Source organism: Halomonas saccharevitans, from assembly GCF_900116405.1.
In the GTDB taxonomy this organism is placed as follows: Bacteria; Pseudomonadota; Gammaproteobacteria; order Pseudomonadales; family Halomonadaceae; genus Halomonas; species Halomonas saccharevitans.
Map to the genome: position 1 here is coordinate 1 of NZ_FPAQ01000022.1, position 57,105 is coordinate 57,105.

A 57,105-nucleotide genomic window follows, 5' to 3' on the forward strand; every position below is an offset into this window, starting at 1 on the left:
CTGAGGAACGCGGTGTCTTCGGCCTTCTTCATCCGCGACAGCTCAGCATTTGCCGCTGTAAAGCCGATTTTCTCTTGGCGCTGCTGGAACGCATCGGTGCGATAACGCAGCACGGCATTGTAGACGAAGCGCACGCACCCGAAGGTCCTGGCCAGGAGCTGTTCCTGTTCAGACGTCGGATAGAAGCGGTATTTGTAAGCGCGTTTCGTCATTTTCGTACTGTATAAATAAACATATATAGATAGCAACCACCAAAGTAGGAGGCAGCGAGAACAGGGTCGTCCTGGCGGACGACGCGCTATCCCTCCCCACACTCAAAGTATGGGGTATCTCGCGCAAAATCTGATGACCACCCTGCTGATATCCGACCTGCACCTGCAGCCCGCCGCCCCCGAGATCACCGACGGCTTCCTGAACTGGCTCGCCGAACGTGCCCCGGCCGCCGAGGCCGTCTACATCCTCGGCGACTTCTTCGAGGCGTGGATCGGCGACGACCTGCTGGATCTCGGCGCCAGCGATCCGACCGGCACCGCCGAGCTGGCCTCCCGCGTCGCCGACGCGCTGAAGACCCTCGCCGAGGCCGGCACCGCCATCTACCTGATGCACGGCAACCGCGACTTCCTGCTGGGCGAGCGCTTCGCGAAGGCCGCCGGCGCCCGCCTGCTGCCGGACCCCAGCGTGGTGACCCTGGGCGAGCGCCCGGTGCTGCTGATGCATGGCGACAGCCTGTGCACCCGGGACGAGGCCTACATGGCCTTTCGTCGCCAGGCCCGCGACCCGCAGTGGCAGGCACAGGTGCTCGGCATGCCGCTCGCCGAGCGACTCCAGCTGGCCCGGCAGCTGCGCGATCAGTCAGGCGAGGCCAACTCCAACAAGGCCGAGGACATCATGGACGTCACCCCCGACGAAGTGGTCGAGGCGCTGCGGGCCCATGGGGTCGATACCCTGATCCACGGCCATACCCATCGCCCGGCCGTGCATGACCTCGAGGTCAACGGCGCCCCGGCCAAGCGCCTGGTACTGGGCGACTGGCAGCCCGACCGGGGCTGGGAGATCGTCGTCGAGGGTGGCGGTGAACCGCACCTCAGAGAATTCGCGCTGTCCTGACGGGGCGCATCTCTTCAGCGAGCGGCCGAGCGACCGGCAACGCTTCCAAGACATCGCCGGCGCTATCGATCGATCAGGCAGCCTGCCAACCGAGCCTCGAGCACCTCGGCATCCGGCAGGCGACCCGCCTCGCCGATCAGCTCCAGACGCGAATCGCGCCGCCAGGCCGTGCCGGACAAGGTGACCGCGCCCGCGGCGCGGTTGTAGAGCTTCCAGCCATCGGCCGTGTGCAGCACCCCCTTGACCCTCAGGGCCGCGGGCAGCTCGCCCAGCAGCGCCGAGAGTCGATCCAGATCGAAGACCTCCTCGGCGTGCCAGCGCCAGCCCAGGGTCGCGTGACCCAGCGAGGCCCTCTCCTCGCGGATCGGCCTGCCGGGGACCGGCTCCTGCGCGGCGGTCATCGCGTCCTGTGCCGCGTCCTGCTCCAAGTGTAACGCGCCCTCGCGGGCCGCCCGATGGATCGGCGAGGCGGGCGCTTGGGCGCCGACGGCGTGAAGCCCACCCTCGTGCAACAGTGCGAACGACAGGTCCCCATGGGGCGCCTCGCGAATCCAGTGCTTCTGCGGCCACAGCTCGCCGAGCCAGTCCTTCGCCGCCTGCACCTGCGCGGAGGTGGCCAGGTCGGTCATGGTCAGCGCCACGCCGTCGGCCATGACCAGCTGGTCACGGAAGGTCTCATGCGCCCGTGCGCGCGGGTCATCGAGCCGGCGCGGGTCGAGCAGCGTGATCACGTCGCGCACTGCCAGCGCCTCGGCCAGGCCTTCGCCGCGCAGCACCTCGATAAGGCCCGCCGGATGGCCGAGCCCCGAGGGCTCGATGATCAGCCGATCCGGGCGATAGCGATGCAGCAGGTTCACCAGCGACGCCTGCAACACGAAGGCCAGCTGGCAGCACAGGCAGCCCCCGGGCAGCCCCTTGACCACCAGATCATCGCGCTCCTCGAACATCGCCTGGTCGATCCCCACCCGGCCGAACTCGTTGATCACCACGGCCCAGCGCTCCTCGGCGGGCTTCTGCTCGATCAAGCGCCGGATCAGCGAGCTCTTGCCGCTGCCGAGAAAGCCGGTGATCAGATGGACGGGGATGGCGGAGAGCGGCGCGGGCATGGGGGCTCCAGGATGTTCTCAGCAATAATGTTATAAAGTAACATAAAGACCAGGCGGCCGATGCTCTGATAAAAAACAAACCCCGAAGATCGAGACCTTCGGGGTTTGTGTGTAGCTCGGCGCTTGTAGCTCGGCGCTTATCGTCAGAGCCGCTCGATGCTCGCCTTCTCGCGCAGGTCGTCGAGCAGGCCTTGGATGGCGGCCTGAGCCCGCAGGCGCTCCGCCATGTTGGCAACGAAGCCCTCCATCTGCGCATTGGGCTCGCCGTCCTGGACGCGCTCGAGGGCGATCAGCACTACGCGCTCACCGTCCACGGCGTGCCCAAAGACCGGCTGCTCGCCCTCGGGGTGCGGCAGGCGGAAGGCGGCCTGAACCAGCGCCTCAGGAAGGGCGCTGCCACCCTGGCGGCTGACCGACTCGGCCTGCTTCCAGTCGATGTCGAGCGTCTCGCCGGCACGCAGGCTCTCGACGCGCCGGGTCGCCAGCTCCACCAGCGCCTCGCGGGTCTTGGCCTCGCGCACGGCCGCCTCGACCTCATCGCGCACCTCGGAAAGCGGCAGCGTGGTGGCGTCGCGATGCTCGGCCACGCGCAGCACCAGGCGACGGTCCTCGTCGAGCTCGATCACTTCGCTGTTGTAGCCCTCCTCCAGCACGTCGCCGCTGAAGGCCTGCTCCATCACGCCGGGCTCGGCGAGCACGCCTTCACCCCCTTCGCGACCGATCCAGTCGCTCTGCTCAAGCGAGAGCCCGAGATCGTCGGCAACGCTTGCCAGATCGTCGGCGGCGAAGCTGTCGTCGATCAGGCGCTGGGCGCGCTCGTTGAAGGCGTCGTCGACCTGCTCGAGGGCCAGCTCGGCGCGCAGCGCTTCACGGCGCTCCTCGAAGGCGGGGCGATCGAGCTCGGTGACCTTGATCAGGTGCAGGCCGTTATCGGTCTCGACGATACCGGAGACCTCTCCCTCGCCGAGGGCGAAGGCGGCGTTCTCGAAGGCCTCGCCGAAGAAGCCGCGGGAGATGACGCCCAGGTCGCCACCGGCATCGCTGGTCGAGGAATCGTCGGAGACCTCGGCTGCCAGTTCGTCGAACGCCTCGCCCTCGGCGAGACGCGCCTGAACCTGCTCGAGGCGCGCCCGGGCCTGTTCGCGGCTACCCGCATCGTCGCCCCCATCACTGTCACTGAAGCTCACCATGATGTGCGAAACACGGCGATCGGCCTCGGCCGACCCGGATTCCCAGGCCTCGCGCAGCGCCTCTTCGCTCACCTCGATCTCGCCGGCCATCTGCTGGCGATCGAGCACCACGTAGTTGAGCTTCACCTGCTCGGGGCGGCGGTAGTCATCCTGGTGGGCGTCGTAGTAGGCCTGCAGATCCTGCTCGGCGATCTCGGGCCTGGCGGCAAGGTCGTCCGGCGTCAACATGTGGTGCCGGAAGGTGCGGGTCTGACGCTGCAGCTCGGCGAGGCGCTCGCGCTCCTCTTCCAGGGTGAAGTCGCTGACGGCCAGGCCCTGCTGGACCTGCTGACGCTTCAGATCGACACTCAGCTGGCGACGGAACGACAGCGGCGTGAAGCCGGCGCTGGCCAGGCGATTGCGGAACAGCTCACGGTCGAAGCGCCCCTGGGCATCCTGAAACTCCGGCAGGGTGACGATCAGCTGATCGAGCTGCTGTTCGGAGACGTAGAGGCCGCCCTTTTCGGCATACTGGGTCAGCAATCGCTCGGTGATCAGCATGTCGAGCATCTCGGCGCGCAGCGCGCGCTCCTGGTCCGGTGGCACCTGGCCACTGCGGATGGCGCGCTGCACCTCGATCTCGAGCTGCTGGCGGGTGATCGGCTCATCGTTGACCTGGGCAACCTCATCGCCGCTGTTGCCCAGCAGCCCGACCAGCGATTCCACGCCAAACAGTGCCATGGTCACGACCACGGCACCGATGATGATCTTGGCGCCCCAGCTCCTGGAGCGGTCACGAATACTTTGCAGCATGCAGGCCTCTGCGGATCAAATGAGTCGGGTCGCGTATGTTATACGCCTAACCGAGCGCCTCGCGACGCGCGGCGTTGATACCCATGAACGGGAACAGGCGCACCGCCGGGGCGATGCGCCTGTTTAAGTAACCACCGTCAATGCTACGGCAGGCGCCGTTGCCTCAGTTGACGGAGTCCTTGAGCGCCTTGCCGGCCTTGAAGCTCGGCACCTTGGCAGCGCTGATCTCGATCGGCTGGCCGGTCTGCGGGTTACGGCCAGTACGAGCAGCACGCTCCTTGACGGTGAAGGTACCAAACCCCACCAGGGACACGCTGTCGCCCTTCTTCAGGCTCTCTGACACGGTGTCGACCATGGCATCCAGTGCGCGGGAAGCAGCCGCCTTGGGAATGTCGGCAGACGCGGCAATAGCTTCGATCAGCTCGGATTTGTTCACACTTCACCCCTTGACTATTTCGTAAATTGGCTCTAATCGGCGAGACTTTCGGCTGACTGACACGATCACAGCATGGCGATAGTTTATAGCAATGCGGCGAAAGCCCTGTCAAGCAACCTTACCAGCCAAACCCCGCCATACCGGGCTTTGTCCTCCGGCATGGCGAGAAAAATTACCGTTAGTGCGTACTGATCATCGATGATTTGGAGGAGGAGTCTTCCGCGCTGGAACCCTCCTTTTTCGGCTCAGGCTTCGCCGCCAGGGCCACCTCCAGAACGTCGTCAATCCAGCTAACCGGCCGAATATCGAGTGCTTCCTTGATATTATCCGGAACCTCCTTGAGGTCACGGCGGTTTTCCTCCGGAATTAGCACGGTCTTTATACCACCGCGCCTGGCGGCCAGCAATTTCTCCTTAAGCCCGCCGATCGGCATCACCTCGCCACGCAGGTTGACCTCGCCGGTCATGGCCACGTCGCAGCGCACCGGGCGACCGGTATAGGCCGAGACCATCGCAGTGACCATGGCGACACCGGCGCTGGGACCGTCCTTTGGCGTGGCGCCCTCGGGCACGTGGATGTGCAGGTCCTCCTTCTCGAAGCGCTCGGGGTCGATGCCGAGCGCCAGGGCGCGAGCCCGCACCACGGTCTGGGCGGCACTTACCGACTCCTTCATGACGTCGCCGAGCGAGCCGGTCTTGTCCAGACGGCCTTTGCCCGGGGTGATCACCGACTCGATGCTGAGCAGCTCGCCACCTACCGAGGTCCAGGCCAGGCCGGTCACGCGGCCCACCTGATCCTGCTGATCGGCCAGGCCGTAGCTGTAACGGCGAACCCCTGCATAGGGCTCGACGTCGTCGGCGCAGAGCCGCTGCGGGGCCTGGGCGCCCTCCTTGCTCTCCTTCTCGATGCGCTCGCGCAGCACCTTGCGACACACCTTGGCGATCTGGCGCTCGAGTTCACGCACCCCGGCCTCGCGGCTGTAATAGCGGATCAGCTCGAGCAGCGCCTCGTCGGAGAGAGACAGCTCGTCATCCTTGAAGCCGTTGGCCTTGAGCTGCTTGGGCACCAGGTAGCGCTTGGCGATGGCCAGCTTCTCGTCCTCGGTGTAGCCCGGCAGGCGGATCACTTCCATGCGGTCCAGCAGCGGCCCGGGAATGTTCATCGAGTTGGCGGTGCAGATGAACAGCGTCTCGGAGAGATCGTAGTCCAGCTCCAGATAGTGGTCACTGAAGGTGTCGTTCTGTTCCGGGTCGAGTACCTCGAGCAGCGCCGAGGAGGGATCCCCGCGGTGATCCATGCCGATCTTGTCGACCTCGTCGAGCAGGAACAGCGGGTTCTTGACCCCGGCCTTGGCCATGCGCTGCACCATCTTGCCGGGCAGCGAGCCGATGTAGGTACGTCGATGGCCGCGGATCTCGGACTCGTCGCGCACCCCGCCGAGCGCCAGGCGCACGTACTTGCGGTTGGTGGCCCGGGCGATGGACTGGCCGAGGGAGGTCTTGCCCACCCCGGGCGGCCCCACCAGGCAGAGCACGGGTCCCTTGAGCTTCTTGACCCGCTTGTGCACCGCCAGGTACTCCAGGATGCGCGCCTTGACCTCTTCGAGGCCGTAGTGATCCTCGTCGAGCACCTTCTGGGCATGCACCAGGTCGTGCTTGATGCGGGTGCGCTTCTTCCAGGGCACCGCGACGAGCCAGTCGAGGTAGGAGCGCACCACCGTGGCCTCGGCGGAGTTCGGCGACATCATCTTGAGCTTGCCCAGCTCCTGGAGGGCCTTCTCACGGGCCTCCTTGGGCATGCCGGATTCCTCGATGGCCTGCTCGTACTTCTCGGCCTCGTTGGGCACGTTCTCGAGCTCGCCCATCTCCTTCTGGATGGCCTTCATCTGCTCGTTGAGATAGTACTCGCGCTGAGACTTCTCCATCTGGTCCTTGACCCGCGAGCGGATGCGCTTCTCCACCTGCAGCAGGTCGATCTCGGACTCGATCAGCGCCATCAGGTGCTCGATGCGGTCGCGCACCCGATCCATCTCCAGCAGCTGCTGCTTGTCGTCGATCTTCAACGACAGGTGGGCGCAGATGGTATCCACCAGGCGGCTCGGGTCCTCGATGCCGGAGAGCGAGTTGAGCACCTCGTTGGGCACCTTCTTCGACATCTTCACGTACTGCTCGAACTGGTTGAGCAGCACGCGCACCAGCGACTCCTGCTCGCGCTCGGAGAGCGGCTCGCTCTCGCGCAGGCTCACCTCGGCACGGCTGTAGCCACCGTCGACGGCGACGATCTCGCGGATGTCGGCCCGCGACTCGCCCTCGATGAGCACCTTGACGGTGCCATCGGGAAGCTTGAGCAGCTGCATGATCTCGGCAACGGTGCCGATGGCGAACATGTCCTCGCTATCGGGATCGTCCTTGCTGGCCTCCCGCTGGGCCACCAGCAGGACGCGCTTGTCGGCCTCCATGGCGGCCTCGAGCGCCTGGATCGACTTCTCGCGGCCGACGAACAGCGGAATGACCATCTGCGGGTAGACGACCACGTCCCGCAGCGGCAAAAGGGGCAGACTCAGGGTCTGTTCGGCGTTCTGCTGCATCGCAGACGTTCCTCACACGAAATCGGATGGATACCCAGGGAATGGGGGCGAAGCGGCGGCATTGCAAGGCAATGGCGGGCGGCCACACACAAGAAGGGGAGCGGCCCTCCCCCGGGGTACCCGATGGGCACCCCGGGGATGAAGCCGCTCCCGCAACAGGGCGACGAACGCCCGACATGCGTCAGCCGTCGGTGCCGTCGACCCGCGCCGCTTCCTGCTGGGAATAGATCAGCAGCGGTTCGCTCTCGCCGGCGATGACCGAGGCATCGATCACCACCTTGGAGACGCCCTCGAGCGAGGGGATCTCGTACATGGTGTCGAGCAGCACCGACTCGAGGATCGAGCGCAGCCCGCGAGCGCCGGTCTTGCGCGCCATGGCCTTGCCGGCCACCGCGCGCAGGGCGTCGTCGCGGAAATCGAGCTCCACGTCTTCCATCTCGAAAAGACGAGCGTACTGCTTGATCAGCGAGTTCTTCGGCTCGGTGAGGATCTGAATGAGGGCATCCTCGGTGAGCTCGGTGAGGGTCGCGATCACCGGCAGACGACCAACGAACTCGGGAATCAGGCCGAACTTGACCAGATCCTCGGGCTCAACGTCGAGCAGCAGGTCACCGATACCCTTGGACTCGTCCTTGCTCTTGACCTCGGCATTGAAGCCGATGCCGCCCACCTCGGCGCGATCGCGGATCACCTTGTCGAGACCGGCGAAGGCGCCGCCGACGATGAACAGGATGTTGCCGGTATCCACCTGCAGGAACTCCTGCTGGGGATGCTTGCGACCACCCTGGGGCGGCACCGAGGCGGTGGTGCCCTCGATCAGCTTGAGCAGCGCCTGCTGCACGCCCTCGCCCGAGACGTCACGGGTGATGGACGGGTTGTCCGACTTGCGCGAAATCTTGTCGATCTCGTCGATGTAGACGATGCCGCGCTGGGCCTTGTCCACGTCGTAGTCGCACTTCTGCAGCAGCTTCTGGATGATGTTCTCGACATCCTCGCCGACGTAGCCCGCCTCGGTGAGGGTCGTGGCATCGGCGATGGTGAAGGGCACGTTAAGCAGGCGTGCCAGGGTCTCGGCCAGCAGGGTCTTGCCGCTGCCGGTGGGACCGATCAGCAGGATGTTCGACTTGCCGAGCTCTACACCGTCTTCCTTGCTGCCGAAGCGCAGGCGCTTGTAGTGGTTGTAGACCGCCACCGACAGCACCATCTTGGCGCGGTCCTGGCCGATCACATAGTCATCGAGGGTGTGACGAATCTCGCGGGGAGCGGGCAGGCGCTCCTCGTCGGTCTCGGCATCGGCATCGAGCACCTCCTCGCGAATGATGTCGTTGCAGAGGTCGACACACTCATCGCAGATATAGACGGACGGGCCGGCAATCAGCTTGCGCACCTCGTTCTGGTTCTTGCCGCAGAACGAGCAGTAGAGCAGCTTGCCGCCTTCGTCCTTGCCTTTGCCGTCGGCCATTCGCGTACCTCTTTCTTGATGACGCCCCGTACAGTATGGCTCACGGGGCGTCGGGTTCACCACGGTGGCCGCGGCCACCGGGAAACGTCTTAGTGCATGAAAGGCACTCGGGTGAATTTCACGCTATCAGGATGTCGGGCGCTGTTCCAGCACCGCATCGATCAGGCCGTATTCAGCGGCCTGCGGGCCATTCATGAAGTTGTCGCGATCGGTATCCTTGGCGATGGTCTCGATATCCTGGCCGGTGTGGTGGGCAAGGATCTGATTGAGATTGTCGCGGATGCCGAGGATCTCGCGGGTGTGGATCTCGATGTCCGAGGCCTGACCCTGATAGCCGCCCAGCGGCTGGTGGATCATCATCCGCGAGTTGGGCAGGCAGTAGCGCTTGCCCGCGGCACCGCCGGCCAGCAGCAGCGCGCCCATGCTCGCCGCCTGACCGATGCACACTGTAGAGACGTCGGGCTTGATGAACTGCATGGTGTCGTAGATCGACATGCCCGCGGTGACGCCACCGCCCGGCGAGTTGATGTACAGGTGGATGTCCTTGTCCGGATTCTCGGACTCAAGGAACAGCATCTGCGCCACCAGCAGGTTGGCCATGTAATCTTCCACCGGCCCGATCAGGAAGATCACGCGTTCCTTGAGCAGGCGGGAGTAGATGTCGTAGGCCCGCTCGCCGCGCGCGCTCTGCTCGACCACCATGGGCACCAGGCCGCCGGCGGATTGGGGTTCGAACGGGTTGCTCATCTGATGATGTCCTTGGATCCGATGAATGGAAGCGGAGCATGGAGCGCCTGACCGACCGCACGGCCGGGCAGGCGCTCTCGAAGCGAGGATCAGGCCTTGGCTTCGCCCTCGGCCTCTTCGTCTTCCTCGGCCGCTTCGCCCTGCTGCTGGGCCGCGGCGAGAGCCTCCTGATACCCCATTTCCACGTCCTTGACGGTGGCCTGCGCGAGCAGCGCGTCGACCGCCTTCTCCTCGAGGATGGCGGACTGGACCTGGGTCTTCAGCTGGTCATTGCCCATGTAGTGGGCGACGACCTGCTCGGGGTCCTGGTACTGCTGAGCCAGCTCCTCGACCTTGGCCTTGATCTCGTCGTCGGTGGCCTCGAGCTCGTGGCTCTTGATCACCTCGGCCAGCAGCAGGCCGACCTGGACGCGGCTCTTGGCCTGCTCGCTGAACAGCTCGTCGGGCAGCTGGGAGACGTCGAAGTCCTCACCGAGACCGAACTGCTGGGCCGCCTGGCGCTTGAGGCCGTCGGTCTCCTGCTGCACCAGTGACTGGGGCACCGGGATGTCGTTGGCCTTCTTCAACGCCTCGAGCACCTGCTGCTTGACGCGGGTGTCGACGGCCTGGCCGGCCTCGCGGGTCATGTTCTGCTTGACCTCGCTGCGGAACTTGTCGAGATCGCCGTCTTCGACGCCGAAATTGGCGACGAACTCGGCATCGACCTCGGGCAGGGCCTGACCCTTCACCGCGTGGACCTTGACCTTGAAGGTCGCTTCCTGACCGGCCAGCTGCTCGGCCTGGTAGTCCTCGGGGAAGGTGACCTTGAGCTCCTTCTCCTCACCGGCCTTGGCACCGATGAGCTGCTCCTCGAAACCGGGAATGAAGCTGCCGGAACCGATCACCAGCTCATGGCCCTCGGCACTGCCGCCCTCGAAGGGCTCGTCGCCCAGGAAGCCCTGGAAGTCGATCTTCACCTGATCGCCGTCTTCGGCGGCACGCTCGACCTCTTCCCAGCCGGCATTCTGCTTGCGCAGGGTATCGATCATCTCGTCGACGTCGGCTTCGGTCACTTCGACCACCGGACGCTCGACCTCGGTGCCCTCGATGGACGCGAGCTCGACCTCGGGATAAATCTCGAGGGTGGCGGTGAACTCCAGATCCTTGCCGGTCTCGTTGGTGGTGGCTTCGATCTGCGGGTAGCCCGCCGGATTGAGCTCGTGCTCGGAGATGGCGCGCACGTAGCGCTCACGCATCACCTCACCCACCACTTCGTTGCGGACGTCGTGGCCGTAACGCTGACGGATCACCGACATCGGTACCTTGCCCTTGCGGAACCCATCCAGGCGCACGTTCTTGGCGGCATCCTTGAGACGGGAGGCAACGGCCTCGTCGACCTCGGCGGCCGGCACCTGAACCGTGATGCGGCGTTCAATCTGGGAGGTCGTATCGACGGAAACTTGCATGAAATGTCCTCTACCGACTGGGGCGTTCTGAAAGCGTGAAAAGTTCAAAGGGCTGATTCTAAGAATCCCGCCCGTTACTGGCAAGCGCCGTGCCTGATCAGATGGGGGCCCGACGACGCATTACAAGGGCCGTCGCCGAGATTTTCTACCGACCAGGGACGCGCGGGATCGACGAAATGCGCATCGGAAACATCACGACACGGCATCACGATCTGCCGCATGGCACGGGCCATAACGGACGAAAAGAAGGAAGCACTGCGAAAGGACGGGTCACGCTGAGGGAGGCAATGGGGTGGATGATGGGGATCGAACCCACGACCACCGGAGCCACAATCCGGGGCTCTACCACTGAGCTACATCCACCACTGCCTGGAGGTCATATCGAGATGGGGTGGATGATGGGGATCGAACCCACGACCACCGGAGCCACAATCCGGGGCTCTACCACTGAGCTACATCCACCACTACGACATGGGTCTTGCCAATGCACTTGCTGATGCAAGCGCGAAGCTCTAACGAACGATTCGAACCGTTGCCGACACTTCCATGCATTGCATGGCGCGCCCAGCAGGACTCGAACCCGCAACCTACGGCTTAGAAGGCCGTTGCTCTATCCGGTTGAGCTATGGGCGCATAATACGTAACCGGGCGCCTGACCGCAACCCTTGGAGGAAAAATAAAACTTTCCAATCAATAGGTTGTGGTCGGGGTGGAGGGATTCGAACCCCCGACATCCTGCTCCCAAAGCAGGCGCGCTACCAGACTGCGCTACACCCCGCCGGCTCTTGCACGGCCTCGACGTCGCCGCAGGGGCCTCGTCAAGCGATGCGTATTCTACGTAACTTTAGCGGCGGGTCAAGCGACAACCGCAGCATTGCCGCCCCGCGCTTTGCCTGCGGGTCCCGGCATGCGAAAATCCCGCCCGAACATGGCGTGCACTCACCACTCACCACGCCCCACTCTCACCCCGAACCACCAGAGGGAAGCTCGATGACCGCCCAACTGATCGATGGCAAGTCCATTGCCGCCCGAGTCCGCCAGCAGGTCGCGCGCCAAGTGCAGGCGCGCCGCGAGGCCGGCGGGCGCATCCCGGGGCTTGCCGTGGTCCTGGTGGGCGAAGACGCCGCTTCCGCCGTCTACGTGCGTAACAAGCATCGCGCCTGCGAAGAGGCCGGCATCCTCTCGTTCAAGCACCAGCTTCCGGCGGATACCAGCCAGCATGAGCTCGAGCGCCTGGTCGACCAGCTCAACGACGACCCGCGCATCGACGGCATCCTGGTGCAGCTGCCGCTCCCCGAGCATCTCGACGCTCGACCGATCCTCGAACGCATCCTGCCCAACAAGGATGTCGACGGCTTCCACCCCTACAACCTCGGCCGCCTGGCGCAGCGCCTGCCGCTGCTGCGCCCCTGCACGCCCAAGGGCGTGATGACCCTGCTGCAGCAGAGTGGCCTCTCGGTGCGCGGGCTGGATGCCACCGTGGTTGGCGCCTCCAACATCGTCGGCCGCCCCATGTCGCTGGAGCTGATGCTTGCCGGCTGCACCACCACGGTCTGCCACCGCTTTACCGGCAATCTCGAGGAGCACGTGCGCCGCGCCGACCTGCTGGTGGTTGCGGTCGGCAAACCAGGGCTGGTCAAGGGCGAGTGGATCAAGCCCGGCGCCATCGTCATCGACGTGGGCATAAACCGCCAGGAAGACGGGCGCCTGATCGGCGACATCGACTTCGCCGTCGCCTCCGAGCGCGCCAGCTGGATCACCCCGGTACCCGGCGGCGTCGGCCCGATGACCGTGGCCACCCTGCTCGAGAACACCCTGCAGGCCGCCGACCTCCACGACGCCGCGGAATAAGACAAAAAGAGCCCCGCACTCAACAAGGGTGCGGGGTGGTGGGCGCGGTGCAAGCACCGCATCCACAATGCACCACACTGCGAATTCCGCTAGAATCGCCCATCCACTTTTTCCGACTCGCGAGGTCGTCCGATGACCGACAAGAAGATGAACGTCGAAAGCTTCAACCTCGACCACACCAAGGTGAAGGCCCCCTACATCCGCCTTGCCGACATCAAGACCGGCGAGCACGGCGACACCATCCACAAGTACGACATGCGGATCTGTCAGCCCAACCAGGACCACATGGACATGCCCGGGCTGCACTCGCTCGAGCACCTGATGGCCGAACTCTCGCGCAACCACTCCGACAAGGTCGTCGATATCAGCCCGATGGGCTGCCAGACCGGCTTCTACATCGCGATGATCAATCACGACGACTACGACGGCGTACTCGACCTGGTCGAGGGCACCCTCAAGGACGTGCTGGAGGCCACAGACGTGCCCGCCTGCAACGAGATGCAGTGCGGCTGGGCAGCAAGCCATAGCCTGGAGGGCGCCCAGCAGATCGCCCGCGGCTTTTTGGCCAAGCGCAACGAGTGGGCGGAAATTTTCGCATGAAGCGCATCGGCATCATCGGCGCCATGGCCCAGGAGGTCGAGCAGCTCGCCGCCCAACTGGAGGATCGCCGCACCCGCCATCACGTCGGCTGCACCTTTCACCTCGGCAGGCTGCATGGCGTCGAGGTGGTGATCCTGCAGTCCGGCATCGGCAAGGTGAACGCCGCCATCGGCACCACCCTGCTGCTCGATGTCTATCATCCCGAGGCGATCATCAATACCGGCTCCGCCGGCGGCTTCGGTGAGGGGCTTGCGATCGGCGACGTGGTGGTCTCAAGCGAAGTCCGCCACCACGACGTCGACGCCGTGGTATTTGGCTACGAGCATGGCCAGGTACCCAACATGCCCGCCGCCTACCTGCCGGACGAGCGCCTGGTCAAGGTCGCGCGGGAGTGCATCGAGTCACTGGGCGAGGTCAAGGTCGTCGAGGGGCTGATCGCCACCGGCGATGTCTTCATGGCCTGCCCGGAGCTCGTCGCCACCACGCGCTCGCGTTTTCCCACCATGCTGGCCGCCGAGATGGAGGCCGCGGCGATCGCCCAGACCTGCCACCACTACGGCTGCCCCTTCGTGGTGATCCGCGCGCTGTCCGATATCGCCGGCGGCGGCGACAACCACCTCTCCTTCGAGCAGTTCCTGGAGCAGGCCGCCGACCATTCGATGCGCATGGTCACGGCCATGGTCGACCGCCTGGGCCAGCCCTGCCCCCAGGCGGAGCCCGTGGAGGGCTGAGCCATGCCCCGCCCGGCGGTCGGCGGGTGGCGAGCCATCGCCCTGTGCCTGCCGCTGCTGGTGGCGGGCTGCGCCACGCATCTTTCCACGACCGACGCGCCCGCCATCACCCAGTCGGGGCCAGGCCCCGACGTCGACTTCCGGCGCCTGGCACCGCTCACCTACACGCCGCCCGACTGGCCTCAGGCCCTTGAGGCGCGCGTGCTGCTGCCCGACACGCCTGCCGATGCGCTTCGCCCCGCCGCCCTGCTCGTCCACGGCGGCGGCTGGCAGCGGCGTACGCCCGACGACATGGAGGCGATCGCCGAGCGACTCGCCAGTCGCGGCTATGTCACGATCAACGTCGCCTACCGCTTCGCTCCCGAATACCGCTTTCCCGCCCAGCTGGATGACCTCGAGCAGGCCATGGACTGGATCCACGAGCAATCCGAGGCCTGGCGCATCGATACCGCGCGCATCGCCGGCGTCGGCTATTCCAGCGGCGCCCACCTGGTCAGCCTGCTGGCCCTCTCAGGCGAGCAGGCAGGTGATCAGAGTCGACTGGCTGCGGTGCTGGCCGGCGGCCTGCCCAGCGATCTGATGAAGTTCGATGACGGCCGCCTGGTGGTCGAGTTCATCGGCGGCACCCGCGCCGAGAAACCCCAGGCCTATCGACAGGCCTCACCGATCAACCACGTCAATGCCGATGCGCCGCCCCACTTCCTCTTCCACGGCCGCTGGGATGGCCTCGTGCCGGTGGATCACGCCACCGACTTCCATGCGGCGCTTGAGGCGCAGGGCATTACGAGCGAGCTCTACCTGCAGCACTACCGCGGGCATTTCACCAGCTTCCTACTGCGCGACGGCGCCATCGAGGCCGGCATCGCCTTCCTGGATCGCCAGCTGCACGACGAGTAAGCGCTCTCCTGGCGAGCCCCAACGACGGCTCAAGCGACGACGGCCGCCCCTCGGGGGCGGCCGTCGGCCTGTTACCTGAGCCGAGCGCCCGGCCTCAATCGACGAGCTTCCAACCGAGCGTCTCGCCGGCGGCGAGGGGCACGATGACCTGCCCGCCGGCATAGGGCAGCGTCTCGGGCAGCTGCCAGTCCTCCCGCTTCAGGGTCACGGTTTCGGCATTGCGGGACAGGCCATAGAAATCCGGGCCGTGATGGCTGGCGAAGCCCTCCAGACGCGCCAGGGCGCCGGCCTGCTCGAAGGCGGTGGCGTAAAGCTCCAGGGCCGCCGGGGCGCTGTAGGCGCCGGCACAGCCACAGGCGCTCTCCTTGTCGCCCCGGGCATGGGGTGCGCTGTCGGTGCCCAGGAAGAACTTGGGGCTACCCGAGGTCGCGGCCTCCAGCAGCGCCTGACGATGGCGCTCGCGCTTGAGAATCGGCAGGCAGTAGTAATGCGGACGAATGCCGCCGACCAACATGTGGTTGCGGTTGAACAGCAGGTGGTGAACGGTGATGGTGGCGGCCACGTTGGCCGGTGCGCTAGACACGAACGCCGCGGCCTCGGCGGTAGTGATGTGCTCGAACACCACCTTCAGAGTCGGGTGGCGCTCCAGCAGCGGCTTCATTACCCGCTCGATGAACACCGCCTCGCGATCGAAGATGTCGATCTCGGCATCGGTCACCTCGCCGTGTACCAGCAGCGGCAAGCCCAGCCGCGCCATGGCGGCGATGGCCTCATCGCAATGCGCCAGATCGGTCACCCCGGAGGCCGAGTTGGTGGTCGCCCCGGCCGGATAGAGCTTCACGCCATGCACCAGGCCGCTCGCATGAGCCCGCTCGATCTCCTCGGCCGAGGTGGCGTCGGTGAGATAGAGGGTCATCAGCGGCTCGAAGCTCGACCCGGTGGGCAAGGCGGCCAGGATCCGCTCCCGATAGGCCTGCGCCTGCTCGGTGGTGGTCACCGGCGGCTTGAGATTGGGCATGATGATCGCACGGCCCATCTGGCGCGCACTGGCGGCCACCACGGCCGAGAGCACCTCGTCGTCTCGCAGGTGAAGGTGCCAGTCGTCCGGGCGGGTCAGGGTAATCGAGTTCACGGCGGGTCCTGTGTCGAGGGTCTGTTTCGAAAGTCTGTATCGAGAGTCTGTATCGAGAGCACCTGCCGCCTGCGACGACAGGATAAAAATGGAGGCTGTCGGGGCTGTGCCAAACGAGCTGCGTCGAGCGGCAAGAAGCGCAGCCGCCAGTATATCGCAACCACCCCGCGTTCCCGAGGCCACGATGCGCTTGATTAGCTCGCCTGGCCTCTCGACCGACTACTGCCGGACAAGCTCTCCCGCCCGGGAGTCTTACCGCACGTCCTCACTTCGCGATAACACGCGGATACCTGGGCATCCGGCCACAGCGACTCTTCAAGCGACGCCGAATGCCGTATCATGTGCCCCCAGCCTGACAGGCCGCACCATTCGCGAGGACAGCATGCCCAAGGTAAGACACTACGCCGACATCGTCGCCATCCTGGCCGGTTTCATGTGGCTGGTGCTCTACTGGTCAGTCAGCATCTCGGCCCACCTGGGCAGCATTGAACCGTCGCTGGCCGCGCTGCTGATGGTGGGCAGTCTGATGCTGATCAGCTTCGTGCACCGCCCGATCCGCGTCCTGCTGGGGCGCTACCACGTCCGCAAGCGGCGCACCGAGATGTGGATGCACATCCTCGCCCTACCCCTGACTCTGGCCTTCCTGCTGGCCATCGTCATCGAACACCTGATCACGCCAATGAACGGCGAGCACAAGATGCTGCTGTTCAATACGCTGGCCACGGCCGGCTGGCTGGTGTTCGTCGTCACCCTGCTCTTCAAGCTCGTGATCCACCTCATTCAGCAAAGGCGCAAGGAGAAGCGTTAACCTCCTTATTCGCCGCCGCACTTCGCCGTGCAAGCACGGCGATGAGTTGTCGACCGAACCCCACTAACGTCAGAACCGATCAGCCCGGAACGGCGCCATGTCGATATCGGGCGTCTCGCCATCCATCAGCTGGCCAAGCAGGTGACCGGTCGCCGGACCCAGGGTGAAACCCTGATGACCATGGCCGAGGGCCAGCCACAGCCCTGGCTGCCCCGGCGCGGGCCCGATCACCGGCTTCATGTCAGACGTACAGGGGCGTGCGCCCTTCCAGGGCTCGGCCTCGAGCCGTTCGCCCAGAGGGAGCAGCCGCCGCGCCGCCTGTTCCGCCGCCTCCAGCTGGGCGAGGTGCGGCGGAGCATCGAGTCGCTCCAGCTCGGCACCGGTGGTCAACCGGATGCCGGCCTGCATGGGCGCCAGCACGTAACCCACCTCGGCATCCATGACCCAGTGGCGCAACGGCTCGCTCCCCGCGTTGGCATAGTGCATGTGGTAACCCCGCTTGACGAACAGCGGTATCTCGAGCCCCAGGTCGCTCAACCATTCACGCGACCAGGGCCCCATGGCCATCACCAGCTGCTCGGCGTCGAGTTCCCCTTCGCTGGTGGAGATACGCCAGCCGCTGCCCTGGCGCGCGATGCCCGACACCTCGGCCTGCTGCACTCGCCCGCCTTCCGCCTCGAAGCTCTTGGCGTAGGCCTTAACCAGCTCACCGGGATCGGCGACCGTCCAGGGATCCTGCCAATGGATGGCTCCCGCCAGCCCCTTGCCAAGACCGGGCTCGAAGGCGGCCAGCTCGGCAGCGTCCAGCACGCGGTGGCGCACGCCAAATCGCTGCTCGTCGTCACGGGCCGCTGCGGCCCGCGCCTCGAGCTCCGCCGCCGTGTGATAGACCTCGAGCCAACCTTCTTTACGCACCAACTGCTCGGCACCGGCGGCCTGCATCATGGGGGCGTGCGCCTCCAGCGACAGCCCGATCAGCGAGGCGTATTCCGGCACGATCTTCTGGTAACGCTCCTTGGAGGAGTTATGCCAATAGCGCAGCAGCGGCCCGGCCGCCTGTAGCATGCCGCCGGGGCGATAGCGAATGTCCACCTGGCGGTTGGGCAGCACGCGCAGCAGCGTGGCGAGATCGCGCGGGAAGGGATAGGGGCGTACCGCCTCACGCTGGATGATGCCGGCGTTGCCGAACGAGGTCTCTCGACCGGGCTCACGGCGATCGACCAGGGTCACCGAGTGTCCGCGCCGGGCCAGGTGCCAGGCGACCGACACGCCTACCATTCCAGCTCCCATCACCACAATCTCACGCGACATCGAGTCACTCCTTGTGAAAAATCCTTAGGCAATTCAATAGGATTGCATGTTCTAACAGGCGAGGGGAAGCGATGAGCACGAGATCAGCGTGAGTCGCGCTCCTGCACACCGAGCTTGGCACGGATGAAATCCGCGTGGCTGACGTGCAACAGCTCGGCCAGACGACGAATGCGATGCTCCTCGAGGTGGTGGCGCTCGCCATCGACCAGGGATAGCGACCACATCATACGCACCAGCTCCCAGCGCTGATCGTAGTCGAAATGCTCCTTGATCATGCTGACGAACTGATAGTGATCCACGGCCGACTCGGCTTCTTCCCGCGCCAGGCGCATCAGGTCGTCCAGATCCGTCTCCGCCAGGTCGAAACGTCGCTGCAACAGCTGGCGCAGCAGGGCCACTTCACTATCATCGAGGTGGTAGTCGGCACGGGCCACCTCGAAGAGCAACGCGGCCACGGCCAGCTCAAGGCTGTGAGCCGGCGGATTGGCCTCACCGCCGCCGGCAATGAAGTCGCTGAAGAAGCGCTGAATCGAATCCATCATCGCAGGCGATCTCCCCGTCATTCGTAGAGTCACTCAGTATGGCGCAGCGAATGGCCTCTTCCCACGGCGAAGTAGAGCAAACCGGCCGCCTTCACCGCGTCGGGCTCGAAGAGGTTGCGCCCATCGACCACCACCGGTGTGGCCAGCTGCTGCTTCAGCCAGGCGAAGTCCAGGGTGCGAAACTCCTTCCACTCGGTGCAGATCACCAGGGCATCTGCCCCTTTCACCGCCTGGATACGATCGCCCACCAGCACCAGGTCGTCACGCTCGCCGTAGATCCGGCGGCACTCCCGCATCGCCTCCGGGTCGTAAGCCTGCACACGGGCACCGGCGTCCCACAGCGCCTCCATCAGGGTGCGACTCGGGGCATCGCGCATGTCATCGGTATTCGGCTTGAAGGAAAGGCCCCACAGCGCGATGGTCTTGCCGGCCAAGTCGCCATCGAAGGCCTGACGGAGCTTGGCGAACAGCGTCTGCTTCTGGCGCTGGTTCACCGACTCAACGGCAGTGAGCAGCTCCGCCCGATAGTCCACGTCGGCCGCCGTGCGCGCCAGGGCCTGCACGTCCTTGGGGAAACAGGAACCGCCATAGCCGCAGCCCGGATAGATGAACTGATAGCCGATACGCGGATCGGAACCGATCCCGCGGCGCACCTGTTCCACGTCGGCACCCAACCGCTCGGCCAGATTCGCGATCTCGTTCATGAAGCTGATCTTGGTCGCCAGCATCGCGTTGGCGGCGTACTTGGTCAGCTCGGCGGCCCGCACGTCCATGAACATCAGCTTTTCCTGCTGACGGATGTAGGGCGCGTAGCACTCGCGCATCAGCCCCTTCACCCGCTCTGACTCGGTGCCGACGACGATCCGCGCACCGTGGGTGAAGTCCTCGATGGCGGCCCCTTCCTTGAGAAACTCGGGGTTGGAGCAGACGTCAAAATCGAGGCGCTCGCCGCGGGCCTCGAGGGTCTTCTTCACCGTCTCGCGCACGCGATCGGCCGTGCCGACCGGCACCGTCGACTTATCGACAATCACCTTGTACTGGTTCATGTGACGGCCGATGGTCTCCGCCACCGCCAGCACGTACGTGAGATCGGCACTGCCATCTTCATCCGGCGGCGTACCCACGGCGATGAATTGCAAGGTCCCGAAGGCCACCGCCTCAGCCGAATCGGTCGTAAAGGAGAGGCGACCCGCCGATACGTTAGCCTGCACCATGCTCTCGAGCCCGGGCTCGTAGATGGGAATCTCCCCGGCCTCCAGGCGAGCAATCTTGTCGGCATCCACATCCATGCACAGCACGTCATGCCCGACGTCAGCCAGGCAGGTGCCAGTGACCAGGCCCACGTATCCCGTGCCAAAAATGGTGATCTTCATTCCCTGTCTCCTGATCAGTCTCGATGTTCTGTTCTATCCAGTGGAAGCTGTGGTTGTGGGGGCAGTGCGTGTTCGTGGCGATAAAAGGACGCCTGACTACACCCCATAGAACTCGCGGTACCACGCCACGAACTTTCTCACGCCCTCCTCCACGCTGACCTCGGGGCGATACCCCGTCGCCTGGTAGAGCGCCTCGGTATCGGCCCAGGTGCGCGGCACATCGCCCGGCTGCATCGGCTGAAAATCACAGATCGCCTCGCGACCGATCGCGGCTTCGACCGCCCGAACGAAGGCCATCAGCGGCACTGGACTGCCATGACCGATGTTGTAGAGCGCATAGGGCGCACTGGATGAATCAGGCGCCGAGTCACTGGACGGCCGCTGTGGATCGCCCTGGGGAATGACATCGAGCACTCGCACGACGCCCTCGACGATATCGTCGATGTAGGTGAAGTCTCGCTCCATGTTGCCATGGTTGTAGACCTGGATCGGCTCGCCGGCGAGAATCGCGCGGGTGAACTTGAACATCGCCATGTCGGGTCGCCCCCAGGGCCCGTAGACCGTAAAGAAGCGCAGCCCGGTCATCGGCACCCGATACAGATGCGCATAGGTATGCGCCATCAGCTCGTTGGCCTTCTTGGTCGCCGCATAGAGACTGATCGGGTGATCCACGCCGTCCCCGGTGGCGAAGGGCACCTTCTCGTTCATGCCATACACCGAGCTCGAGGATGCATAGACCAGGTGCTCCACGCCCGCCTGCCGACAGCCCTCGAGCACGTTCAGATGCCCCACTAGATTACTGTCGGCGTAGACGTGCGGATTCTCCAGCGAGTAGCGCACCCCGGCCTGGGCCGCCAGGTGAATCACCCGATCGAAACGATGCTTGGCGAACAGTGCCGCCATGCCCTCGCGATCGGCCAGGTCCAGCTCGATGAACCGCACGTCGTCGCAGTCGGCAAGGTCATCGAGACGTGCCCGCTTGAGCGAGACATCGTAGTAGTCGTTGAGGTTATCAATGCCGACGATCTCATGACCCTGGCCGGCCAATCGCCTGGCCGCGGCATGGCCGATGAAACCGGCCATGCCGGTAATTAAGAGCTTCATGGTGATTCCTTGGGTGGCGCCGAGCGGAATTGTAACGCAATCACTCCAACGCCGCGTCCCCGCCACTTGCCCAGCTCACTATGATAGCCTTGCGCAGATTTACAGCCACGAGAGCCCCATGGCCCCAAAACGTTTCGCCTTCGTTATCGAGGATCTGTACGGCGGCGGCGCCCAGAAGTCGCTGCTCTACACGGCCGACCAGCTGCGCCAGCGCGGCCACGATGTCATTGTTTACACGCTTCGCGAGCGCATCGAACACCGGCTGCCGGACGGCCTCGAGATCGAGAACCTCGGTGTGGTAACGGCGTTTACCAAGGCCACCACCACGGTGCTGACCGAGAAATGGCAAGCCTCGCGCATCGCCCGCGCCCTGAAACACTGGCGACCCGACGTGGTGATCTCCTGCTCCTGCGACAAGATCACCCGCCACCTGAAACATCCCAATCTGTATTTCTGGGTGAAGTCCGACGTATCGGCCAAGTTCAGCGATCCAAGACAGCGCGAGCGCGCCTTCGCGAAAGTACGCCGCTTCTACGGCGGCCGGCAGGTCATCGCCGTCTCAAAGGGCGTGAAAGAGAACCTGGAACGCGTGGTGGGCTTAAAGGCCGAGCGAATCCTCCCCATCTACAACCCCTACGAGCGCGAGCCCTTCGTGGCGATGGCGGAAGAGCCCGCCGCGCTGCCTGAGGGTGACTTCTTTCTCTGCGTCGCCGCCTTGGAACCCCGAAAGCGCCATGGCCGCCTGCTGCGCGCCTACGCTGCAAGTGGCATCAGCACGCCACTCCTGATCATGGGTAAGGGCAAACCCGAGCATGAAGCGGCAATCCGCGAGCAGATCATCGAGCTGGGCCTGAGCGATCGCGTGAGTCTGGCCGGCTATCATCACAACCCCTATCCCTGGATCGCCAACGCCAAGGCGATGATCCTGACCTCCGACGCCGAGGGGCTACCCAGAGTGCTCATCGAGGCCCTGCTTCTGCACACGCCGGTAATCAGCGTGGACTGCCCCAGCGGCCCGAAGGAGATCCTGACCCAGGAACTCGCCGACTTCCTGGTGGCACCCGAGAACGAAAAGGGCCTGGCCGATGCGATCGCTCGCATGGACCAAGCCCCTGTGAAGATCGAGGAACGCCACTACCGGCAGTTCCTCAAGGAAAGCGTACTGCCCCAGTTCGAGGCCCTATGATCAAAGGCCTTCGCCATCAGGACATGACGTGAAACTGCTCGAGCTCCCCTTCGATGATGGCCGGCACCGCTACCTGGTCTTTCACCCGGCCGGCCTGCCGTATCGGCTGAACCTCGTCAGTACCGCCACCACCCAGGCCTTCGAGGCCGTTGGCAGCAGTCGTTTCTATGTCTCGCAGGATCGGCGGATTCTCGCCAAGGTGGTGCCGGACAAGTTCGCTAGGCGCCAGGCCCCGTTCAAGTGGCTACTGAGGGACTACCTCGAGAAACGCTGCCTGGGCCAGTCCGACGCCCGCAAGGAGTATCTCAGCCTGCAGGTCCTGCGCCGTGCCGGCCTCGCCACCCCTCAGTGCCACGGCTGGGGGATATCGCTTAATACCCGCAACCGCAACGGCTCGCTCTTGCTGATGGAGCACGTGCAGAACGCACGGCCGGGCGGCGAGGTCTTCGACGAACTGGACGAGCCGGGGCGTCTCGCTTTCCTAGAGCGCTTCTGCCAGGAGGTGGCCCGGCTCGCCCACGCCGGCTACGTGCACCGCGACCTGCACTACAACAACCTGCTGATCGACGAACACGAAGAGATTCTGTGGATCGATGCCCACGTGCGCCAGTTACCAACGAAACGCGCCGACCAGTGGCCGGCGCTGAAGCGGTCGTTGACGGCGAAAAAACTCAGGGGTAATCGCTATGAGGCTTATGCTGAGCGCTGCCTCCATGAGTCATATCGTGGGAGCTTCAAAGGATAAAAGCGTTCAGAAACAAGTCGTGCAATGAGAAGCCAGGCATGGCCTCGCCTGATGGCCTGGCAGCGCGCTGATGTGACTGCTCTATCTACAGACCCGGGGAACCTTCCAACATGCCGCATGTACTCCTTGTCATCGACCAATTGGCCAGCGGCGGAGCGCCCCGTTCTGTCCTGAAGCTGACCCGCGCCCTGCTGGAGAGCCATATCAGGGTGTCACTGATCTCGTTGTCGGATCGGGTGGGACTCCCGATCCCGGAAGGGGCTGAGTGTCATGTCGTCGCTTTCACGCCTTCAACCCGCTGGGAAAAACTTCATCGCTATAAGATTCATGCCAGGCGGCTAGATGACTTCCTGAGTAGCCACATGACGCCATTGGATCTTGTGGTCTCGAACCTGCACCAAGCCCACCAGGTCGTCAGTCGCTCATCGCTGGCCAAGCAGGCTTGGTACTGCCTGCGATCCGACCCGTGGCAGGAGCTGCTGTCTAACAAGCGAGGCTGGCGAAGGCAACTCAAACGCCACAAGGTCCGTCGACTCTATGACAACAAGCGCATCATTGCCCTTTCACGCACCAACCTGGAATCGCTCGATCGCATCGGCAGCCAGCCGGATGCGACACGAGTCATTCCCAACGTGCTTGAGGTGGAGCGCATTCACAAACTCATGGAAGAGTCGGTGGCAGAACCAGCGCTTCAGGATACCGGCTTCTGCCTGTTTGTCGGTCGTCTCAACTTTCGGCAAAAGCGCCTGGATCGTCTGCTGGAAGGCTATCTTGCCAGCGGCATCGAACTGCCACTGGTACTGATCGGTGACGGGGAAAGCAAGCGACTGCAGCAGGAAGTGACTCGCTTGGATTTGCAGGATCGGGTCTGGGCACTGGGGTCTCGTGACAACCCCTACCCTTACATGAAGAGAGCAAGCGCGCTCCTGCTCTCTTCGGACTACGAGGGGCTTCCCAATGTGCTGCTGGAATCGCTGGCCTGTGGCACGCCGGTCGTCAGCACCGACTGTCTGTCAGGCCCTCGGGACATCCTGGTGGGCGATCTGGCCAGAGGTCTTGTACCCCTGGAGGATACTGAGGCCTTCGGGAAAGCGATACGCGACGTCATTGATCACTCTCCCAGCATCGAACCCAACCACATTTCCCCGTACATGCCGGAAACCGTCTCTGCCGCCTACCATGAACTAATAGGAGAAGGGCCCTGTAAAAGACATTCTGGCTTCTGAGCTGCCGCTACTCTGACCAGTCGGATCGACAAGCCTTTTCGATCCTACCTCATCGTGTTGATCACGCGTGCCGGCACCCCCGCCAGCACCACATCATCACCAAAGGGCTGATTGACCAGCGCGTTGGCGCCGATGATCACGTTGTTGCCTACCCGCCCTTTGCCGACAACCTTGGCACCGGGATAGACGACGACGTCATTCCCCAAGCGGGGAAATGGCGCCTGGCCCTTTGGCGCCCCTGCCAACGTCACCTGCTGGTAGAGCCGACATCGCTCACCGAGCACCAGTCTATCGCCAATCACCACCGATATCGGATGAGGAAAGTGCAGCCCCTCTCCGATCGTGGTTCTGGGCCCCACATAGACACCAAACCGAAGCGCCAGCCCATTGAATAGCCACCGGGCCAATCCCCTGGCTCCAACATGCTGTAACCACTGCGCAAGCCGAAGTCGCGAAAGGACCTGGGTGGCCGGCTTGCCAATGCGCAACTGATAGCACAGACGCCACCAGGACCACCGCTGCTTAGGCTTGAAGGTCTCTTCCTGAATCAATCCCTTTAGATGCTGAAGGTTAATGGAAGTCCTCCTACAACTTGCCTGCTCACCCAAGAAATACAATCTTTTTGCAATGATGGATCAGGGGAGTACTGGATCCAGCGGTCCGGGCTCGGTCTCGGGGAGACACTCGACCAAGGCAGCCCTTACGCGCTCCAGCGCTTCCTGCCCGAAAGCCCCCTGCGTGACGCTCTCCCACCACTCTCGATGTACCGCCTTTACCGTCACCGGCACCAAGGGTAAGCCGAGCCGCTGCGCCATGGCCAGTCGATGCAGGCCCCGGTTTATCTTGATGAGCCGGCCTTCACGACTGACGGCGACCCCGAGCTGATCCTTTCCGCGTCCGGCATCAAAACCGCGTACCGCCATGTCATCGAGAAAGCTCAGATACACGCGCAGGTAGGTGAGGATACGGTCCTCCGAATCCAGCAGGATACCCTGCTGGTGCGACGACCACGGCTGCCCGGCGTTCAGTCGCGCCTTCAGTTCTCGGAACCGCTCGGTCTTGCGCAGATCATCCCTATGGTCATCGAGATCGCTGATGAAACGATAGCGCGAACTACGTAGAAGATTGCCACGCCGTTGGTCCCACTCGCCATCCCAAATGAACGCCGAGGATGAAGGTCTACATCGCTTGGGATAGCCGCGCCAGTGGGTGCTGCGAATCAATGCTCTGGGATCGACATGCAGCACCAGGTCATCTTCCAGCGCTTCTTCCACGGCACGCCTGGGTAGCCCACGGCGCTCCATCAACTCAGGACTGGGTCTTCCCCGAGACCATAGCGTAAAAAGCCATCGTTCCAGCGGCAGCGCGACACGTTCCAGCGTGCGATCACGAAGTGCGACTTGTGCACGGGCACGTTGCACCGGCCAGAACATTCGCCGGTCATAGAGCGGAGCAAAGGCCGGATCACCGGCAGGTGCGATGGGGACACGCTTTTCGGAGCCAGATACAAACTGCATGCTGATGGACGCAATTCTTACGCAAGGAAATAATATGCTAGCAAACTAATAACGCGCTGTCATAGCGATATCGGCGCTTTTGCTAACCGGCATGTTGCACACGGCCCCATCAGAATCTGACTCAGCGTACAAACCGCGCCGCCACCTCTTCCGGTCGAAAGTCATCCAGCCACTGCTCTTTCACCAGCGGCTTATCACCTGACAGGGCCCTTCTCATGCCCGCCGCAAGGCTGGCCTCGTCATGGGCAACCACACACTCCTCCAGCTCTCCTTTCAGGATGGTGCGAATACCACCGGGGCAGTCCACGCTGAGCACCGGTGTGCCACAGGCCATGGCCTCGAATAGCACGATCCCCATGCCCTCGAAGCGCGAACTCAGCACGAAGAGGCGCGCATGGTGCATCCAAGGGTAGGGATTGCTGCGCTGACCGGCGAAGATCACGCGATCGGCGATGCCAAGCTCCTGTGACAGGACCTCGAGCCGCTCTCGTTCCTGACCGTCACCGACCAGCACCAGCGGCAGCGTAATCTCCGCAAGCGCATAGGCCTTAAGCAACAGCGCCTGATCCTTGGCCGGCACCAGCCGCGCCACGTTGACGATATAAGGCTCACTGGGCAGGTCAGGCTCGGGCGCGATCATCTGCCGGCGAATGCTCTCAAGTGGACAGGGATTGGGAATGACGTTCAGCGAGGCCGGCTCGAAGTGCCAGACGCGCATGGCCTCTCGCACGCTCTCGGCGACGCCATCGGAGACGGTCACTAGATGTCGGCGATGGTACAAGCAACGCGCAAATAGCCGACGACGCCAGTCGCACCCACCCACATGCAGGATGTTTTCCAACACATAACGCGCCCGTTCATCACGGAAGGTCCAGATGAGCTCAAAGGTGCCGACCCCACGGAAGACGATACGATCGACCCGGCCATGACGACGCTCGAAGGCCCTGAGCCATACCCGAAACACCACGCCCCCCATAATGCCAGTACCGAGGAACAAAGAGCGCTTTACCAAGGGATTCAGAAGGACCCTCGCCAGCAGTTCCAGCACCAGGCCCAACCCGGTCAGCCGACTCCACCAGCGCAGTGCCAGTTTATGCTGCTGCACTTTCGGGTGTTCCGGAGCCAGCGGCCTGTCAACCTGGCGCAGGCTGAGCAGATGACTCTCATGGCCGGCCTCAGCAAAGGCATCGGCCAGGTTCACGGCGACACGCTCCATGCCACCCATCTTCAGCGAACGAACCACCACCAGGGTACGCATCAGCTACCCCTTCGGAAGAGGACAGGAAAGACGCGCTGGCCACTTTCCACCTGCCAGCGCCAGATATGTGTCACCAAGCCGCCCAGCACCAGAGCCTGAAGGTAGGTCCCCGTCCAGAAGAAACTGTATGACTCGAACTGATTCACAACCATGTAGTAAACGAAATATGCCAAGCCGAACAGTGCCATATCACTCGGCATGGCGCCGTCACGCCACGCTTTCCATGTGCCTATCCCGACCCAGACAACGAGAGCGGACATCACGAGCAGCCCCAAAGCGCCGTAACTGACCTGAAGCTCGAGCAGAGTATTATGCAGGTGGCCAAAGTTGTTCCGGGTCTGAGGAGGCAACCACTCGGTGTGATCGATGACCAGACCACGACCCTCCTCACCCCACCCCACTACGGGACGCTCCGCGATCCAGTCGACCGATGCCCGCCAGGAAAGCAGACGATTACCGATACTGCTGAAAGGTATTTCCTTCCAGTCTCCCTCCATGGCCTGAACAATGATGGCATTTTCACGTTCCAGCCGATTTTCAATAGTACCCTTGAATGCCCACGCCGCCGAAACCACGGTGAAGCACACTAAGGCAAAGCCTATCCATGCAGATGTTTTAACACGGGTCGTCGATCTGCCAGCAAAGTGATGCAGCGCTAATGCCGCGCTAGCCACCAACAACACCGGGAGCATGCCCAGCCATACGGCCCGCGTCTGGGTTATGCCTACCCCGATTAGGCACATCCCCGTCCCAAGCGTCCAGCTCGCACGACGTAGCCATGCCAACCTGCCAGCCGTCAGGCACCGCTGTGAAAAACACAGCAGGCCGGTCAGCGCCGCGCCAAAGAACAGTGCCGTGTGCTGAGCGTTGCGGATGCCGAAGTCGACTCGCCCACCCTCAAGCCCTCGCAGCCAGGCGGCAAGGCTGTCATCAGAAATCCATACGGCGGTCAGCAAGCCCGCCACGCCAAGCACCCAGACCCACAGGGTCAACCGAGTGCTGCCGCCGAGCCACCAGGCCACACCGATAAAGAGGAACCACTTGGCCAACCGGTCGAGCTGAGGGTTATCCGTCATCCAGTCGGGATGGTGAAAATAGCCCGCGACCCAGCTGATCAGCTGCACGGCGATGGCTCCCAGCAACAGCCAGAACGGTGCCGAGGAGCGAACGCCCTTCCCCCAGACCAGAGCCGCTATAAGCCCCGTCAACGCCATCAGCGTTCCGGCCGTCTCCCCGGCTTCGGGCAGCACCAACCTGAGCGCAGCAAAAAGCATGACTCCCGCCAAACCGACCCACCACAGTGCTATGGGGGCTTTCCAAGCGGGAAAACAAGAAGAATCGAGAGAGGGGATGGGGTGTCTCACACCTGCGCCTGTAGTTGGAATTGAGATGGGGGCGCATGCTATCAGAATTGAAGGCAAAAGACGCCGGTCTTGCCCTACGGCATTGGTCTGAATCTTCGAGACATCCACGGCCCCGGCGACCTAGCTTGTGACGGCCCATCGTTTGATGGAGTTGACGTTGCGCACCCAGCCCAGCTGATGGCTGCACTATCACCTGTGCAGCTCTGGAGGGGGCACTTCAGCCGTAACCCAAAGACCCGGCACATAGCCGGGTCTTTAGATCATACCGACAACCATATCGCATTAATTTTACGATAAAAGCAGACTCTTATCAAAATACCACGACCGCTGCGTCTCAGCCGTCACCAAGTTACGCCCCTCTTGCCCCACTCAACCATGGATGCTCCGCGATCCAGTCGACCGATGCCCACCAAGATAGGAGGCGATTACCGATGCTGTTGTAGAGAATCTCCTTACAGCCTCTTTCAAAGGCCTGAAAGATGATGGCTTTTTCAAGCGCCATTAATCAACTGGGATCATCACCGGGAACCATACCCGGTGAAAATCGTCCTTAACGTCTTGAAAGCGATAAGGATATCCAACCACAGCGAGAAGTGTTTGATGTAGAAAAAATCATACTGCAGCTTGGTGATCATGCCATCCACTTCCGCCGCATAGCCCTGCTCGACCTGAGCCCAGCCGGAGATGCCCGGTCTGACCACATGGCGATACCTGAAGAAGGGGACATCGCGCTCGTACCATTCCGACAACTCCATCGACTCTGGACGGGGCCCAATGAAGCTCATCTCGCCTTTCAGCACATTGAATAACTGGGGAAGCTCATCCAGGCGATATTTGCGAATCACTTTTCCGACAGGCGTAATGCGTGGATCATCATCGCCATCAGTAAAGCCCTTGCCGCGCTGGTCGATGTACATGCTGCGAAACTTAAACACTTTGAAGGGCACACCGCGATATCCCATCCGCTGCTGCAAAAACAGCGCTGGTCCCGCGCTATCTTTCTTGATTGCCCAAGCAGTAACCAACATGATTGGGGTAAGAGCGGGAAGTAACAGCAATGCCCCTACGATATCAAAGACTCTCTTGAATCTTGCGTATATGGCCGACGGCAACAACGAGCCGAACTCGTTCTCCGAGAGATGATCGATTCGCACACGGCCGCTGATCGACTCCTGCATCTGGCGAACGTGATATACGGGAATACGACACAGGGTGCACTCCGCCAAAAACTTTTCCCACTCTGCACCCAGGCTTTCACTGCGCAGATCGGCCACGATGGCATCGTAACGCGTGCCATCCGGTTCTGGTGAACTTAGATGACGTAACTCGACACGCGGCGAGGGTTGTAACTTCAACGCCTGACCTGCCGGCACCACCGCAATCTTCAAACGCCGATAACGCCTTCCGATGAAGTAGCCAGCAAAAAACCAGATCAGTGAGGCCAGATAGCCCGTAAACAGCACCTGGCGCGTATACTCTTCCCTCGCGAAGAAGAGAATGGCAACCACCACGAGAAAGGCCAGACTGACGGTAGGCGCTATGTAGGCCGCAACCTGAACACCGGGAAAGCGCGTGAAGCGGCGCAGACACAGTACGATAGTCACGAACGCCACGCCGATAGCCACGATAGTATTGACGCGGTGATCCGGCAGCACCTGCCAGAAGCCCCATCCCCACCGCTCAAGCGACGGAAGAGCAATCACCAGCGATAGCCCTACCAGCAGCTGAAAGGGCAGTCCCAGCAGAAATTGCTCATACCATCTAGAGTGGCGACGTTCATACGGGTATGTCACATCCATGCCTTCCATCAACTCTCCGCGTCCGGCTGCATCTTACATCAGCCCCTCGTCCTTGTCGGCCCTTGCCGCGCACGGTTTGAGCCACATGGCGCAATCCGTGCCCTGCACGCTGCATGTTCTGCTGTCCGAGGTATCGATAATGGGCAGTATCAAGCTTCAAAGAACCGCTGCTCATCCGAATTTAGCTCTGCTGATAGCCTGCAGGGTTATTTCTCTGCCAATGCCAAGTATCGCGCAGCATGGCCTCTAACCCGCGCTCAGCCCGCCAGCCCAGTTCGCGCTCAGCCTTGGAGGCGTCGGCCCAGAAGGCAGCGAGGTCACCCTCGCGTCGCGGGTCGATGCGATACGGCACCCGCTGGCCGCTCACCCTCTCGAAGGTGGTGACCATCTCCAGAACCGAGACACCCTGCCCAGTGCCCAAGTTGTAGATATGCACGCCGGACTCCTCGAGGCTTGCAAGCGAGGCGACGTGTCCATCTGCTAGGTCCATCACGTGCAGATAGTCGCGTACGCAGGTGCCGTCCTCGGTGGGGTAGTCGTCACCGAAGATCGCAAGCTCCGGGCGTCGCCCCACCGCCACCTGAGCGATGAATGGCATCAGGTTATTGGGTATACCCTGAGGGTCCTCACCGATCTGCCCGGAGGGATGGGCGCCGATGGGATTGAAGTAGCGCAACAGCGCCACGGACCAGCGCGCATCGGCGCGGCACAGGTCAGTGAGCAGCTGCTCCACCATCGCCTTAGAGCTGCCGTAAGGGTTGGAGGTGCTCCCCCGCGGCATTGTCTCCATATAGGGCACCGGTGCATCCGGGCCGTAGACCGTAGCCGAGGAGCTGAACACAAGCTTGTAGACCCCCGCAGCGGCCATAGCCTGGCACAGCACCAGCGAGCCGTGAACGTTAGCGTCGTAGTAGGCCAGCGGCTGTTCCACGCTCTCGCCCACCGCCTTGAGGCCAGCGAAATGGATCACCGCCTCAATGGCATGCCCAGCGAACAGCCGATCGAGCAGCGCGCGATCGCGCACGTCGCCCTCAATGAAGCCAACCGCCTTGCCGAAGATCGTCTCCACACGATGCAAAGCCTCGCGGGAGCCATTGCAAAGGTTATCCAACACCACCACCTCGTGGCCCTCTTCCAACAGCTGCACCACGGTGTGCGAGCCGATATAGCCGGCGCCGCCGGTGACAAGAATACTCATCCTGTTTCCTTCGTCTTGCTTTTGCTCTTGGCCAAGAACTGCGGTAGCTTGGAGAGGTTCTTATACGGCAGTGCCACTAAGGGATTGATACCGTTGTTGCGCATCGCAGCAACGTCCTCCCGCGACTTTCGCAGGATCTGCTTGAGGCTGCCATTGCTGGCGCCGCCCACGCGCATCTTGACCAGCACCTCGGGCAGATAGGCGACCTTGACCTTCTCGCTGGAGAGATAACGCAGCAGCGCGTCGTAATCGCCGGCGATCCGGTAGTCCAGGTCGAAGCCACCCAGCTCCCGGTAGAGCTCACGACGCATGAAGAAAGTCGGGTGCGGCGGCATCCAGCCACGCTTGAGTTTGCCATGGCTGAAGGCGCCGGACGTCCAATGGCGGATTACTCGGTTTGTGTCGGCCGCATCCACATACTGCAGATCGCCGTAGACCGCGCCCACCTTGGGATCCTCGAAATAGGCGGCGACCTTGGCCAGAACCTCGTCTTGGGCGAAGAGGTCATCGGAGTGCAGGAACCCCAGCACCTCACCACTGGCCCGCTCGATGCCCTTATTGAGGGCATCGTAGATACCCCGGTCCGGTTCGGAGACCAGCACATCGCCCTCCCCTAGGGTCTGCCGGGCGACGGCCACGGTACCATCCTTCGAGGCCCCGTCGATCACCACATGCTCGATATGCGGCCAGCGTTGTTGCTTGAGGGAGGCGATGGCCTCGCCGATGGTCGCCTGGCTGTTGTAGCAGGCAGTGATCACGGAGATCTTCAGCGGCTCACTCATCAGCAGCGCCCATAGCGGTCGTTGAAACGCACGATATCGTCCTCGCCCAGGTAGGCCCCCGATTGCACCTCGATCAGCTCCAGAGGAATCTTGCCGGGGTTTTCCAGGGCATGAACCTGACCGATGGGGATATAGATCGACTCGTTCTCGGTGACAAGGCGGGTATCCTCGCCGATGGTGACCTTGGCCGTACCGGAGACCACCACCCAGTGCTCGGCTCGGTGGTGGTGCATCTGCACCGAGAGCTTGGCGCCGGGATTCACGGTGATGCACTTAACCTGATAGCGCTCGCCGTGATCGATGCTGTCGTAGACGCCCCAGGGGCGATAGACCTCACGGTGGCTTTCTTGCTCGCTACGTTTTTCCGCCTTGAGCCGGGCAACGATCTGCTTGACCTCTTGCACCCGGTCCTTGCAAGCCACCAACACAGCGTCCTTGGTCTCTACCACCACCAGATCCTCAACGCCTACCGTGGCCACCAGGCGATGGTCAGCATGCACCAGCAGGTTATGGCTGTCGTGGAGCATCACGTCACCATGGCAAGCATTGCCCTCGGAATCGCGCGCGCTGACCTCCCACAATGCCGACCAAGAGCCGATATCGCTCCAGCCGGCGTCCAGCGGCACCACGCTGGCATATTCAGTACGCTCCATTACCGCATAGTCGACGGACTCGGCCGGACAGGCCTTGAACGCCTCGGCATCAAGCCGCGAGAAGTCGAGATCCTCACTGGCCCCGGCCAGCGCCGCGCGGCAGGCCTTGACCATGGCCGGCTGGAAGCGCTCGAGTTCCTCCAGATAGCGCTTGGCTGAAAATAGGAACATGCCGCTGTTCCAGTAGTAGTCGCCGGTGACCAGGTAGTCTTGAGCGGTGACCCTGTCGGGCTTTTCGACGAAGCGCTTGACCCGAAAGCCAACGTCGCCCTGCTCCTCGCCTCGCTGGATATAGCCGTAGCCAGTCTCGGCATGAGTGGGCACCACACCAAAGGTCACCAATTGACCCTGCTCGGCAAGCCGACGGGCGTGAATCACGCTCTCGTGGAACTGCGCCACGTCGCGAATCAGATGATCGGCGGCCAGCACCAGCAGCAGCGCCTCGGGATCCTCTTCCGCCGCCTGCAGCGCCGCCAGAGCGATGGCCGGGGCGGTGTTACGCCCTTCCGGCTCAAGCAGGATACGCGCGTCGTTGATGCCCTGCTGGCGCACTTGCTCGGCTACCAGGAAGCGGTGCTCCTCGTTGCAGATCAACAACGTTGAGCGATGCTCAAGTGGAGCAAGACGCTTGAGCGTCTCCTGCAGCATGCTGCCTTCGCCAGTCAGCGGCAGGAACTGCTTGGGCCGCAACTGGCGCGACAGAGGCCATAGCCGCGAGCCACTGCCTCCGGCCATGATGACGGGCGTGATCATGGGAACTCCATATTTGGGTATCAGGATTGAACTGCGGGCAAGTAGGCACGCGTATTGGCGTGCACTGTTTCATCGTGAACGATGGCGTGTGGCGACCACCAGCGATAGCCGCAATGCTGCTGACGTGGCAAGGTCTCGAGTTCAGGCTCCAGCATCAGCTGATAGGCCAGCACCACATAGTGGGTAGAGTGCTCAGGGTCGAGTGTGCTGTCAGCGTAGAAGTGCTGGTAAACACCTAGGAAGCACAAGTCAGCCAGTTCGCTGGCCTGGCCCAGCTCATCCCGGGTCAAGCGCTGGGCGGCGGCTTCAAGGGTCTCGCTCTTGCGAACCCGCCCACCGGGCACGAACCAGCAGCCCTGCGCCGGGCGGTTGACCCGCTGGCCCAGCAGCCACTCTCCCTGGGGGTTAGTTACCACAAAGTCCAGCGAGACCAGGGGGGTATTCGCTACCACTTGGCGAAAAGTATCGTCGCTTAGCCAGCCCTGGCCGGTCGATGGCGTCTCACACATGGCGATCAACCGCGGAAGCGATCCTGGTTATCCAGGAACCAGCGGTAGGCGTTCTGCAGGCCATCCTCTAAGGTGATGCTAGCCTGCCAACCCAGCGCCTTGAGCCGCGAGACATCCATAAGTTTGCGCGGAGTGCCATCGGGCTTGCTAGAATCGAAGCTCAGCGCACCTTCGAACTCGGTGACCCTCTTGACCGTCTCTGCCAGTTCACGGATGGTGCAATCTACCCCGGTGCCCACGTTGATATGCGAGAGCACCGGTGAGGTATTGGCTTCATAGGTCTCCTCGTCGAGTTCCATCACATGCACGCTGGCCGCCGCCATGTCGTCCACGTGTAGGAACTCGCGCATTGGCGTGCCGCTGCCCCACACCACCACCTCGCTATTCCCCTGCCGCTTGGCCTCATGGAAGCGCCTCAGCAGTGCCGGGATCACATGGGAGTTCTCGGGGTGGAAGTTATCGTGCGGCCCATAGAGGTTGGTGGGCATCACGCTGCGATAGTCTCGGCCATACTGTCGGTTGTAGCTCTCGCAGAGTTTGATGCCGGCAATCTTGGCGATGGCGTAGGGCTCGTTGGTGGGCTCCAGGGTGCCGGTGAGCAGTGCCTCCTCGCGCATCGGCTGCTCGGCATGCTTGGGATAGATGCACGACGAGCCCAGGAACAACAGCTTGTTCACCCCTGCCTGATGGGCGGCGTGGATGAGATTCGCCTCGATCATCAAGTTCTGGTAGATAAATTCCGCGGGATAGTTGTTGTTGGCCTGAATGCCACCGACCTTAGCCGCCGCCAGGTAGACCTGATCGATGGCATTGCGTTCAAAGTAGGCCTGTACCTGGGCCTGATTGGTGAGATCCAGTTCATCACGCCCAGCGGTAAGAATGTTGCGGTAACCCACTGCTTCTAGCCGGCGCACGATAGCCGACCCCACCATGCCACGATGGCCTGCCACGAAGACGGTCTGGTCGAGATCGCGTGCCATGCTCAGCCCTCCACCGTGACCGGAATCTCATAACCATGCTCCATGAGCAGCGCATGCCGCTTGGCCACCTTGAGATCCTCAGCGACCATCTCGGCGCACATCTCCTGCACGGTGATCTCCGGCTCCCAGTCCAGCTTGGCCTTGGCCTTTGAAGGATCGCCCAGCAAGGTTTCGACCTCGGCCGGACGGAAGTAGCGAGGATCGACGCGCACTACCACATCTCCTACTTCACGCGCAGGAGCCTTGTCACCCTCGATGCGCTCAACGATGGCGACCTCATCGACTCCCTCGCCCTCGAAACGCAGCGTGATACCCAGTTCCTCGGCGCTCAGCCGGATGAAGTCACGCACCGAGATCTGCTTGCCGGTGGCGATCACGAAGTCCTCGGCTTCTTTCTGCTGAAGCATTAACCACTGCATGCGCACATAATCCTTGGCATGGCCCCAGTCGCGCAGCGCATCCATGTTGCCAATATAGAGGCACTCTTCCAGCCCTTGGGCGATGTTGGCCAAACCGCGAGTGATCTTGCGAGTCACGAAGGTCTCACCACGGCGTGGCGACTCATGATTGAACAGGATACCGTTGCAGGCATACATGCCGTAGGACTCGCGATAGTTCACGGTAATCCAATAGGCATACAGCTTAGCCGCGGCATAGGGCGAGCGCGGATAAAACGGCGTGGTTTCGCGTTGCGGTGTTTCCTGCACCTCACCGAAGAGCTCGGAAGTAGAAGCCTGATAGAACTTGGTCTTCTTCTCCAAGCCCAACAGACGAATCGCCTCAAGAATCCTCAGTGTACCGAGTGCATCCACATCGGCAGTGTACTCGGGAGACTCGAAACTCACCGCCACATGGGACTGCGCCGCCAGATTATAGATCTCGTCCGGCTGGACCTGTTGGATGATCCGTGTCAGGTTGGAAGAATCCGAAAGATCCCCATAATGCAACACAAAGTTCTGGCCCTCGACATGCGGGTCCTGGTAAATATGATCCACCCGCTGGGTATTAAACAACGACGCACGACGCTTTATACCATGAACCTCATATCCTTTTTCTAACAACAACTCAGACAAATATGACCCATCCTGCCCGGTCACACCTGTAATCAAAGCAACCTTACGATTTAACATAACCACCCACTCTCATTCCAACTAAAGAATTACCCATCAGGAAATACATAAAATACCCCAATGGCCATGTGTAGTATAAATTTGTCGTAATAGAAGCAACAAGCAAGAGAAACAAAAAAATTCTCACCTCACCCTTCGCGCAATAAAAACAAAGCAAATAAAAAAAATACCAGACAGACGCAAAAAAAACACCTCCGTACAAAACTTTAGAAAAAAAACCATTATCGATCGAATACAAAGAATCGTGGTAATTAAATAAACCGATATCTAACAACAATTCTTCATACATAGAAAGCCTTATGAACATACTTTCCAGATCCAAAGTACGAACATTGCCCCCCCCTCCCCCAGACCAGTCACCCAACAAAGTAATGCCAAAAAAAAGCAAAACAAAAAAAATCACTAAAACCAAAAAGAAGAAAATACTTCCACGTAAAGAGCGACCACAAAAAACAAATAAAACTAATGCAATAACGGACAGTACGTAAGCAGTTTTCGACCCCGTAACAAAGATACACAGAAGAGCAAGCAGCGCATAACGAAACTTAGAGTCGCTCAGAGCAATATAAAGAAACAACGAAGCTGCAACGCCAGATATATTTGGATTAACAAATATGCCGAACGGCCTATAATACTGCCCGTAATCAAATTTTGAAAAAAATCCATCTAGCCAAAAAAAATCAAGAAGAATGAAAAAGCAATTAACCAACGAGGCAAAATAAAAAAAACGCCGGAAACCAGTCCAGCTATATCGATAACCAACAATCAAAAACAAAGATGGAAGAAAAACAGTTAAAAAATCCCTACCTCCGCCCAACATAATTCGAGGGAAAGAGAAAACCAACATAAAAACAAAGAAAGCAAATAACAAGAAAACAGAGAGAAAGTTGAAACGTGCGATAGTAAATACCGCCACCAGAACAATCATGCATGCAAGAAACGAGCGCAGAAAAACAAGCCAAGTAACTTCGCCAGTATAGTGAAGAGCTGGTTCAGCATAGTAAACAACTGGATGCAAAACAAAGAAAACAACAATCGATAAAAAAACAAGTCGAAAAGGCCTTATTAATGGCCGTTTCCCATTAATGGCTGAAGAACTCAAATTCATTAGAATAACCCAATATACTTGAAGACGGCGACGGACTAGTCGAATAAAGTTTTACGCCTTTATTTTCAAAATCTTCCTTAATCAAAACCAACATATCCTGCATACTAACACCACCAGAAGAGCGACTAGTTTTATGCTGCTGATGCTCTGTACACTCATCTTTTTTCGGGGGGGCTTGATTATCAAATGAAGCTATTGCCTCAATCAGATCACTGCCATAAAAATGGGGGCCACCAAAATCTAAGCCATGTATGACAATTTCTTCAAATCCCATGTGGAAAGCTAGAAAAATCAGACCAACAGCACTACTATAAGCCTGAGGCAGAACTCCATTATCCCTCGTCATATTATCTACACAATACCTCAGGCATTTTTCACTCAAAACCCTGTAGTGCTTATCCTTTACATACACTGCTTTTTTTGAATAAAGCCCAGATATCAACCTGAGGTCATTCTTCATCTCAGACAAGTTCTTAAATACCACTAATGAGTTATCAAAAACTCTATGCCGGCACAGGCCGTAGTACAGGAGAACCATATTCTCCGCGAAAAACTCATTTTTCCCTGATGCATTTTCTACAAAATGAAGATCAGGATGGTTACACTTAAGATAAGAAAAATTGAACCCTATAACAAAATCATTATCAAGATCTATCGTTGAGTATGAGTAATTTAGACTCCACCCAGACCCCAAGATGTGGCACCGTCGCGGTAGGTCTTTATTTTTATAAGACAGAACATCCAACTCTTGCATTCCTTTAAAACGCAAAAAAAGACATCTAATGCTTTGCAAGCCTGACTCTAAATAAAGGACAAAAAACACAACCGCACGTTGAAAGAAACCAGGGGATCGATACAAAAAGCCCTTCAGACGCTCTTTAGCACTCATCAATATCTTCTCGCTTTACTACAGAATGCTTAATAACATTATTTTTCACCTTTTTACCAATAATCTTTTCGAGAAACTTAGGAGGCATACCATAACCAGGCCTAACACTTCGAACAGAATCATGATTTATCACATCACCAACATTTAAATCTTCAACAAAATACAGGGAGCGTCGAAACTTCACATTCCCCTGCTCACTGGATTTCCTGCCGTAATCCACCTTGCCTAATGCCTGCCACGCCGTCTTGGCGTCGCGGCACAGTGCGGCCAGTTCGGCAGGTTCCAAGGAGAAACTGTCGTCGGGGCCGCCGCCGTTGCGGTCGAGTGTGAAGTGCTTCTCGATCAGGCTGGCCCCCAGCGCGACACTGGTGATCGCGGTGGTGTTGTCGATAGTGTGATCGGAGAGTCCCGTCACCAGCCCGAACCGCTCGATCATATCGGGGATGGTGCGCAGGTTGTAGTCTTCCGGCGGGGCGGGATAACCACTGACGCAGTGCAGAATCGCCAGCTGCTCACAGCCAGCGCCGCGGGCGGCGTCGATGGCTTCCTGAATCTCCTCGGCGTCGGCCATGCCGGTGGAGATGATCATCGGCTTGCCAGTGCGGGCGACGTACTCGATCAATGGCAAGTCGACGGCCTCGAAGGAGGCGATCTTGTAGGCCGGGGCGTTCAGGTCTTCGAGCAGGTCGACGGCGGTGGTGTCGAACGGCGAGCTGAAGATGGTGATGCCGAGCTTACGGGCATGCTCGAAGAGCGCCTGATGCCACTCCCAAGGCGTGTGCGCCCACTCGTACAGTTCGTAGAGAGTTCGTCCTTTCCATAGCCCGTTGGTGATCTGAAAATCCGGCAAATCGCTGTTCAGGGTGATGGTATCAGGCCGATAGGTTTGCAGCTTGATGGCATCGGCACCGGCGCGCTTGGCTTCCTCGATGATCTTGAGCGCGGTTTCAAGCTGGCCGTTATGGTTAGCGGAGAGCTCGGCGATGATGTAAGGGGGTTGATCGGGGCCGATCACGCGGCCGTCGATGTTAATCTTCTTCATGGGATGACACCTTCTTGAGTTCGATGGTATAGGCATGCCTGTGCAGGCGAAAGAATGCCGGATAGCGCTGCGGATCCATGACGCGAATCGTTGGGAAAAGGTCACGCAGGGTCAAGGAGGGGTCGATCTCGCTATCCGCCGGCGTCCGCTTTCGATAGTACGTCGGGGTGAGATGCTCGGGCTGCGGCACCGGCTCGGCCCCCGCTAAAATCAGCGTCAGTGCCTCGTCCATCAGCGCCAGTTCCGTGTCGAACAGCAGGCGATGGATCTCGTCATGCAGGGCGTGGGTCGGTACCGGGAAGGTCCGCTTGGCCCAGATGGCCCCGGTGTCTACGCCATCCTCGGCCTCGAGCAGGCTGACCGTGATGGCCTCGGCGCCCTCGAGCAGGGCCCAGACATGCGGGCTCCAACCGCGGCCATACGGCAGGTCGCTGGCATGCAAGACCAAGGTGTGCCGATAGCGCGCCCGGGTGGCAGCATCGATGAGCTGGCTGCAGGAGATCAGGAATAACACCTCCCCGCCGGGGAGTTGGTCTTTGTCGCGACACAGGACGATGTCGTGTGAGTCTTGGTGCTGCGCCTGCCAACGCACCAACCAAGCGTTGACGGGATGCTCAGCGCTGGTGCACAGAAGCGTGATCTGCATCGGTCATCCGTCCCTCAGTAAATGTTCAACGAGCGCCTGCGCGCCCTGCCCTTCCGTGAGGCCGGCAGCGTGGTGCGTCATGGCATCTAGGCGTGCCGGGGCGGCGGTGATCTCCGCCATGACACGCTGCAGCCGGTCCGCCCAGATTGAGGTGGCGGTGGTGCCGACATGAATCGCCGCCTGAGCCTCGTCCAGATGGCGGGCGATCTCAACCTGATTCTCGGCCAAGGCCACCATCACAGTCGGCAGCCCCAGGCAGCAGCGCTCCCAGGAGGTGCTGCCGGCGGCACCGATGCCCAGGTCGGCCTCGGCCATGCGCCGCGCCATGTCGTCGACGTTGACCACGACCTCGGTGGGCCATGCCATCCACCGGGCCTGGGCTCGAACATCGTCTAGCCAAGGGGCGGTGGCGCCCATCACCACGGTGATCTGCAGGTCATCGGGTAAGGGACACTGGCTCACCACCTCGAGCACTCGGCCGGTGACGTTATCCTGGTCGACGCCGCCCAGGGTGATCAGCAGGCGCTCCAGGCGCGGCTGGCCCTGGCGACGCGCCAGGCTGGCTTCCCGCCAGTCGGCGAACTCGGGACGCAGCAGCGCGTAGGTGGGCCCCACCAGCACACGGCACCCTTCGGGCACCAAGTCGGCGTAGTCCACCGCCCGGCGGCCGAGGTTCTGGTCGAGCAGCAGGTCGGCGCGGTGCGCCCGGTCGGCCAGGTCGTCGATCACCAGCACTCGGCAACCTCCCGGCGTGACGATGTCTTCCCAGCGCTCGTCCAGCGCATAGTGGTCCACCACCAGCCAGTCCGGCTGCAGCGCCGCCAGGACGTGGCGGCTCTGCTCGGCATCGACGGCCCACGCCACCCCGAGCCAATCGGCATGCGCGGGGACATCCTCCGTGACCGCCGGCGAGGCGCCCTCCCCGTCGGGCTCATCGGGCAGAGACAGGCGGTGCACCCGATGGCCATGGGCGGAGATCCGCTCGATGAGATGGCCGTCATGAACGCGGCAGAGGAAATGGCAGTCGGCGCCTTGGGCGGCCAGGGCATCCGCCAGCGTCAAACAGCGCATCACATGGCCGCTGCCGATCAATCGCGAGGCATCGGCGCGAAAGGCGATGACTGGGGCGGCCGCATAGAGCTCGTTCATGCGTCTTCCGCCTGCAGGGAACGGAACAGCCACTCGGCGCGCTGCCAGTCTTCCGGGGTGTCGATATCCTGCACGCGATGGCGCGGCAGCATGGCCGGTGCGGCGCCTGGGCCCATCAGTGGGAGTGCCTGACGCCAGGCCTCGGCCCTGCCCCAGTAGAATTGGCCGGCGTCGTGAAAGGCCTCTTCGAGGTCCTGAGAACGGGTCTGGGCATGCTCGGGCTGGAACATCGCCACCCGACCCTCCGCCGTCAGCCGCAGCGCGCGCTGAATGGGAAAAGCGTAGCTGGTGACGCTGAAGACGTAGTCGGCGCCCTCGGCCTCTAGGATCGCCAGTCCGCGGCGCAGATCGTCGGCCTGCACGAAGGGCGCGGTGGCGTAGACGCAGCAGACCTGACGGGGTGTGTCGCCATGGGCCTCGAGCCAGTCGAGAGCATGGGCGATCACCGGCACGGTGCCAGTATGGTCGTCAGCCAGCGCCTCGGGGCGGCGAAACGGCACTTCGGCGCCCCACTCACGGGCGACATCGGCGATGGCGTCATCGTCGGTGGAGACGATCACCCGATCGAAACAGCCGCTGGCCAGAGCGGCCTCGATCGACCAGGCGATCATCGGCTTGCCGCAGAACGGTTTGACGTTCTTGCGCGGGATACGTTTGCTGCCGCCGCGGGCGGGAATCACTGCGACGCGATCGGCCGCCTTGGGCGAAATATCGCTCATGCGCCCTCCAGGGCCCGGGTCAGGGCAGCTACGACGTCGTCCTGCTGGGCCTCGGTCATGGTCGGATACAACGGCAGGCTGATCGCCTCGGCGTAGTAGCGCTCAGCCTCGTGGAAGTCGCCTGGCCGGAAGCCCAGCTGCTGATAGTAGGGCTGGGTGTGCACCGGAATATAGTGCAGATTAACTCCGATGCCCTGATCGCGCAGGGCCTCGAACACCTGACGATGCGTCGCGTCGAGCTCATCGCGCTTGAGACGGATCACATAGAGATGGCGCCCGGAGACACTGTCCGGATGCTGCCAAGGCGTGGTCACCAGCAGGTTCGCCATCAGTGCATCATAGCGCTCGGCCAGGGCGTTGCGACGCGCTACATAGCCATCAAGGCGCTCGAGCTGGGTAACGCCCAGCGCGGCCTGCAGCTCGGTCATGCGATAGTTGAAGCCCAGGGCGACCTGCTGGTAGTACCAGGGGCCGTCGCCCTCGTGGGTCATCAGCGCGGGATCGCGAGTCACGCCGTGACTACGCAGCATGGCCATCGCCTCGGCCAGTTGGTCATCGTTGGTCAGCGCCATTCCGCCCTCGGCGGTGGTGATGATCTTCACCGGGTGGAAGCTGAACACCGTGATATCGCTATATCGGCCACTGCCGATGTACTCGCCCTGGTACTGGCCGCCAATGGCGTGGGAGGCGTCTTCGATGATCCGGAAGCCGTAACGCTCTCCAAGGGCTTGGATCGCCTGCATGTCGCAGGGCTGGCCGCACAGGTGCACCGCCACCACCACCTTGGGCAACCGACCGGCCCGTTCGGCCTGCTCGAGCTTGGCCTCCAAGGCCCGGGGGCAGAGGTTGTAGGTACACGGGTCGATGTCCACGAAGTCGACCTTGGCGCCACAGTACAGCCCGCAATTGGCGGAGGCAACGAAGGTGATCGGCGAGGTCCACAGCCAGTCGCCCTCCCCCAGGCCCAGCGCTAGACAGGCGACATGCAGCGCCGAGGTGGCACTATTGACCGCCAGGGCATGCCGGGCGCCAACCTTGTCGGCCACGGCCTGCTCGAACCGCGGTACCATCGGGCCCTGGGTCAGGAAATCAGACTTCAGCACCGCCAGTACGGCGTCGATATCGGCCTGTTGGATGTCCTGGCGTCCGTAAGGGATCATCAGATGGCTCCGATCTTTTCCCAGTTGGCATCGATCCAGGCCGTGAGCTCACTCTCGCTCATCCATTCCTGGTTGGTATCGCTGGAGTAGACAAAGCCCTCAGGCACCTTCTTGCCATCCTTGATGCGATTGGCGTCCTGGTCCCAGCTGTTGATCGCCGGCAGGATCTTGAAGTGCTCAGGGTACTCGTAGGTGTAGTAGGCATCCTCTGCGCCGATCATCTGCTCGTGTAGCTTCTCGCCAGGACGAATGCCCACCACCTCCTGCTCGGCGTCCGGCGCCACAACTTGAGCCAGATCGGTGACCTTCATTGAGGGGATCTTCTTGACGTAGATCTCGCCACCCTCCATGTCCTCGAAGGCGTGCCACACCAGTTCCACGCCCTGCTCCAGGGAGATCATGAAGCGGGTCATGCGGCCATCGGTGATGGGTAGCACGCCCTTGTCACGGATCGACATGAAGAAAGGAATTACTGAGCCGCGAGAGCCCATGACGTTGCCGTAGCGCACCACGGAAAAGCGGGTGTCATGGCCGCCGGCATAGGAGTTGCCGGACACGAACAGCTTGTCGGAGGTTAGCTTGGTCGCCCCGTACAGGTTGATCGGGCTGCTGGCCTTGTCGGTGGAGAGCGCCACCACCTTCTTGACGCCCTTGTCGATGCACGCATCAATCAAGTTCATGGCACCTTGGACGTTGGTCTTGACGCACTCGAAGGGGTTGTACTCGGCGGTGGGCACAATCTTGGTGGCCGCCGCATGCACCACATAATCGACACCGTCCAGCGCCCGGTAGATGCGATCACGGTCGCGCACGTCACCAATAAAGAAACGCACACGCGGATCACCTTGGAACTTCTTGGCCATCTCCCACTGCTTCATCTCGTCACGCGAGAAGATGATCACCCGCTTTGGATTATAGCGCTCAAGCAGCATGGGAATAAAAGTATGGCCGAAGGACCCAGTACCGCCGGTGACGAGAATCGATGCATTATTAAACATTCATTGCTACCTATCTTCAAAGTAAGAGAGCAGATATTTCACTATCACTAAATATCTGCAATTTCTAGCGAGACTTTCCCTTCTTGGATCCATGATTGCTTTTTCTTCAGCTTTATGTAAGCCATGCTTTTGTGAACCAACATGATAACAAAAGATCCGCACAGTGCTAGTGGCACCCCGTAGACGGGGAGGATTCTTGTCATCAACGCTGCGATGGCTACGAAAACAACTAGGGATACCAAGTGGCTAATGATGATACTTCTATCTTGTGACATGGCATAAAGCCCATAATGGGGCACCATACTTAAGGCGTATAAAACAATAGCAACAAGAAGCACATACAAGAGCCCAACATGCTCCACATAAACCTCCTTGCCTATAAAAAACAATACGGGATGGATAAGCAATGCAGCAGAAATGCTCAATAGGAGAGATATGATGAGTGTTTGCCGAATCAAAACCTTCATACCACTCTTAAAAGACGTCGCATCCTTTTCCTTGAAAGCTTTTATAAGCCCCGGGTATAAAAAAACAAAAACCCCCGCATCCAAGAAGGCCGTTACCGCATTAGCCACACCGGCAAAAAGCACGTATGCAGCTAAAACATCGGCTCCTGAAAGAGCTTCAACCCAATAACGGTCAAGGGTAAACAAACCTCGAATAGCCAGAGTCGCTACGAGAAATGGCAGTGCCACTTTGACTCCGCGCCTCACCCACTGCCAATCTATTGTTTGCCACAAACAAGCCCGGTCTAGTTTAAAAATCACTAGCCCACCAACACAACATGCAGTCGCCACACCAACTCCCCATGCCGACAAGGCAAACTCGATAGAACGGACGGAGGGAAACACCCAAAACAGTACTGCAACAATAAGCGCCCATAGGCCGGAACGTAAGAAGTGCACCACACTTGCATATAATTGGCGAGACATTGCCACCAACAATCTATTCAATTCTTGTGCCAAGTGTTCCAGCACCAACAAAATAAAAAACCAAGGCGCCACTGACCAAGGAATAAAGCCAAGGAAGAAAATAAGAGCCAACAGTGGCAAGACAACTATATAAGTTACGATAAAAAAAACACTTTGATCCCGCAACAACCTTGCCCACTGATCTGGTTTTTTACCAAGCAACTCCCTTGTGCTATAAGTATAAAAGTCGAACCCCAAAGCATATGTCGCATATGCAATTGTTACCACTATCAACCCATAAAGCGCGATATCCGCTGGCTCAAGAAAATAAGCTAACAAAAAAAGCAATGCAAACTTCGCCAACAAGGTGCTACCTCGCAAACCAATATTGACAAATCGTTCAATCGGGAAACTTTTAATACCCACCCCATTCAAAATCAAAACAAAAGCTATCCGGCCAGATACTTTGTTCACAAGACTAGGTGTTTAGTCCGGCTTGTAATGGTCCATGGTACGAAACATTGTCCGAGGGGGATTCATGGCTCAAGTACTTCATCAATGTGCCAAGACCACGCACGCCATCCGAGAAGACATACAGCGATCGTTGGCCTCGGTCGCGGAGTTCAAGCAACCCGCCACAATTTTGTGAGCTTTCGCATTTCGTCGAGACAGCCACATTTCCATGAAATTGGCCCACATTCCTGCGGGCCAATTCACACAACCTACTGATTTTATTAACCATCACCGATAATGGCGGTTATCAAACACACATGGCAGCTCAGCCTTCTTCCACCAAGCTATCACGCACCGAAGCAGCAAACTGCATGATGAAAGCGCTCATCACGGCAATCATGGCGCCCAAAACGATCGCCAAGGCCATGATCAGGCTACGCCCGGTGCCGACTGGCTGCAGACCTTGAACAGCGGTCTCTACCACTCTGCCATCGCGGAGATAGGCCAGCTCATCCTCGAGATCCGCGATACGGTTGATATAGCTGGTCACAAGGTCAGATACGAGAGCGCGCGACGAACCCTGCGTGGCTTCGAGGGAGCGCCTGGCACTGGCAAGCTGGCTTTCCAGGCTGGCCCGGCGTTGCTCGAGCTGTGCGCCCTGATCGGCCTTGATCTTATCGAGCATGCTTCCATGCAAGGCTTTGACCAGCGACTCGTTTTGCGTAGTGGCTTTCGATACGAAGCGCACCAGCAGCGTATCGCTAGGATTTGACACGTCCACATCGAACGGCAGTTTTTCGAGACTATTTTCTGCGATGAGCTCCCGCGTCACGGATCCCAGGTAGAGGTTGGACACCTTGGCGACGATAGAGCCGGGCAGCTCCAATGCGGCAGGACCGTTGCTGCCGCTAGGCTTCTGTTCGGCCACCTGGTAGATCGACACGTACTCGTAGGTGCGCTCCATGGAAAGCGCGTAGGCGAGCCCTGCCAGCACAATGACCAAAAAGACGGCCGCCATCGTCTTCCAGCGACGGACCAAGATCTTGGTCAGATCGACCAGCGAGATTTCATCATCGGCAGGATGGCGGGGGGCTTGGCTATTGGGTGATTCGTTCATTGATTAAGGGCTACCTTCATCCATGGATCAGGCACGCTACCGCCCGGGGATTAACCGGGCGCATTCCCATGCCCTGAGCAACTATCTTTGGGTTGCAGGTGATGTCGATAACAGCACCCGACGGCGGTTTGGCCGCTAGGCGTTGGTGATCGACCGACCTGCAGCCTGTAAGTGGTAAATTCGAGCGGACATTCTACGTGACTCGTCGCTTTGGCTCCATCCGCAGGCTCGACTCCGCTGTGCCTGAGCTTCGAAAGCCGTATGGGCACGCGAGTAAATAAGCATCGATGCCGAACGTCAACCGGAACTTTCGTCGTTTGCCCGCCTCCTCTCACGACCTTGACCTGCAACAAGATCGAGCCGAGTGGATCGGGGTCCATAGCCTACTGCTCACTGCGGCGCCTGGTGATCGGCGCCCAGGCTCACCTCGATCTGCCGTCCCGCATCTTTCGCCCACTGTTCGATACGGGCCTTGAGGGCGAGCTGGGCGTCGCGCTCGCCATGCACCAGGCGCACATGGCGCGGCGGATGGCGCATGCGTCGAATGAAGTCGAGCAGATTCTGCTGATCGGCATGGGCGGAGTAGCCGCTGACGGTCTCGATATGGGCGCGGATATCGAGGCGCTCGCCGTCGAGGGATACCCAGCCGCCGCTTGGCCCGTAGCGCTGGATGTCACGGCCCGGCGTACCGGCGCCCTGATAGCCGATGAACACCACGGCGTGACGCGGATCATGGAGCATGCGCTTGAGGTAGTTGACCACTCGCCCGCCGGTGACCATGCCGCTGGCGGCGATCACCACCGCCGGGCGATGGGTACGGGCAAGGTAATCGACGGTCTGCTCATGCTCCTCATGGCTCTCCACGGTATAGAGATTCTCGAAGCTGAGCGGATGGCGGCCGCTGCGCAGGCGCCGATGCGCCTCGGCATCCCACCAGGGCCTGAGCTCTCGATAAATCTGAGTGAAACGCGCGGCCAGCGGGGAGTCGACGATGATCTCGAGCTCGCGCCAGCGTGGGTCGCGAGCCCCGTGGATCAGGCCCTCCAGCTCGTAGAGCAGCTCCTGGGTGCGGCCGATGCTGAAGGCCGGAATCACCACGCTGCCGGCATTCTCGAGCGCCCGGTCGATGGCGCCCTTGAGGCGCGCCCGCCGGGCAGTGCGGTTTTCGTGGTGGCGGTCACCGTAGGTGCTCTCGATCACCAGGGTGTCGGCCCGATAAGGCGATCGGGGTGCCGGCAGCAAGGGTGCATAGGGTGCGCCGAGATCGCCGGAGAACACCGTGCGGTGACTCTCACCGATCGTGCGATCGTGCGTATCGACCTCCACATAGGCCGAGCCGAGGATATGCCCGGCACGCTGCAGCTTGACGCGAATCCGGTGGCGCTGGTCGTCGATCACGGTGTGCCACTGCCGATAGTCCAGCGGCACCAGGCGCTTCTCCACCTCGGCGAGGAAGCGCTCGATCAATGCGCGATCACGGGTGAAGCCGATCTTCAGGGCATCCTCGATCACCAACGGCAGCAGCCGCGCTGAGGGCACAGAACAGAGAATCGGGCCCTCGTACCCCGCGGCCAGCAGATAGGGTAGCCGGCCGATATGATCGATATGCACGTGGGTCACCACCAGCGCCAGCACGTCGTGAAGCGGAAAGCGCACCCGGTGCTGCTCGAGGCTATCGAGATGGTCGGCGTCCTGGCCCTGAAAGAGACCGCAGTCGATCAGCAGTGCGCGATCGTCAGTGACTTGCAAGCGATGGCAGCTGCCGGTCACGCCCTCGGCGGCGCCGTGATGCAGAATTCGTGGCGAGTTTCTTAGTGATGATGACATTAGCGGCGGCCTCCCTGCCGACGATTCAGTACCGTCAGTGTAGGCCAGGCAAAGCGCACAAATGCCAGCTCGAGCCCACGATGCTCACTCGCGACGCTTGGGCTGGCTTCTCAGGGCCACGGCCAGCGCCCGCTCCCAGCGAGCATCGCGCTGCCCACAGGCGATGAAATGAGGATTTAGCAGGCTCTCCCGCCGGTTGCAGACGAGCGGCCTGAGCGTCTCGGCGTCGAGCACCTGGCCGCCGGCCGCGGTGACGATGGCCTGGGCCGCGGCGGTATCCCACTCGCGAGTGGGCGCCAGGCGCGGATAGAGATCCGCCAGGCCCTCGGCGATCAAACAAAACTTCAGCGAGCTGCCGATGGACTGGGTGTTGTGGGCCGGTAGCGCCCGACAGAAAGCCTCGAAGGCCGCCATGCCGTTTCGTCGGCTGCCCACCACCTGCCAGGGCTCGCGCCCGGGGTCCGGCAGCACCCGCACATGAATCGGCCCCTCACGATGACCCTCGCGCTTGAAAGCGCCCTGCCCGACCTGCCCCCACCAGGTGACTGCCCCTTGGCCCATCGCCGGCGCATGCACGATGCCAAGCACCGGCACGCCGTCCTCGATCAGCGCCAGGTTGAGGGTGAACTCGCCGTTGCCGGCGATGAATTCCTGCGTGCCGTCCAGGGGGTCGACCAGCCAGTAGCGCGACCAGCCTCGGCGAATGGCGAAGGGGATCTCGCCGGACTCCTCCGAGAGCACCGGAACACCAGGCGTCTCGCGCTCGATCAGCGCCAGAAGCGCATGGTGCACGACCATATCGGCCTCGGTGAGTGGGCTGTGATCCGCCTTGTGTTCGATGGCGAAGTCTCCTCGATACACCGCCATGACCTGGCGTCCGGCGTCCTCTCCCCCAGCAATCAACCGCATGAGCGTTTCATGTTCCAGCCACATTCGCGTTCTCCTCCTTAGCCGGCATACCGTTCGACCGCCCCGCCAGTTCGACACTTGCTTCGGCTCGGTTTCTGGGAAATCACCTGCTTCCCCGATCAGGACACCTGGGGTGTTCGGGCCCACTCATTCAGCTACCGCCCCTCCAGCATGACAGGGATGCATGGTCGTTACTGGATGACATACCAACACAGCGGCGTTTGGCGTACCGTCGGCAAGGCCTTGCCGCATCTAACAAGACACCTTGGGCCGAGCATCACGGACGGCCAATGAAGAGTACCGCGGCGGCGTGCGCATCGGCGATACCGGCATTGTGCTCAACAGCGCCCTATTCGACGCGCCGGAGGATCCCGAGAAGAATATCCGCGACGCCATCGCTCACAACCGCGTCCGGCGAGCGAGGTGCACAACCCATGGAGGCTCAGTTAACCTCGCCACGACCAGAACAACCAATGATCTGGAGTCGTCATCTGCATGCACTCCAATCTCCCCTGCGCCCAGAAGCGCGGGTAGTAGTAGGCGCGGCCGAGTTCCTGAAAGCAGCGAGAAGTCGAATTTTCTGCAAGCCAATAGAGCTCCGCGCCCGCATAAAGCAGATATGCCAGCACCAGCATCAACGCGACCCACAGCAGGGTAGCGCCGAGCGGCACCGGGCCGCTAGATTCTAGGGGCAGCGGCCCGCTGGCGGAGCAAAAGCCGAATACCAGGCCGATAACCAGCACCATCACCATCCCGCTCAACGGGATGATGTGCGAGCCGGCAAACTGCGCGTTCACCATCACCCCGACGAAGGCGATCACCAGGCAGGCAAAGCCCCGCTTATCCTCCTCACCCATGTTGCGGCCGCGCCGCAGAATCACCCAGGCGCCGTAGAGCAACACCCCTACCAACAGCCCCATCAGCGGAAATCCCCATTCCGCCGCGGTATTGAAGAACAGATTATGGGCGTGTCCCTCGAGCAACGTGCCGCTATAGGCAAAGCCCATGGGCCCAATACCCAAGGGAAAGTGGTCCACTGCATAGCCCAGCGCCTCGGGCCAGAGGATGAATCGACGGGAACTCGAGGTAATGTCGCGAAGGAAGACGGCCTCCTCGCCACCGCTGCCACCGCCGAGCGGATTGACGAACCACCATCCGGCAAGCCCCAAGCCGCCTGAGAGCGCCAGCAGCAGCACCGGCCAACGCGCGGCACGGCCTACCACCAGCAGGGCGCAGGCCGCCCCCACGAAGAGCCCCAGAAGCGCCGCGCGGCTCTCAGATACCCACAAAAGCCACCACCAAACGCTGAGCGGCAGGAGACACAGCAGGCCCGCGATCAGGGAAGGTCGCCGTCGAGCCAGCGCGTAGAGCATCGCCAACGGCATTAGCCCCACCGCTACATCGGCAAAGAAGCGCACGTTGGCGAACCCCGGGCCAAAATCGTGGCGGTTGGCAAACGCCCATACCAGTTGCAGGTGATCCGCGGCCAGGGCCGCATAGACCAGCATAAAGAGGGCTATGAGCCCTCCCAAGATGACCCAGCCAAGCCGCGGCAGGCAGTGGGCGCCGTACCACACCAGCACTGCCGCCACGCCAAGCATCGACAGATAGGCCAGTTCCAGTAGTGCCACGCCGGGTAGTGGCGCCAGCACCACCGACAGCGATGCCAACAACACGCCGCTGATGGACAGCCAACGCCCGAGGCGGCTGACCGGGGCCAGCGAAGACAACAGCGCCCCGCGCAACGGCAAGCCTCCCACCGCGATAAGCACCATCAGGCACACGAACTGAGCGACGCGCTGGGCGGCGAAAGAAGTCGGCCCGCCCACCTGCCATGGCACCAAGACACCCAAGGCTATAGCGAGGGCTAAAACGATCACCGGCAACGCATGAAAAACCACGCGCCGATTAGCGGATGGAGTAAGGGAAAAGGGCATGACGACTAGACACTATCGATTCGGGGTTAGGAGGAGGGTCGTTACCTTACCCAATCATTCAGCGAAACGGCTATACAACTCAAAGTCAGAAACGCCAGCGGCCGGCAGTGATGCCGACCGCTGAGTGGTACGAGCTAGGTGTATCGAGAAATTGTTAGCGATTAGACTGCGAATGACTGGGGACTAAGATCCAAAGAAACCCTCAGCATCCACGGTCTCTCCGATTCTTACAGTGGGACGATCTCCCGCATCAATACCTGGACGATCAGGTGTTCCAGTCATCACAGGATCCGAAAAAGATACTGATGAGCATGCATCCCAAAGATTATCATTATTATACCTAGTGATCTCTGAAGCTACAGTAGAGGTTGACGTTGCCGCTTCAGAAAGAATCGGGGTCCGGGCTGCAGCCATCTCTTGAGCACAGGCATTAATAGCCGCTCGGTCAAGATAATTCTGATACTGCGGAATCGCAATTGCCGCCAAAATCCCTATAATCGCCACCACGATCAGCAGCTCGATCAGGGTAAAGCCGCCTTGGGCCTTGTTCATCTGAGTCTTCTTTATCATCTCGTACATTACTTGTCCTTGCTCCTGGTTTGCCTTGTCGGGTCAGGCGTGAGCCTTCTGCTGCCGCCCGTGCAGATTTACGTTGATGTCAGGGATGAGAATGATCCGTGGGTCGCAAGGCTCGTGGTTCTGCTCTTCGCGGTGCAAGCACCGCTCCCACGGTCCTACCCCCTCACATGCCACGTATCATACGAATCCCGCCATCCGGTGCCTCAAGCATGAGATCGCTCGCTAGGCGTTACATTAATTTACGCACCATCGCCCTGCAAGCGGTATTACCCGCGGTAGGCGAGGTATCACCCGACATTTGATGCTAAAGCATGAGAGTAATGATGGGCAAAACCTCGCCAACGCATGACGTGGCGCTGGGCGCGGCCGGTTCCCAGAGGCTAGAATCGGCACAGCCGACGAACGTCCGCCGCGCCCTGTCGCGACACCCCGAGGCCCGCCACACCACGAGGCACCATGAACGACTACCGCCCGCCATCCCCCGAGCAGCCCCCGGCTATGCCGAAGCCCGAGCCTTCCGCCCTGCAGGGCGCGACCCGGCGCGGCGGCCTGGCCAGGCGCCTGGTCGCCGATGGCCTGCTTGGCGAGGCGGCGGCGGTGCGAGCCGAGGCCGAGGCCCGCGAGGCGGAGCGCTCCCTGCTCGAGCACCTGATCGTGACGGGCATGCTGCCGGCGCGCCAAGCCACGCTGTGTGCGGCCTGGGAATACGGCCTGCCGATCTTCGATCTCGATGCCCTGCGCCTGGATAGCCTGCCGCCGGCCAGGGACTACCCGGACCGGATTCTGCGCCGGCTGATGGTGCTGCCGCTGATGCGCCACGGGCACCGGCTGACCGTCGCCGTGCCCTACCCCGCCACGCTCACCCTGCTCGACGAGCTGCAGTTTGCCACCGGGCTGACGCTGGAAGGCGTGCTGGCCCCGGTCGATCAGCTTGGCCCGGTGCTCGAGAGCTATCTCGCCAACAGTGAAAGCGGCATGCTCGATGAGCTGGCAAGCGTCGACGACGCCGTCGGCGAGCTCGCCTACGACGAGGGCGTGGTCGATGCCTCCGACGAGCAGGCCGCGGTGGCGGCCGCCGGCGACGACGCCCCGATCGTCAAGTTCGTCAACAAGATTCTGCTGGATGCCATCCAGCGCGGCGCCTCAGACATCCATTTCGAGCCCTACGAGACCAGCTATCGGGTGCGCTTTCGCATCGACGGCATCCTGCACGACGTGGCTCACCCGCCCTTCGCCATGCGCTCGCGCATCTCCGCGCGCCTCAAGGTGATGTCGCGGCTGGATATCTCGGAACGCCGCCTGCCCCAGGATGGCGCCATCAAGCTCAAGCTCTCCACCACCCGCTCCATCGACTTTCGCGTCAACTCGCTTCCCACCGTCTACGGCGAGAAGGTGGTGCTGCGCATCCTCGACCCGAGCTCGGCACAGATGGGCATCGAACAGCTCGGCTTCACCCCCGAGCAGCGGGCCATGTACGAGGGCGTGCTCGACGACCCGCAGGGCATGATACTGGTCACCGGCCCCACCGGCAGCGGCAAGACGGTCTCGCTCTACACCGGCATCAATCTGCTCAACCGGGTGGAGCGCAACATCTGCACCGCCGAAGACCCGGTGGAGATCAAGGTGCCGGGCGTCAACCAGGTGAACGTGCTGCCCAAGATCGGCCTGAGCTTCGCCAGCGCCCTGCGCGCCTTCCTGCGCCAGGACCCGGACGTGGTGATGGTCGGCGAGATTCGCGACCTGGAGACCGCCGAGATCGCCGTCAAGGCCTCCCAGACCGGCCACCTGGTGCTCTCCACCGTGCATACCAACTCGGCGGCAGAGACGCTGACCCGCCTGGCCAACATGGGCGTGGCGCCCTTCAACATCGCAAGCTCGGTGAGCCTGATCATCGCCCAGCGCCTGGCGCGCCGACTCTGCCAGCGCTGCAAGCAGCCGGCGGAGATCCCCCGCGAGGCACTGCTCGCCCAGGGCTTCACCGATGACGAGGTCGCCAGCGCCACCATCTACGAGCCGGTGGGCTGCCAGCACTGCACCCAGGGCTTCAAGGGCCGGGTGGGCATCTACGAGGTGGTGCCGATCAGTGACGCCATGAGCCAGCTGATCATGACCGAGGGCAACTCGCGGGACTTCGATGCCCAGGCTCGCCGGGAAGGCTACCCGGACCTTCGACGCAGCGGGATCCTCAAGGTGATGCAGGGGCTGACCAGCCTGGCCGAGGTCAACCGGGTCACCAAGGACTGACACCACGATAACGCGACGCAGGAACCGAGACGATGAACATGGCAACGCGCCCCACGCGCAAGCACCAGAAGCTCAAGCTCTATCGCTGGCGCTGGTCGGGCAAGGGACCTAACGGCCGCAAGATCGGCGGCGAAATCATCGCCACCAAGCGCGCGGAAGTGAACCAGGTCCTGGCCGACCAGCACATCATCGTCAAGCAGGTGCGTCGCAAGAGCGGTATCGGCGGCGGCATGGGCACGATCAAGCCGCGCGACATCATGCTCTTCGCCCGCCAGATGGCCACCATGATCCGCGCCGGCGTGCCGGTACTGCAGGCCTTCCAGGTGGTGGCGGAGAGCCTCAAGAAGCCGGCCATGCGCGCGCTCGTGCAGGAGCTGATGAACGACGTGGCGGCCGGCGCAAGCTTCTCCGAGGCGCTCAAGCGCCATCCCGACCACTTCGATCGGCTGTTCGCCAACATGGTGGAGGCCGGCGAGCAGTCCGGTTCGCTGGATCACATGCTCGAGCGGGTCGCGACCTACAAGGAGAAGATCGAATCGCTCAAGAGCCGCGTCAAGAAGGCGCTCTGGTACCCGGCGGCGGTGATCTCGGTGGGCATCGGCGTGACCGCGCTGCTGCTGATCAAGGTCGTGCCGCAGTTCGAGAGCCTGTTCAACGGCTTCGGTGCCGAGCTGCCCGCCATGACGCGCATGACCATCGCCATGTCGGAATTCGCCCAGCAGTACTGGTGGTGGGGACTGATCGGCATCGTGGCCGCCATCTTCCTGGTGCGCCGCGGCATGAAGCAGTCCGCGGCGTTTCGTTACCGCGTGCACAAAGCGGCGCTGCGCATCCCGGTGATCGGCGACATCCTCGACAAGTCCTCGGTGGCGCGCTATTCGCGCACCCTGGCCACCACCTTCGGCGCCGGTGTGCCGCTGGTGGAGGCGCTGGAAACCGCCGAAGGCGCGGCGGGCAACATGGTCTACGAGCGGGCGATCGCCCAGATCCGGGAAGACGTGGCCACCGGCCAGCAGCTGCACTTCGCCATGCGCATGACCGAGCGGTTTCCGGCGCTGGCGGTGCAGATGGTCGGCATCGGCGAGGAAGCCGGTTCGCTCGACGCCATGCTCAACCGGGTGGCGGACTACTACGAGGAGGAAGTCGACAACAAGGTCGATACGCTGACCTCGCTGCTCGAACCCCTGATCATCGTGGTGCTTGGCGTGCTGGTCGGCGGGCTGGTGGTGTCGATGTACCTGCCGATCTTCGAGCTGGGCAGCGTGATTTAAGCGCCGAGCAGGATGGTGCTCGAACCCCTCTATGGCGGTACTAAAAACCTCCAGCAGAGTCATCTGCTGGAGGTTTTTCTTGGCTGCTTGGCTGCTTGGCGGCTTGGCCCTCAGTCGTGCAGCCACACCGGGGTGCCCGGCGCGGCGATATCAAACAGCGCCAGCAAGTCGTCATCGCGCACTCGAACGCAGCCGTGGGAGCGGGCCACGCCCATGGGCTCGCTCGGCGGGGTGCCGTGCAGATAGATGTAGCGCCGCTGGGAGTCGACGTTGCCGCCGCGGTTACGGCCCGGCTCCAACCCACAAAGCCAGAGAATGCGCGTGAGGATCCAGTCGCGCCCCGGGTACTCGACCGCCAAGGCCCCGGAATAGACCTCGCCAGTGGGGCGGCGCCCCCGGTAGACGCTGCCCGGCGGGTTGCCCGCCCCGATGGCGACACGAATATAGTGCCAGCCCAGCGGCGTGGCACCGCTGCCCTCCGCCTCCCCGGTGCCGTTGGCACCGGTAGACACCTCGCACGTCCACTGCCGCTCGCGGCCTCGCCACACGCTCAGCTGCTGGGCGGCGGTATCGATCTCCAGCCAGGGCCCCGTCTCCGGCGGCAGTGCGGTGAGCACGGGCGTGCGCATCAGCCGGCCTCTTGCTGTGTGTGAAGGGACTCCGGCAGCGGCGCGTTCATGGCCGCCACCACCACCGGACGCATGCGACGCACCAGGTCGCGCACCCCCACGCGTTCCCCGTAATCCTGCTCGGCGATGTCACGCAGGGCATCGAGCCCCGAGAGCGTGAAGATCACCGTGCCCAGCATGAAGTGCAGGCGCCAGAAGCGCTCCGCGTCGGGCAGCTCCGGCGTCGCCAGGCGCACCAACTCCGTGAACCGGGAGAAGGCACTGCCGTACTCCTCCTGGATATAGCGCCGCAGGTGGCCCTGGGCCTGGCTGTAGGCGAGCCCCAGCAGGCGCATGAAGACCTTCAAGCTGTTGCGCTCCGCCGGCACCTCCAGCACGCAGCGCGCCATGGTCTCGAGCAGTTCCTCCAGGGGAATGACGCCGCCTTCATGGCGGGCCTCGAGTTCATCGAGCGCCGCGTGGAAGCGAAAGGTGAAGGGATCGAGGTAGCGAGCGAACACCGCCTGGATCAGTGCCTTCTTGGACCCGAAGTGATAGTTCACCGCGGCCAGATTGACCTTGGCCTTGCTGGTGATATTGCGCAGCGAGGTCTCGGCAAAGCCGCGCTCGGCGAACAGCACCTCGGCGGTATCGAGGATGCGCGTGACGGTGTCGGGCTGCTGGGCCATCGGAGGCTCCACGTGATTAGAAACATTTGTTTGAATGTGGCAGGAGTCTATGACAGACAATGGGATGGCTCAATGCCACCAACGTCATGGCGTTTGAAACGCTACCGAGCGCCGAGCAGGATGGTGCTCGACCCCTATCTATGGCAACAAGAAAAACCTCCAGCAGAGAAACCTGCTGGAGGTTTTTCTTGGCTGCTAGTCTGCTTGGCTGCTTATCGCTTTTACTGGATGGAAAGACATGCTGTATACTTGACCAGACGCGACGATGGCATCGTCCCCAACGGTACCGACCCCGGAGGTCCCATGAGCCGCTCCCTTACCGCTCGGCAACAGAACGTGCTCGATTTCATCGTCAAGACCATGAACGAGCTGGGCTATCCGCCGACCCGGGCGGAGATCTCCCGAGCCCTGGGGTTCAAGTCGGCCAACGCCGCCGAGGAGCACCTGCGTGCCCTGGAGCGCAAGGGAGCGATCCGGGTGATTCGCGGCACCTCCCGCGGCATTCGCCTGCCGGCCCAGGAGCCTGAA

51 protein-coding genes, 4 tRNA genes and 1 pseudogene (1 of these 56 only partly in view) are annotated in these 57,105 nt (G+C 61.6%); 12 read left to right on the forward strand and 44 right to left on the reverse strand.

The window, feature by feature from the left end:
* A partial coding sequence (locus tag BM388_RS11060) for a helix-turn-helix domain-containing protein (protein WP_175535081.1) occupies positions 1-212 on the reverse strand: 212 nt, incomplete at its 3' end.
* 133 nt (positions 213-345) lie between these two features.
* On the opposite strand from BM388_RS11060, the gene BM388_RS11065 reads away from it, so the two are divergent.
* Positions 346-1,107 (forward strand): UDP-2,3-diacylglucosamine diphosphatase, encoded by a 762-nt coding sequence (locus tag BM388_RS11065; RefSeq protein WP_089850115.1) that lies wholly within the window; start codon positions 346-348, stop codon positions 1,105-1,107.
* Positions 1,108-1,169: 62 nt separating this feature from the next.
* Here the strand turns inward: BM388_RS11065 and BM388_RS11070 are convergent, their stop codons facing one another.
* The 11 genes from BM388_RS11070 to BM388_RS11120 form a co-directional block, all read right to left on the reverse strand.
* Complete coding sequence (locus BM388_RS11070) at positions 1,170-2,213, reverse strand: CobW family GTP-binding protein (RefSeq protein ID WP_089850117.1); 1,044 nt, start codon at positions 2,211-2,213, stop codon at positions 1,170-1,172.
* Positions 2,214-2,356: 143 nt separating this feature from the next.
* On the reverse strand, positions 2,357-4,195 hold the full coding sequence (locus BM388_RS11075) for a SurA N-terminal domain-containing protein (protein WP_089850119.1): 1,839 nt from the start codon (positions 4,193-4,195) through the stop codon (positions 2,357-2,359).
* Positions 4,196-4,358: 163 nt separating this feature from the next.
* Positions 4,359-4,631: an HU family DNA-binding protein gene (locus tag BM388_RS11080; protein WP_089850121.1), complete on the reverse strand. Its 273-nt coding sequence runs from the start codon at positions 4,629-4,631 to the stop codon at positions 4,359-4,361.
* Between the two features lie 178 nt (positions 4,632-4,809).
* Entirely contained in the window at positions 4,810-7,218 is a 2,409-nt protein-coding gene (lon, locus tag BM388_RS11085) for an endopeptidase La (protein WP_089850123.1), read from the reverse strand.
* Between the two features lie 181 nt (positions 7,219-7,399).
* Positions 7,400-8,680, reverse strand: coding sequence for an ATP-dependent Clp protease ATP-binding subunit ClpX (clpX, locus tag BM388_RS11090; protein WP_089850125.1), 1,281 nt, complete (start codon positions 8,678-8,680; stop codon positions 7,400-7,402).
* A gap of 126 nt (positions 8,681-8,806) precedes the next feature.
* Positions 8,807-9,427, reverse strand: coding sequence for an ATP-dependent Clp endopeptidase proteolytic subunit ClpP (gene clpP, locus BM388_RS11095; RefSeq protein ID WP_089850127.1), 621 nt, complete (start codon positions 9,425-9,427; stop codon positions 8,807-8,809).
* A gap of 89 nt (positions 9,428-9,516) precedes the next feature.
* Complete coding sequence (tig, locus tag BM388_RS11100) at positions 9,517-10,872, reverse strand: trigger factor (RefSeq protein WP_089850129.1); 1,356 nt, start codon at positions 10,870-10,872, stop codon at positions 9,517-9,519.
* Between the two features lie 288 nt (positions 10,873-11,160).
* A tRNA-His gene (locus BM388_RS11105) sits at positions 11,161-11,235 on the reverse strand.
* A gap of 24 nt (positions 11,236-11,259) precedes the next feature.
* Positions 11,260-11,334 (reverse strand) — tRNA-His (locus BM388_RS11110).
* A 94-nt stretch (positions 11,335-11,428) separates the two neighbouring features.
* Positions 11,429-11,505 (reverse strand) — tRNA-Arg (locus BM388_RS11115).
* A gap of 68 nt (positions 11,506-11,573) precedes the next feature.
* Positions 11,574-11,650: transfer RNA gene (locus tag BM388_RS11120), tRNA-Pro, on the reverse strand.
* Positions 11,651-11,862: 212 nt separating this feature from the next.
* Here BM388_RS11120 and folD point away from each other — a divergent pair.
* The 4 genes from folD to BM388_RS11140 all read left to right on the forward strand — a co-directional run bounded on the left by folD (position 11,863) and on the right by BM388_RS11140 (position 14,951).
* Positions 11,863-12,723 carry a bifunctional methylenetetrahydrofolate dehydrogenase/methenyltetrahydrofolate cyclohydrolase FolD gene (gene folD, locus BM388_RS11125; RefSeq protein WP_175535082.1) on the forward strand — a complete coding sequence of 287 codons (861 nt, stop codon included), beginning with the start codon at positions 11,863-11,865 and terminating at the stop codon, positions 12,721-12,723.
* A 132-nt stretch (positions 12,724-12,855) separates the two neighbouring features.
* Complete coding sequence (locus BM388_RS11130; RefSeq protein WP_089850132.1) at positions 12,856-13,323, forward strand: S-ribosylhomocysteine lyase; 468 nt, start codon at positions 12,856-12,858, stop codon at positions 13,321-13,323.
* A complete protein-coding gene (mtnN, locus tag BM388_RS11135) occupies positions 13,320-14,054 on the forward strand; it encodes a 5'-methylthioadenosine/S-adenosylhomocysteine nucleosidase (RefSeq protein WP_089850134.1) in 735 nt (244 codons plus the stop codon). Before BM388_RS11130 ends, mtnN begins: the two co-directional genes overlap by 4 nt.
* 3 nt (positions 14,055-14,057) lie before the next feature.
* Positions 14,058-14,951, forward strand: coding sequence for an alpha/beta hydrolase (locus tag BM388_RS11140; RefSeq protein WP_089850137.1), 894 nt, complete (start codon positions 14,058-14,060; stop codon positions 14,949-14,951).
* A gap of 94 nt (positions 14,952-15,045) precedes the next feature.
* On the opposite strand, the gene pyrC is transcribed toward BM388_RS11140, so the two are convergent.
* The gene (pyrC, locus tag BM388_RS11145) at positions 15,046-16,083 is read right to left on the reverse strand and encodes a dihydroorotase (RefSeq protein WP_089850139.1); all 1,038 of its coding nucleotides are present in this window, start codon (positions 16,081-16,083) and stop codon (positions 15,046-15,048) included.
* Between the two features lie 382 nt (positions 16,084-16,465).
* Here pyrC and BM388_RS11150 point away from each other — a divergent pair, with 382 nt between their 5' ends.
* Positions 16,466-16,891, forward strand: coding sequence for a hypothetical protein (locus BM388_RS11150; protein WP_089850141.1), 426 nt, complete (start codon positions 16,466-16,468; stop codon positions 16,889-16,891).
* Positions 16,892-16,960: 69 nt separating this feature from the next.
* On the opposite strand, the gene BM388_RS11155 is transcribed toward BM388_RS11150, so the two are convergent.
* From BM388_RS11155 to BM388_RS11170, 4 genes are all read right to left on the reverse strand, one after another.
* A complete protein-coding gene (locus tag BM388_RS11155; protein ID WP_089850144.1) occupies positions 16,961-18,202 on the reverse strand; it encodes an NAD(P)/FAD-dependent oxidoreductase in 1,242 nt (413 codons plus the stop codon).
* 83 nt (positions 18,203-18,285) lie between these two features.
* Entirely contained in the window at positions 18,286-18,744 is a 459-nt protein-coding gene (locus tag BM388_RS11160; RefSeq protein WP_089850146.1) for a tellurite resistance TerB family protein, read from the reverse strand.
* A 29-nt stretch (positions 18,745-18,773) separates the two neighbouring features.
* Positions 18,774-20,117, reverse strand: coding sequence for a UDP-glucose dehydrogenase family protein (locus BM388_RS11165; protein ID WP_089850148.1), 1,344 nt, complete (start codon positions 20,115-20,117; stop codon positions 18,774-18,776).
* 96 nt (positions 20,118-20,213) lie between these two features.
* Positions 20,214-21,221: an NAD-dependent epimerase gene (locus tag BM388_RS11170; protein WP_089850150.1), complete on the reverse strand. Its 1,008-nt coding sequence runs from the start codon at positions 21,219-21,221 to the stop codon at positions 20,214-20,216.
* On the opposite strand from BM388_RS11170, the gene BM388_RS11175 reads away from it, so the two are divergent.
* The 3 genes from BM388_RS11175 (at position 21,199) to BM388_RS11185 (ending at position 24,378) form a co-directional block, all read left to right on the forward strand.
* Positions 21,199-22,407 carry a glycosyltransferase gene (locus BM388_RS11175; RefSeq protein ID WP_245781530.1) on the forward strand — a complete coding sequence of 403 codons (1,209 nt, stop codon included), beginning with the start codon at positions 21,199-21,201 and terminating at the stop codon, positions 22,405-22,407. The two genes, BM388_RS11170 and BM388_RS11175, sit on opposite strands and share 23 nt — an antisense overlap.
* Before the next feature lie 28 nt (positions 22,408-22,435).
* Positions 22,436-23,152 (forward strand): lipopolysaccharide kinase InaA family protein, encoded by a 717-nt coding sequence (locus BM388_RS11180; protein ID WP_089850154.1) that lies wholly within the window; start codon positions 22,436-22,438, stop codon positions 23,150-23,152.
* 110 nt (positions 23,153-23,262) lie between these two features.
* A complete protein-coding gene (locus tag BM388_RS11185) occupies positions 23,263-24,378 on the forward strand; it encodes a glycosyltransferase (RefSeq protein ID WP_089850156.1) in 1,116 nt (371 codons plus the stop codon).
* Positions 24,379-24,422: 44 nt separating this feature from the next.
* On the opposite strand, the gene BM388_RS11190 is transcribed toward BM388_RS11185, so the two are convergent.
* The 25 genes and pseudogenes from BM388_RS11190 to BM388_RS11300 all read right to left on the reverse strand — a co-directional run.
* Positions 24,423-24,986 carry a serine O-acetyltransferase gene (locus BM388_RS11190; protein WP_175535083.1) on the reverse strand — a complete coding sequence of 188 codons (564 nt, stop codon included), beginning with the start codon at positions 24,984-24,986 and terminating at the stop codon, positions 24,423-24,425.
* A 27-nt stretch (positions 24,987-25,013) separates the two neighbouring features.
* Entirely contained in the window at positions 25,014-25,895 is an 882-nt protein-coding gene (locus tag BM388_RS11195; protein WP_089850160.1) for a hypothetical protein, read from the reverse strand.
* 121 nt (positions 25,896-26,016) lie between these two features.
* Positions 26,017-27,153, reverse strand: a complete 1,137-nt coding sequence (locus BM388_RS11200; RefSeq protein ID WP_175535084.1) for a glycosyltransferase — start codon at positions 27,151-27,153, stop codon at positions 26,017-26,019.
* Positions 27,153-28,427 carry an O-antigen ligase family protein gene (locus BM388_RS11205; RefSeq protein ID WP_089850164.1) on the reverse strand — a complete coding sequence of 425 codons (1,275 nt, stop codon included), beginning with the start codon at positions 28,425-28,427 and terminating at the stop codon, positions 27,153-27,155. Before BM388_RS11205 ends, BM388_RS11200 begins: the two co-directional genes overlap by 1 nt.
* Positions 28,428-29,035: 608 nt before the next feature.
* Positions 29,036-30,325 carry an exopolysaccharide biosynthesis polyprenyl glycosylphosphotransferase gene (locus BM388_RS11210; protein ID WP_217641061.1) on the reverse strand — a complete coding sequence of 430 codons (1,290 nt, stop codon included), beginning with the start codon at positions 30,323-30,325 and terminating at the stop codon, positions 29,036-29,038.
* Between the two features lie 172 nt (positions 30,326-30,497).
* The gene (gene galE, locus BM388_RS11215; protein WP_089850166.1) at positions 30,498-31,514 is read right to left on the reverse strand and encodes a UDP-glucose 4-epimerase GalE; all 1,017 of its coding nucleotides are present in this window, start codon (positions 31,512-31,514) and stop codon (positions 30,498-30,500) included.
* Entirely contained in the window at positions 31,511-32,296 is a 786-nt protein-coding gene (locus BM388_RS11220) for a glycosyltransferase family 2 protein (protein ID WP_217641062.1), read from the reverse strand. The genes galE and BM388_RS11220 overlap by 4 nt, the downstream gene beginning before the upstream one ends.
* The gene (locus BM388_RS11225) at positions 32,296-33,702 is read right to left on the reverse strand and encodes a mannose-1-phosphate guanylyltransferase/mannose-6-phosphate isomerase (protein WP_089850169.1); all 1,407 of its coding nucleotides are present in this window, start codon (positions 33,700-33,702) and stop codon (positions 32,296-32,298) included. The genes BM388_RS11220 and BM388_RS11225 overlap by 1 nt, the downstream gene beginning before the upstream one ends.
* A gap of 20 nt (positions 33,703-33,722) precedes the next feature.
* Positions 33,723-34,211, reverse strand: coding sequence for a GDP-mannose mannosyl hydrolase (locus BM388_RS11230; RefSeq protein WP_089850217.1), 489 nt, complete (start codon positions 34,209-34,211; stop codon positions 33,723-33,725).
* Between the two features lie 5 nt (positions 34,212-34,216).
* Complete coding sequence (gene fcl, locus BM388_RS11235; RefSeq protein ID WP_089850171.1) at positions 34,217-35,191, reverse strand: GDP-L-fucose synthase; 975 nt, start codon at positions 35,189-35,191, stop codon at positions 34,217-34,219.
* Positions 35,192-35,193: 2 nt separating this feature from the next.
* Positions 35,194-36,321: a GDP-mannose 4,6-dehydratase gene (gmd, locus tag BM388_RS11240; protein WP_089850173.1), complete on the reverse strand. Its 1,128-nt coding sequence runs from the start codon at positions 36,319-36,321 to the stop codon at positions 35,194-35,196.
* Positions 36,308-37,429 (reverse strand): hypothetical protein, encoded by a 1,122-nt coding sequence (locus BM388_RS17595; protein WP_139233929.1) that lies wholly within the window; start codon positions 37,427-37,429, stop codon positions 36,308-36,310. The genes gmd and BM388_RS17595 overlap by 14 nt, the downstream gene beginning before the upstream one ends.
* Positions 37,404-38,318: a hypothetical protein gene (locus BM388_RS17600; RefSeq protein WP_139233930.1), complete on the reverse strand. Its 915-nt coding sequence runs from the start codon at positions 38,316-38,318 to the stop codon at positions 37,404-37,406. The genes BM388_RS17595 and BM388_RS17600 overlap by 26 nt, the downstream gene beginning before the upstream one ends.
* Positions 38,308-39,360, reverse strand: coding sequence for a pseudaminic acid synthase (gene pseI / locus BM388_RS11245; protein WP_089850174.1), 1,053 nt, complete (start codon positions 39,358-39,360; stop codon positions 38,308-38,310). Before pseI ends, BM388_RS17600 begins: the two co-directional genes overlap by 11 nt.
* Complete coding sequence (locus tag BM388_RS11250; protein WP_089850176.1) at positions 39,347-40,006, reverse strand: formyltransferase family protein; 660 nt, start codon at positions 40,004-40,006, stop codon at positions 39,347-39,349. Before BM388_RS11250 ends, pseI begins: the two co-directional genes overlap by 14 nt.
* Positions 40,007-40,009: 3 nt before the next feature.
* Complete coding sequence (gene pseG / locus BM388_RS11255) at positions 40,010-41,155, reverse strand: UDP-2,4-diacetamido-2,4,6-trideoxy-beta-L-altropyranose hydrolase (protein ID WP_089850178.1); 1,146 nt, start codon at positions 41,153-41,155, stop codon at positions 40,010-40,012.
* Positions 41,152-41,874 (reverse strand): pseudaminic acid cytidylyltransferase, encoded by a 723-nt coding sequence (pseF, locus tag BM388_RS11260; RefSeq protein WP_089850180.1) that lies wholly within the window; start codon positions 41,872-41,874, stop codon positions 41,152-41,154. The genes pseG and pseF overlap by 4 nt, the downstream gene beginning before the upstream one ends.
* The gene (pseC, locus tag BM388_RS11265; protein WP_089850181.1) at positions 41,871-43,034 is read right to left on the reverse strand and encodes a UDP-4-amino-4,6-dideoxy-N-acetyl-beta-L-altrosamine transaminase; all 1,164 of its coding nucleotides are present in this window, start codon (positions 43,032-43,034) and stop codon (positions 41,871-41,873) included. The genes pseF and pseC overlap by 4 nt, the downstream gene beginning before the upstream one ends.
* Positions 43,034-44,032: a UDP-N-acetylglucosamine 4,6-dehydratase (inverting) gene (pseB, locus tag BM388_RS11270; RefSeq protein ID WP_089850183.1), complete on the reverse strand. Its 999-nt coding sequence runs from the start codon at positions 44,030-44,032 to the stop codon at positions 43,034-43,036. Before pseB ends, pseC begins: the two co-directional genes overlap by 1 nt.
* A 47-nt stretch (positions 44,033-44,079) precedes the next feature.
* The gene (locus tag BM388_RS11275; protein ID WP_217641063.1) at positions 44,080-45,417 is read right to left on the reverse strand and encodes a lipopolysaccharide biosynthesis protein; all 1,338 of its coding nucleotides are present in this window, start codon (positions 45,415-45,417) and stop codon (positions 44,080-44,082) included.
* Positions 45,418-45,721: 304 nt separating this feature from the next.
* Positions 45,722-46,513: a Wzz/FepE/Etk N-terminal domain-containing protein gene (locus tag BM388_RS11280; RefSeq protein WP_089850185.1), complete on the reverse strand. Its 792-nt coding sequence runs from the start codon at positions 46,511-46,513 to the stop codon at positions 45,722-45,724.
* A 390-nt stretch (positions 46,514-46,903) separates the two neighbouring features.
* Positions 46,904-48,340 carry an MBL fold metallo-hydrolase RNA specificity domain-containing protein gene (locus tag BM388_RS11285; RefSeq protein WP_089850187.1) on the reverse strand — a complete coding sequence of 479 codons (1,437 nt, stop codon included), beginning with the start codon at positions 48,338-48,340 and terminating at the stop codon, positions 46,904-46,906.
* An 84-nt stretch (positions 48,341-48,424) separates the two neighbouring features.
* On the reverse strand, positions 48,425-49,273 hold the full coding sequence (gene cysQ / locus BM388_RS11290) for a 3'(2'),5'-bisphosphate nucleotidase CysQ (RefSeq protein WP_089850188.1): 849 nt from the start codon (positions 49,271-49,273) through the stop codon (positions 48,425-48,427).
* A gap of 422 nt (positions 49,274-49,695) precedes the next feature.
* Complete coding sequence (locus BM388_RS11295; RefSeq protein WP_139233931.1) at positions 49,696-51,186, reverse strand: O-antigen ligase family protein; 1,491 nt, start codon at positions 51,184-51,186, stop codon at positions 49,696-49,698.
* A gap of 441 nt (positions 51,187-51,627) precedes the next feature.
* Positions 51,628-51,738 (reverse strand): annotated as a pseudogene (locus tag BM388_RS11300) (prepilin-type N-terminal cleavage/methylation domain-containing protein); the annotation flags it as partial.
* 483 nt (positions 51,739-52,221) lie between these two features.
* On the opposite strand from BM388_RS11300, the gene pilB reads away from it, so the two are divergent.
* Positions 52,222-54,009 carry a type IV-A pilus assembly ATPase PilB gene (gene pilB / locus BM388_RS11305; protein WP_089850192.1) on the forward strand — a complete coding sequence of 596 codons (1,788 nt, stop codon included), beginning with the start codon at positions 52,222-52,224 and terminating at the stop codon, positions 54,007-54,009.
* A 38-nt stretch (positions 54,010-54,047) separates the two neighbouring features.
* On the forward strand, positions 54,048-55,280 hold the full coding sequence (locus BM388_RS11310) for a type II secretion system F family protein (RefSeq protein WP_089850221.1): 1,233 nt from the start codon (positions 54,048-54,050) through the stop codon (positions 55,278-55,280).
* Positions 55,281-55,390: 110 nt separating this feature from the next.
* Here BM388_RS11310 and BM388_RS11315 read toward each other — a convergent pair whose 3' ends face one another.
* The gene (locus tag BM388_RS11315; RefSeq protein ID WP_089850195.1) at positions 55,391-55,909 is read right to left on the reverse strand and encodes a L,D-transpeptidase; all 519 of its coding nucleotides are present in this window, start codon (positions 55,907-55,909) and stop codon (positions 55,391-55,393) included.
* Positions 55,909-56,577, reverse strand: coding sequence for a TetR/AcrR family transcriptional regulator (locus BM388_RS11320; RefSeq protein ID WP_089850197.1), 669 nt, complete (start codon positions 56,575-56,577; stop codon positions 55,909-55,911). The genes BM388_RS11315 and BM388_RS11320 overlap by 1 nt, the downstream gene beginning before the upstream one ends.
* 303 nt (positions 56,578-56,880) lie before the next feature.
* Here BM388_RS11320 and lexA point away from each other — a divergent pair, with 303 nt between their 5' ends.
* A protein-coding gene (lexA, locus tag BM388_RS11325) for a transcriptional repressor LexA (RefSeq protein ID WP_089850198.1) crosses the window boundary here: on the forward strand, positions 56,881-57,105 show its start. It continues 432 nt past the right edge of the window; 225 of the gene's 657 nt are visible here — the first part of the coding sequence; its start codon is at positions 56,881-56,883; its stop codon lies beyond the right edge, outside the window.

What these genes read in the sequence shown, in the direction of transcription:
- BM388_RS11065 (WP_089850115.1), top strand. Translation starts at nt 346, where the DNA reads ATGACCACCCTGCTGATATCCGACCTGCACCTGCAGCCCGCCGCCCCC.
- BM388_RS11070 (WP_089850117.1), bottom strand. Translation starts at nt 2,213, where the DNA reads ATGCCCGCGCCGCTCTCCGCCATCCCCGTCCATCTGATCACCGGCTTT.
- BM388_RS11075 (WP_089850119.1), bottom strand. Translation starts at nt 4,195, where the DNA reads ATGCTGCAAAGTATTCGTGACCGCTCCAGGAGCTGGGGCGCCAAGATC.
- lon (WP_089850123.1), bottom strand. Translation starts at nt 7,218, where the DNA reads ATGCAGCAGAACGCCGAACAGACCCTGAGTCTGCCCCTTTTGCCGCTG.
- clpX (WP_089850125.1), bottom strand. Translation starts at nt 8,680, where the DNA reads ATGGCCGACGGCAAAGGCAAGGACGAAGGCGGCAAGCTGCTCTACTGC.
- clpP (WP_089850127.1), bottom strand. Translation starts at nt 9,427, where the DNA reads ATGAGCAACCCGTTCGAACCCCAATCCGCCGGCGGCCTGGTGCCCATG.
- tig (WP_089850129.1), bottom strand. Translation starts at nt 10,872, where the DNA reads ATGCAAGTTTCCGTCGATACGACCTCCCAGATTGAACGCCGCATCACG.
- folD (WP_175535082.1), top strand. Translation starts at nt 11,863, where the DNA reads ATGACCGCCCAACTGATCGATGGCAAGTCCATTGCCGCCCGAGTCCGC.
- BM388_RS11130 (WP_089850132.1), top strand. Translation starts at nt 12,856, where the DNA reads ATGACCGACAAGAAGATGAACGTCGAAAGCTTCAACCTCGACCACACC.
- mtnN (WP_089850134.1), top strand. Translation starts at nt 13,320, where the DNA reads ATGAAGCGCATCGGCATCATCGGCGCCATGGCCCAGGAGGTCGAGCAG.
- BM388_RS11140 (WP_089850137.1), top strand. Translation starts at nt 14,058, where the DNA reads ATGCCCCGCCCGGCGGTCGGCGGGTGGCGAGCCATCGCCCTGTGCCTG.
- BM388_RS11150 (WP_089850141.1), top strand. Translation starts at nt 16,466, where the DNA reads ATGCCCAAGGTAAGACACTACGCCGACATCGTCGCCATCCTGGCCGGT.
- BM388_RS11155 (WP_089850144.1), bottom strand. Translation starts at nt 18,202, where the DNA reads ATGTCGCGTGAGATTGTGGTGATGGGAGCTGGAATGGTAGGCGTGTCG.
- BM388_RS11160 (WP_089850146.1), bottom strand. Translation starts at nt 18,744, where the DNA reads ATGATGGATTCGATTCAGCGCTTCTTCAGCGACTTCATTGCCGGCGGC.
- BM388_RS11165 (WP_089850148.1), bottom strand. Translation starts at nt 20,117, where the DNA reads ATGAAGATCACCATTTTTGGCACGGGATACGTGGGCCTGGTCACTGGC.
- BM388_RS11175 (WP_245781530.1), top strand. Translation starts at nt 21,199, where the DNA reads ATGCCGGTAATTAAGAGCTTCATGGTGATTCCTTGGGTGGCGCCGAGC.
- BM388_RS11170 (WP_089850150.1), bottom strand. Translation starts at nt 21,221, where the DNA reads ATGAAGCTCTTAATTACCGGCATGGCCGGTTTCATCGGCCATGCCGCG.
- BM388_RS11185 (WP_089850156.1), top strand. Translation starts at nt 23,263, where the DNA reads ATGCCGCATGTACTCCTTGTCATCGACCAATTGGCCAGCGGCGGAGCG.
- BM388_RS11195 (WP_089850160.1), bottom strand. Translation starts at nt 25,895, where the DNA reads ATGCAGTTTGTATCTGGCTCCGAAAAGCGTGTCCCCATCGCACCTGCC.
- BM388_RS11200 (WP_175535084.1), bottom strand. Translation starts at nt 27,153, where the DNA reads ATGCGTACCCTGGTGGTGGTTCGTTCGCTGAAGATGGGTGGCATGGAG.
- BM388_RS11205 (WP_089850164.1), bottom strand. Translation starts at nt 28,427, where the DNA reads ATGCTTTTTGCTGCGCTCAGGTTGGTGCTGCCCGAAGCCGGGGAGACG.
- BM388_RS11210 (WP_217641061.1), bottom strand. Translation starts at nt 30,325, where the DNA reads ATGGAAGGCATGGATGTGACATACCCGTATGAACGTCGCCACTCTAGA.
- galE (WP_089850166.1), bottom strand. Translation starts at nt 31,514, where the DNA reads ATGAGTATTCTTGTCACCGGCGGCGCCGGCTATATCGGCTCGCACACC.
- BM388_RS11220 (WP_217641062.1), bottom strand. Translation starts at nt 32,296, where the DNA reads ATGAGTGAGCCGCTGAAGATCTCCGTGATCACTGCCTGCTACAACAGC.
- BM388_RS11225 (WP_089850169.1), bottom strand. Translation starts at nt 33,702, where the DNA reads ATGATCACGCCCGTCATCATGGCCGGAGGCAGTGGCTCGCGGCTATGG.
- BM388_RS11230 (WP_089850217.1), bottom strand. Translation starts at nt 34,211, where the DNA reads ATGTGTGAGACGCCATCGACCGGCCAGGGCTGGCTAAGCGACGATACT.
- fcl (WP_089850171.1), bottom strand. Translation starts at nt 35,191, where the DNA reads ATGGCACGCGATCTCGACCAGACCGTCTTCGTGGCAGGCCATCGTGGC.
- gmd (WP_089850173.1), bottom strand. Translation starts at nt 36,321, where the DNA reads ATGTTAAATCGTAAGGTTGCTTTGATTACAGGTGTGACCGGGCAGGAT.
- BM388_RS17595 (WP_139233929.1), bottom strand. Translation starts at nt 37,429, where the DNA reads ATGAATTTGAGTTCTTCAGCCATTAATGGGAAACGGCCATTAATAAGG.
- BM388_RS17600 (WP_139233930.1), bottom strand. Translation starts at nt 38,318, where the DNA reads ATGAGTGCTAAAGAGCGTCTGAAGGGCTTTTTGTATCGATCCCCTGGT.
- pseI (WP_089850174.1), bottom strand. Translation starts at nt 39,360, where the DNA reads ATGAAGAAGATTAACATCGACGGCCGCGTGATCGGCCCCGATCAACCC.
- BM388_RS11250 (WP_089850176.1), bottom strand. Translation starts at nt 40,006, where the DNA reads ATGCAGATCACGCTTCTGTGCACCAGCGCTGAGCATCCCGTCAACGCT.
- pseG (WP_089850178.1), bottom strand. Translation starts at nt 41,155, where the DNA reads ATGAACGAGCTCTATGCGGCCGCCCCAGTCATCGCCTTTCGCGCCGAT.
- pseF (WP_089850180.1), bottom strand. Translation starts at nt 41,874, where the DNA reads ATGAGCGATATTTCGCCCAAGGCGGCCGATCGCGTCGCAGTGATTCCC.
- pseC (WP_089850181.1), bottom strand. Translation starts at nt 43,034, where the DNA reads ATGATCCCTTACGGACGCCAGGACATCCAACAGGCCGATATCGACGCC.
- pseB (WP_089850183.1), bottom strand. Translation starts at nt 44,032, where the DNA reads ATGTTTAATAATGCATCGATTCTCGTCACCGGCGGTACTGGGTCCTTC.
- BM388_RS11280 (WP_089850185.1), bottom strand. Translation starts at nt 46,513, where the DNA reads ATGAACGAATCACCCAATAGCCAAGCCCCCCGCCATCCTGCCGATGAT.
- BM388_RS11285 (WP_089850187.1), bottom strand. Translation starts at nt 48,340, where the DNA reads ATGTCATCATCACTAAGAAACTCGCCACGAATTCTGCATCACGGCGCC.
- cysQ (WP_089850188.1), bottom strand. Translation starts at nt 49,273, where the DNA reads ATGTGGCTGGAACATGAAACGCTCATGCGGTTGATTGCTGGGGGAGAG.
- BM388_RS11295 (WP_139233931.1), bottom strand. Translation starts at nt 51,186, where the DNA reads ATGCCCTTTTCCCTTACTCCATCCGCTAATCGGCGCGTGGTTTTTCAT.
- pilB (WP_089850192.1), top strand. Translation starts at nt 52,222, where the DNA reads ATGAACGACTACCGCCCGCCATCCCCCGAGCAGCCCCCGGCTATGCCG.
- BM388_RS11310 (WP_089850221.1), top strand. Translation starts at nt 54,048, where the DNA reads ATGGCAACGCGCCCCACGCGCAAGCACCAGAAGCTCAAGCTCTATCGC.
- BM388_RS11315 (WP_089850195.1), bottom strand. Translation starts at nt 55,909, where the DNA reads ATGCGCACGCCCGTGCTCACCGCACTGCCGCCGGAGACGGGGCCCTGG.
- BM388_RS11320 (WP_089850197.1), bottom strand. Translation starts at nt 56,577, where the DNA reads ATGGCCCAGCAGCCCGACACCGTCACGCGCATCCTCGATACCGCCGAG.